This is a genomic window from Halomarina rubra (genome assembly GCF_023699475.1).
Lineage (GTDB): Archaea > Halobacteriota > Halobacteria > Halobacteriales > Haloarculaceae > Halomarina > Halomarina rubra.
This window is the reverse complement of sequence record NZ_JALXFV010000005.1, coordinates 339,746-385,130: the sequence shown is the minus strand read 5'-3', so window position 1 is coordinate 385,130 and position 45,385 is coordinate 339,746. Positions and strand designations below refer to the sequence as shown.

Sequence of the window (45,385 nt, the reverse complement as noted above, 5' to 3'; positions counted from 1 at the left end):
AGGGCGACGTCGACGCCGCCGTCCACTCGATGAAGGATATGCCCACCGAGATGCCCGACGACCTCGTCGTCGCGGGCGTCCCCGAGCGGGCGAGTCCGGCCGACGCCCTCGTCACCGTCGACGGCCGGTCGCTGGACGACCTGCCGAGCGGTGCGACGGTCGGCACCTCCAGCCTGCGCCGGAAGGCGCAGTTGCTCGCCGAGCGCCCTGACCTCGACGTCCAGCCGCTCCGCGGGAACGTCGACACGCGCGCCGAGAAACTGCTCGCGCCGGGTCTCCAGCGCGAACACGAACGTCGCCTCGACGCCGAGGAGGTCGACGGCGCGGACGACAGCGCCACCCAGGAGTCGTTCGAGCGGGACCTCGACTCGTGGTTCAACGAGTTGAGTGAACTCCAGCGACGCGCGCTCGAACGCGACGTCGACACCGAGTACGACGCCATCGTGCTCGCCGAGGCCGGACTGGAGCGGTCGGGGCTGGCGCACTCCCTGGAGTTCCGACGGCTCGAACCGTCGCAGTTCGTCCCCGCACCGGGTCAGGGTTCGCTCGCGGTCACCGCCCGCGACGGCCAGACCGCCGAGCGCATCCACTCGGCGCTCGACCACCCGCCGACGCGCGTGCGCTCGACCGTCGAACGCACCATCCTCGCCGAACTCGGCGGTGGCTGTGTCGCCCCCGTCGGCATCTACGCCCGCCTCCAGGGAGCACAGGTGAACGTCACCGTCCGCGTGCTCTCACAGGACGGCGACGAGGAGATACGCGAGAGCCGCGACCTGCCGGTCGACAGGCACCCCGAGGCCGCTCGCGAGTTCGCACAGCGACTCCGCGAGAAGGGCGCGGCAGACCTCATCGAGCGTGCCCGCCGCGAGGAGCAACCCGACCGCGGCGCGCGCGAGGACGAGGCAGAGGGGTCCGACGAGTCCACCGACGACGCCGACGAGTCCACGACTGAGACCACCGACACCGACGAACCGTCTACCGACGCCGACACCGACGAACCGACCGAGGAGCACGAGAAGTCACGTGACGGTGCGGCAGACGACCACGACGAGGACGACGCTACCGACGACGCGGCGGTGACCGACGGGAGCGAGGCGTCCGAACCCCCCGAAGCGTCCGACGAGGACGAAGCTCCAAGCGCCGGCGAGTCGGACGACGCGTCCGCCGTCGCACCCGAGGACGGGAGCGACGACGAGGCAGCCGTCTCGGACGGAACCGCGGCGGACGACGCCGACTCCCGGACCGACGACGCCGACGCCGGCACCGTCGACGAGGAGGACTCGGACGCGGATGTCTCGGAGGACGCGGATGCCTCGGAGGACGCGGACGACCCGGACGAGGGCGACGACTCCTCGGACGGTCACACGCCGAGCACGCCGTGGCCGACCGCCGGAAACAGCGAGGAGGAGTGAGATGTCCGGGTCCACCGACGCGACTGACGCGGACGACGCGGGCGTCGTCTACCTCGTCGGGAGCGGTCCCGGCGACCCGGACCTGCTGACCGTGAAGGCCCGCCGTCTGCTGGAGGACGCGGACGTCGTGCTCCACGACAAACTCCCCGGTCCCGAGATTCTGGGACTGATTCCCGAGGCCAAACGCGAGGACGTCGGCAAGCGCGCCGGCGGCGACCGGACGAGCCAGGAGTACACGAACGACCGCCTCGTCGAACTCGCCCGCGAGGGCAAGATCGTCGTCCGTCTGAAGGGCGGCGACCCGTTCGTCTTCGGGCGTGGCGGTGAGGAGGCCGAACACCTCGCGGCGCACGACGTCACGTTCGAAGTCGTCCCCGGTGTCACGAGTGCCGTCGCCGGCCCCGCCGTCGCGGGAATCCCCGTGACCCACCGCGACCACGCCTCCAGCGTGACGTTCGTGACGGGCCACGAGGACCCCACCAAGGAGGAGTCCGCCGTCGACTGGCACGCGCTCGCGGCGACGGGCGGGACGCTCGTCGTCCTGATGGGTGTCGGCAAACTCCCGGAGTACACCGCCGAACTGCGGGCGGCGGGGATGGCCGCCGACACGCCCGTCGCGCTGGTCGAACGCGCGACGTGGCCCGACCAGCGCGTGGCGACGGGGACGCTCGCGGACATCGTCGAGGTGCGAGACCGCGAGGACATCTCGCCGCCGGCCATCACCGTCGTCGGGGACGTCGCCGCGACTCGCGAGACGCTCGCCGCGTTCATGCGCAACGGGGTCGACGGCGAGGGGGGTGCGGAGTGACCGACGTCAGCGACGCCGTCGACACGGAGGCGGCCGCCAGCGACGCCGACGACCGGCCCGCAGTGGCCGTGTTCCGCCCCGCCGACGAGCGCCTCGACCGTGCGGTCGACCTGCTCGACTCGCTGGGCGTCCGGCCGGTGGGCGACCCGATGCTCGCCGTCGAGCCGACCGGCGCGACGCCGCGCGAGGACGCCGACTACGCCGTCCTCACGAGCAAGACGGGCGTCGAACTCGTCGCGGATGCGGGGTGGATCCCCGCGGGGACGACGCTGTGTGCCATCGGCGAGTCGACCGCCGACGCGATGCGCGACCACGGCTACGACGTCGACGTGGTGCCCGAGGAGTTCTCCTCGTCGGGGCTGGTCGCGACACTCGCCGACCGGGTTCCGGGCACGCGCGTCGAGGTGGCGCGCAGCGACCACGGCTCGGCGGTGCTCACCGACGGGCTGAACGACGCGGGGGCGTTCGTCCACGAGACGACGCTGTACCGCCTGACCCGCCCGCCCGAGGCCGGCGTCTCGGTCGACCTCGCGGCGGCCGGCGACCTCGACGCCGCGCTGTTCACCTCCTCGCTCACCGTCGAGCACTTCCTCGAAGCGGCGAGCGAACGCGGCGTCCGCGAGGCGGCGCTCGCCGGTCTCGACGACGCCGTCGTCGGCACCATCGGCGTACCGACGCGCGACACCGCCGAGGCCGCGGGGGTCTCGGTCGACGTCGTCCCGGGGACGGCCGACTTCGCGGTCCTGGCCCGGGACGTGGTCGACACGCTCTCGCGATAGTCCCGAATCCTTTCAATTCGACGACAGGATTTTCGTGGCGGACGCTGCACTCTCTCCCGGTGACTCGAATGTACGATGCGATACTCGTCCCGGTCGACGGGAGCGACGGCGGCAACCGGGCGGCCGAACACGCGCTTGAGCTGGCCGACCGGTACGACGCGGCGATTCACGCGCTGTACGTCGTCGACGTGAGCCGGTACGGCGAACCCGCGCTGAGCAGCGTGGAACTCGTCGTCGACGAACTCGAAGACCGGGGGCAGGAACTGCTCGCGACTCTCGCCGACCGCGCGGACAACGACGGCATCGAAGTCCGGACCCAGAGCTGTCACGGCGTCCCCCACGAGGAGATCGTCGCCTACGCCGAGGACCAGGACGTCGACCTCGTCGTGATGGGCTACCAGGGCTACTCCCACCGGAACAAGATCGGGAGCGTCGCCGAGCGCGTCACCCGGTCGGGGGTCCGGCCGGTGATGCTGGTCTGAGCGACGCCGACGCTCGCGCTCGGGACGGGTGTTCGGTCCGCGCTCCGCGCGTTCACTCGCCGTAGTCCCCGCCGTGCTCGAGCAGGAAGTCGGCGAGGCCGACGACGAACACCAGCGACAGCACCGCCGCGATGCCCGACACCCGCGGCCCCTCGCCACCGACGAGGAGCGCCCGGCGCGTGAGCAGGTCACCGCTCGGTCCGCTCACCGAACTGCTCACACCGCGACGTAGGTCGTGTCGGGAGGTCAGCAGTTCGTCGGTCGGTGGGTCTATCACATCCACTGGACACACCGGTGTTCCGACCGCTGCGAACCTATTCGTCGGCCGACAGCCTTCCGGTCCGCATGACGACGTCCGTCCTCGTCCCGATGACCTACGGCCCGCTGTCCGAGCACGCGCTGCGCCACGCGCTGGAGACGTACCCCGACAGCGAGGTGACGGTGTTGCACGTCGTCGACTTCCGGACCAGCGACCGCGGACCGGGTGGGTGGGGTGACGAACCCTCCGAGTGGAGCGACTGGCTCGAGGGGGCCCGCGACCACGCCGACGAACTGTTCGAGCACGCCCGCGAGGTGGCCGCAGAGTACGACCGCGAGGTGCGGACGGAGTCGACCGTGGGAGAGGACGCCCGGATGATCGTCGAGTACGCCGAGCGAGAGGACCCGGACGTAATCGTGATGGGGAGCCACGACCGGTCGGCTCCGGCCCGGTTCCTGCTCGGGAGCGTCGCCGACCACGTCGCCCGACGCTCGCCCGTCCCCGTACTGCTCGTCAAGTAGCTCCGCCGAGAGCCAGCAGTTTATACCGGAGAACGAACTAGTCGCTCGCAGATGAGTGCCCCCGTTCCGGACCTCGCCGACCACGCCGCCGCCTGTGCCGACCGGTTGCTCGCCGCCGAGGAGGTGCTGTTGGCCTCCCACATCGACGCCGACGGGTTGACGAGCGCGGCCGTCGCCGCGACGGGCCTCGAACGCGCGGGCATCGAGTTCGAGACGGTGTTCAAGAAACAGCTCGACGCTCACGAGATAGCCACCATCGCCGCCACCGACTACGACACCGTCCTGTTCACCGACTTCGGAAGCGGCCAACTCGACGACATCGCCCGTCACGAGCGGGAAGGCGACTTCACGCCCGTCATCGCCGACCACCACAAGCCGGCGGCCGTTCCCGACTCACAGTCGGGAAGCAGCCAGACGTCGTCTGGCCCGCCGGAGACCGAGTTCCACCTCAATCCGCTGTTGTTCGGCATCGACGGTGCGAGCGAACTGTCCGGTGCGGGCGCGGCGTACGTCCTCGCCCGCGAACTCGGGAAGGCGACGACCGACGACCCCGAGGCGAACACGGACCTCGCGGCGCTCGCCGTCGTCGGTGCGGTCGGGGACATGCAGGCCTCCGGCGGTGAACTCCACGGTGCGAACGCGGGTATCGTCGCCGAGGGCGTCGCGGCCGAGGTGCTCGGCGAGGCGACCGACCTCGCGCTGTACGGTCGTCAGACCCGCCCGCTGCCGAAACTGCTGGAGTACTCCAGCGACGTCTACATCCCCGGCATCTCGAACAGCCAGTCGGGTGCGGTCGGGTTCCTCTCGGACCTCGACGTCGACCTCAAGTCCGGGGGGGAGTGGCGAACGTGGGTCGACCTCACCGCCGACGAGCGCCAGACGGTCGCCAGCGCGCTCGTCCGCCGGGCCATCCAGCGCGGCGTGCCCGCACACAAGATCGACGGGCTGGTCGCCACGACCTACACGCTGCTCGACGAACCGGAGGGGACCGAGCTACGGGACGCCAGCGAGTTCTCGACGCTGCTCAACGCCACCGCCCGATACGAACGCGCGGACGTCGGCCTCGCGGTCTGTCTGGGCGACCGCGACGGCGCGCTCGACCGCGCTCGGGACCTGCTGACGAACCACCGCCGGAACCTCTCTGAGGGCCTGCGCTGGGTCCAGAACGAGGGGGTCACCCGCGAGGACCACGTCCAGTGGTTCGACGCGGGCACCCACATCAGAGAGACCATCGTCGGCATCGTCGCCGGGATGGCCGTCGGCAGCGACGGCGTCGACCGCGAAGTGCCCATCCTCGCGTTCGCCTCCAAGAACGACGAGGAGACGAAGGTGAGCGCCCGCGGCACCCACGCGCTCGTCCGCGCCGGTCTGGACCTCTCGGCGGTGATGGGCGAGGCGTCGGCGGCCGTCGGCGGCAAGGGCGGCGGCCACGACGTCGCCGCCGGCGCGACCATCCCGGCCGGGCAGGAGAGGGCGTTCGTCGAGTGTGCGGACGACATCGTCGGCGAACAGCTCGGATAGCGCCGTAGGCGGCTTCTCCGACCGTTCGACACGCTCGGCGGCTCTCGTCCGCATCTCGACAGTAAATCGTATGCTACGATACGAAACTGTCGTGGTGCCCTCCGCTCTCAGTGTGTCGTGGCCGGTGGGGCGGACGCACTTTCGAACTTCGCCGCCGTTCGCTCGGATAGCTGCAAAAGGAGTCGACTCCGACACACACGGGGCGCGGGGTGGGCGGATGGCGGTGTCCGGCGTCGTCGAGTCGGGGTGACGTCGAGACGGGACACCGTCCGGTCACGGGTGCGGTCGCGTCACGACGAGAAGTGGGTGGTCGGGTAACTACTCGACGACTTCGACGCGGTCGTCGTCGTCGAACGGTTCGTCGGTGTCGTCTTCCAGCAGCTGTGGTTTCCCGAAGGGGAGCGCGCCGAACAGCGCGTAGTGGACGACCGATGCGACGACGAACAGTCCGAGGAGACCGGTCAACAGCCGCGTTGCTTTCGCCATACCCGTCCCGAGGACCCGAGTCTGCAAGAAGGCGACGGCAGCGGTAACGTACCTCGGGTCACTCCTCGACGTCGTCCACGCCGGCCAGTCGCGTGGCGAGTCGCCGGGCCTCGCGAACGTGTTCGTCGGCAGTCTCGTCCCCGGTCGACTCGACGTTCGACAGCAGGTCGACGACGTGTCCCGCGCGCTCGCGTTCGACCGCCGGGTCGAGGTCGGACTCGGCGATGTCGCGTGCGAGTGCTTCTGCCTCCCCGAGCCACGCGTTCGTCCGGGAATCGACGGGACGCTCGCCGGTCGCGACGAGGTGGTCCGCCAGTCGGCGGGCGGTGTCCGGCATACTCGACCGCTCGTTCCGGCGGCCGGTCAACCTTGTGAAGCTGGTCCATGTCGCGGACCCTCTCTCGGCCACCTCTCGGACGATCGCTCCGTGCTTCACTGGGCCGTGACGAACGCCCGACGCCGCGATTTCGTATAGCAGATTGGGGTTTATCGCCCTCCGTCGCGACCGACCGTCGAGGACCGGGTGTTCGGTTGGGGCCTCATGAGGAAGTGGACGACGGGTGTCTCGCTGTCGGTCGAGTCTTCCGGTCGTCCCGAGGGCGAATAACAACCCCTTTACTCGGCGCTCCGACTCGGTGTGGTATGGACCGGCCCCTCCTCGTCGCGCTCCTCGCCGGCGTCCTCCAGGGCATCTTCGAGTGGCTCCCGATATCGAGTGAGGGGAACCTCGCCGTCGTCCTCACGGCGCTCGGCCAACCAGTCGAGTCGGCGGTCGCCTTCGGCCTCTTCTTGCACCTGGGGACGGCGTTCTCGGCCGCGGTGTACTACCACGACGAGGTCGCCGACCTGCTCGCTCGCCTGCCGCGGTGGCATCCACGGCGGGCGTTCGAGGGCGAACAGGCACCCGTGACGTTCCTCGCCATCGGGACGCTCGTCTCGGGGGTCGTCGGCCTCGCGGCCTACGCGACGTTGGACGAGGTGGTGAACGAACTGACCGGGGGGACGGTGGTCGTGCTCATCGGCGTGTTGCTCGTCGCGACCGGGTTGTTCCAGAAGCTCACGGCCGGACGGGAGAGCGCCGAGACCGAACCGGACGCGGTCGACGCCGTCCTCGTCGGCGCGGCACAGGGCGTCGCCATCCTCCCGGGGATCTCCCGCTCGGGGATGACGACCGGGACGCTCCTCCTCCGGGGGTACGACGGCTCCTCGGCGTTCCGCTTCTCGTTTCTCCTCTCCATCCCGGCGGCGCTCGGCGGCGCGACCATCGCCTACCTCGACACCGGACTCGGGGACGTGACGACCCAGCAGGCCGGCGTCGCACTGCTCACGGCGTTCGTCGTGGGATACGTGACCATCGACGCGCTCCTCCGGGTCGTCGAGCGGGTTTCGTTCTGGGCGGTCTGTCTCGGTCTCGGTGCGGTCGCGATGCTCGGCGGACTGTTGGTCGTCTGAACGCACTCGAACGGTGGCGTCGTCGGTCAGGCTTCCGTCGAAACCGTCGTCCCGTTCAGGACCGCCCGCTCCTCGACCGTCACTCGCGACTCGGTGCCGGGCACGGCGTACGCGCCGGGGTAGGCGACCCGGACGCTGTACTGCCCGTCGGCGTCGGCGGTCGTCTGTCGCGTGTAGGCGAACGACGTCCCGTCGACCTCGACGCGCGTCTCGACGGTCACCGTCGAGGACGGGTCGGCGCTGCCTCGCACGACCGCACCGGGGACCAGGTGGAACGCCTTGTAGCGCCCGTCGTCGACCGTCGCGACCAGTCGGTAGTGGCCCAGTCCCGGGTCGTCGCCGTCCCGGCTGCCGTAGTCGTCGTGGAGTCGGGTCCCGATGTCGGGCGTGGCGTCGCCGTTCGCGTTCGTCACCGTCAGGCCGCTGCCCGCCGCGGCGTCCGTCGTGACGACGAACCCGCGCCGGTTCAGGCGCTCGTACCAGCCCTCGCCGTCGGTCCCCGAGAGGAACGACCGGTAGTGGCGCTCGGCGAAGCTGTAGGAGAACGACTCGCCGCTGACGAAGTAGTTGTACACCCGGTTGTCCCCCCAGTTGCTCAGCACGTAGTTCTCGGGGTAGGTCAGACCCGTCTTCTCGCTGTACGCGCTCATCTCCGCGGCGGTCTCGTACTCGCCGGCGTCGGTCGTGACCAGGTTGGTCTTCAGCGGCACCTGGACGACGCTCAACCCGGCGAGGAGGACGAACAGCACGACGAGCGCCTGGACGGTCGACCGGTCGGGGAGCGAGAGCGTCGGCGCGGTGCCGCCGGCGAACGGCGCCGGGGGAGCGACGACGTCGGCCCACCCGGCGACGTGGACGAACGCGAGGCCGGCGAAGACGGCGACGACCGGCGACAGCTGCCCGACGAACCGGACCTGGACGGCCGCGAGCACGAGGAAGTACGTCCCGTAGACGCCGAGCGGGAGCCACCGGGCGTCCGTACGAGCGCGGTGGAGACTCCAGCCGAGGTACGGGAGCGCAATCAGGAGCAGGAGTCCGAACAGCAGGAGCCAGCCGAGCGACCCGCTGAACAGGCTCTGAACCTCCGCGATGGCGCGGTCGGCGAACAGGCGGTCGGTGGCCGCGGTGGTGAACTCCGTCCAGAACTGTGGAGCGAGCATCCGGAGTGCGACCACTGCAGCTACACCCCCGACGAGTTCGATGGCCGCGAGCGCCCACGCCGGGAGGCCGGTCCGGTAGGCGGCCTCCCCGAGCACCAGCACGCCGACCCCGCCGACGGCGACCAGCGCCGGCGCGGCGGCGACGAGCGTCGTGTGCCAGCCGAGCGTGCTGTGGACGAGCCAGGTCAGGGCGGCCGCGATGCCCACGCCGAGCACGACCGGGCCGCCCGTGTGAAGCGGCGACTCCTCCTCGGCGACCGCTCTGAGGGCGTCGACCGCGAGGTAGAGTCCGAGCGGCACCACGAGCAGCGGGCCGGCCTCCCACGCCAGTACCTGGCCGGTCACGCCGAGTGCGACCGTCGCGACACCGACGCCCGAGAGGCCGAGTCGCGGTCGTGAACGCGCCTGCGAGCGCCGCGCGGCGACGGTCACGGCCACGACGCCCAGCAGCGTGAGCGCCAGCCAGACGTAGTCGAAGGCGTGGTGGTCGGCGAAGCCCATGCTCGTCCGCATCGCGTGGCCGGGCAGGACGGCGAGCATCAGCACCGACGCGAGACCCACCCGCCGGTCGTCGGTGACGAGGGTGGCGACACCGTAGACGAGCAGGCCGGTCGTCGCGGCCGCGACGGGTGGGTACCACGCGAGCACGCCGCCGACGGCGTCGAGACCGCCGAACAGGAGTGCGACGAGCCAGAGGCTCACGACCGTGAGGGGTTCGCCCTTCGCGGCCGCGCCCGGGAGGTTCGAGGGTGTCACCTGCGGGTCGGTGACCAACTGCTCGACGAGGAACCGGTAGTAGTACGGGTCGTTCCCGGAGAGGACGACGTGACCGTCTCGAAAGACGGCGGGCCACGAGGTGAGGCGGAAGGCGACGACGAGGAGGAGCCCCGCGAGGAGTCCGAGAGCGGTGAGTTTGTCGCTCCGGTCGAAGTCGGAGAAGCTCGGGAGCGAGGGTGTCGAACGACTGGCGTTCGAGGTGACCCCTCCGGTGGCCGTCGTCTCGCGCTCGGTGTCGCCGGTTCGTGCGGCTTCGAGTCCCTGCCGGACAGCACCGCGGTCGGCGACGCGGTACTCACCCTCCGACGTCTTCTCGACGACGCCCTGGGAGACGAGTTCCCCGAACCGCCCCGAGTCGACCGACAGGTCCGCGAAGGCGAACGGCTCGTCGGCCGCGAGCACGGCCTCGACCGCCGGGACCAGTTCGGGCCGGTCTGCGAGGAGGGCGTGGACGTCGCCGGCTGTAACCATATCCTCTCACGAGGGAGTCGAGCAAAGAAGGCGTCGCATCGGGGCAGGTGGTCCTCGTGTGAATTCGGCGATTGTACGTGTGCTACTTATCTCCTCACTGCCCTGCTAAACACAACGCTCGTTTCGTCCATGGCACTGGCTACCCTTCTCGAACTGTGACCTGGGGTTGCGTGCTATCGCAACTATGATACAGTGCCCTAAGCTGGTATCTGATAGTCGAACTTGAGTGGTCCACATTGGTAGATTCTCCATCACGCTCTTCTCCTACAAACGTTCCTGAATTTTCGGTTTTACTCCCCATCTATCAGGGCGACGACCCCCGAGAACTGGAGGTCGCAATCGAAAGCATTCTGTCACAATCTCACCCTCCGGACGAAATTCTAATCGTTCAGGACGGGCCTCTGACACTCCGTCTGAACGAACTCGTTCAACGGAAGTGTTCTGCATCATCAGTGGTGGAGACACACGCAATCGAGCGGAACCAAGGTCTGGGTAACGCTCTCCGTGTCGGTGTCGAGAGGTGCTCTCACGACGTCATCGCTCGAATGGACGCTGATGATATCTCGGTTCCGTCGCGGTTCGAGCGACAACTCGGATACCTCCAAGAAAATCCCTCCGTCGATATCATCGGGGGCTACCTCGAGGAGTTCCAATCGTCGCCTGACGACCCAGTCGCAAGACGCGAGGTGCCGACTGACCACGACGCTATCGTGAAGCGGGCGAAGTTCCGTAGTCCAATGAACCACGGTACGGTCATGTTCCGGAGAGAGGCCGTGCTCCGTGCAGGGAACTACCGAGCTACCGACCCGATGGAAGATTACGACCTTTGGGTCCGAATGTTGCTCTCTGGGGCCACGTTCGGAAATATCCCAGAAATACTGCTAAAGGCCCGAGCCGGCGAGAAGTTGTACGAACGGAGAGGGGGTTGGAAGTACGCCAAAGACGAGGCTCGGTTGCTGGTTTCATTTTACAAACGGGGGTTCACACCCCTCCACGTGCTAATCTTTAATCTACTCACCCGTACGCCGCTGCGACTATTCCCCAATCGACTTCGCGGAACGATCTACGAGTTGTTCGCTAGAGTGTGATGGCCCTGCTACACAGGATTCGAACAGTTTCCTAGTTCAGCGACCGTTCCAACTGCCCGACACGAACCGCTCTACTTCCCATAGAACACGAAAGTACTATGGCTGGACATTGCCGACAATCTCGTCATGAGTTTTAGCGGGGTAATCTCCCGTCTCCGAATCGATACCGAACCTCCTGACAGCCGTTCGTTTATCGTCTCCGGAGGTGTCCTCACTCTACTCTTGTTCGTTCTGTCGCCAGTTCTGACCACAGCATTTCGGACTTTTCTGCCGCCGCTGCCCGAGAAAGAGTACGTCGCGATTGCGATCTGTGGCCTCGTCTACGGTGGCTACATCCTGTATTCCGAGGACCTTCTCGCGGGTTTCGTCGCGTCACTCCTGATTCTGATCACGGTTCGGATTGCTATACCCGCAGGTCCGAGCCGAGACATCATTGCTGGAATCGGCCCACAGATATGGATTTTCTACGCTCCTCTCGCGTGCATCGTGTTGTACTACTTTTCGCGTGGGACGGTGCCGACAGTGTCACTCGCTCACTACCTGTTCGCCGGATTCGTTGGCTGGAGTCTCCTCGCCGCTGTCGTTGGGAATGGTCCGCGACCCGATATGGCGTACTACTTCACGCTGTACGTGTTCCAAATCGGTCTCATCTTCCTGATTTCGACCTGGCTCGTCGCGGACGGAATCGTCGAGCTTCGGCACGCCACCCTCCTGATCGTCGTCGCCGTTCTCGCACATTCCATCGTCGGACTGTTGCAGTTCGTCAATGGAGGTCCTCTCGGATTTCCACACCACGGCGAAGCCGCCCGCACCGCCTCGGAGTATCTGACTCTGGGTCCGCTCGGTAGCTTCCCGATTGGTCCCCACATCAACGGTTTTGCGTTCGGAGGCCCGATTGCCGTCCTGATTACCTTGGCTGTCCCGGTGGGGGTCGCCTACGCGTTCCGCGAACAGGGCAAGAAACGACTGCTTTGGACTCTCGCAGTCCTGATGATGGTGTTCGTTCAGCGTACAACTGCGTGGGACGCTGGGCGAGGTGGTATCGTCGTTGCGCTCGTTTGCTTTGCGGCTCTGGGGCTGTGGACGTTCCGGAAGGAAATCCGAAACCCGTTCTCGAATTCCTCCGGAAACCTACTTGTGACGCTCCTCGGCGGCGTTCTAGCCATCGTCTTTCTCCTGCTTCCGGGGACCAGTTCTGGGACGGCCGCGCTGCCGAACCTCAGTGAAAGAGGGGAGACGGGGTCAACCGAGACTCCGTCTCCTTCTACTCCATCTACAGACGTTTCTCCCGAGGGGACCCGTTTGGCAGAAACTCCGTCCGATGTGGGGACTCAGCCGACGGGAACCCAGACGACAGCTACACCATCGAGTACAGAGGCTCAGCCAGTCGAATCGGGTGGAAACCCGTCCCCTACTGGGTCGTTCGATATTCCGTTTTTCGACACGTCCAATCTAGGTATCCGGTTGCAGATGTACGTCGAGTCGCTCGGATTGACCGTTGAGCATCCAGTCTTTGGCATCGGTGGAGCGAACTTCCCATCCGCGGCTGTCCAGACTAGTCTAGACCGTTCGTACTGGCTCCACAATATGTTCTTACAGGTTCTCGTTGGGACGGGTATCCCTGGATTTTTGTTGTACTGTGCAAGTCTCGGACTGTCGATTTTCTCCGGCCTTCGGGTGCTCGTATTGTCCCGATCTGATACCCTTGTCGTCATCGGAGTGCTGTCCGGACTCGTTGGTGCGATTGCACAGTTGAACCTGAACCCGTTGTTCAACAAGCCAACCGCTATTCTTCCCTTCTGGGCTCTGTGTGGTATGTTGGTGGGTGAACACTACCGGCTCACCCACTGACTCGTTCCGGCCGTCTCCCCTCGGACTTCACTCGGAACACACCGAACGGAACGTAGCGGCTACTCGCTGCCGTTGTGCCCCTCGCCTTCAGTCAGCTCTGGGTTACTCTTGAAGTCAAAGCGCGCTGAGTTAGGACGATTCCAAACGGTTATCAACTGCACTCACTTGCTTGACGACAACCTCTTCAGAAGACGACCAATTCGCCGCCCCGTTCTTAATCAGTTCATGACTCTTGACAGGATACCCTGATGCCAACCCCTTCCAACCCGTTGAGTGTCTTCGTCGTCTCGACAAGCGACCGAGGGGAGAAGATCACTCGTCCACTCGCGGAAGCAGGCGTTCCAACAACGTCGTTTACCATCACTGCCGTTGGGCAGGTTCCGGACCTCATCAGAGCGATTGGCTCCGAAGACCCGACTGTAGTCATCGTCGATTCACTCTCCTTCGCTGGTTTCGCCGTTGCGGTGTCGAGAGTTCTGTTCTCGATTCCGTATGTAGTTCGAATTCGGGGCGATGCGATGACCGAGCATCGCAGTACGTTCCGGAGGCATCTGGCGACGGGCACCTACACGCAGGCTGTCAAACAGATACCACGCTACGTCGCCACGATGACTTCCCTCAAGGCGACACGAAACCACCTGTTCGTTTCGGAGTATCTACAAGACCTATACCCGAGTGATGACGAACGCGGGGTCGTGGTGAATACTCCCTGTTTTATGCTTGACAGTGAGTGTGACGAGAATCCGCAGACATCGCTTGACCTCCCCGAAGGGCAAAAAGTCATCCTCGCTGTTGCAAATATGCAGTATCAAAAGAAGACGCGAGGCTTGATGCAGTCTCTCGGACCTCTGTCCACTGTTCTCGAGAAGAACTCTGATACGACACTGCTCATCGCCGGCCAAGGTCCGTATCAGTACCGCGTTGAGGAGCGTGCCGAGGCGCTCCCCGGAGACATTCGAGTCCTTGGATACGTCTCCGAAATCGAATCGCTATACAACCGTGCGGACATCTTCGTCCACTTCTCGCTCCTTGATGGATACCCGTCGACCGTGTTGGAGGCCTACGCGTCGCGAACACCAGTCGTTGCGAACGACGCCGTCGGCATGCGTGAACAGATTGTGGACGGAGAGACGGGATATCTCGTCGATCTGGACAAGCCAGAAGAACTCGAACGTTGTATCGGGGAACTCCTCGATTCACCGAAAGAGAGAGAACGACTCGGAGAACAGGGATACCAGTACGTTAAGTCCAACAACGACTCGGAAGTGATCGGCTCACAGTTCGAATCGTACCTGACCACCTTCTTCGATGAGTGAGGACACGTCTGGTCTCAAATCGATCTTCACTGGTGGATGGGTACTGTTCGCTGGACTCTCCATTGAACTACTCATCTCCCTCGTCGGGAAGATAATTATCGCCCGGTATCTGGGCAAGGTCGACTATGGTGGTGTCGCTCTCGGAGTGACGATACTCGCGATGACTACAACCGTTGTGTTAGCCGGTGTTCATACTGGTGTCGGCCGGTTTCTTCCGCGACTCGACCGAGAAGGAGAGAAACACGGACTCTTATGGGGAGCGATAGGAATCGTGGGAATGCTCTCGCTCGTGGCGACGGCGGTTCTCGTCGCCTCGGCTGACTGGTTAGCCACTGTGGCGTTCGATACCCCTCAGCTGTCCGCAGTGATCACCGTACTCGCGGTCTCTGTTCCGGCGGCGGCGATGATGCGCCTCGCAATTGGGGTCAGTCAGGGGTACCAGCGCTCACTCCCAAAGGTGTTCATCCGAAACCTCACGTACCCTATCTCCAGAATCGTGGGTATCGGCTGTGTAGTCCTCATCGGAGCAGGCTCACTCGGTGTGGCTGGTGCCTACGTCTGTGCGTACGTGATTGCAGCAGTGGTGGGGTTGGCATACGTGTACAGGTGGACGGACTTCGATCTCTCCGTTCCAGAGGAGACTCACATACGAGAACTACTCTCGTTCTCCGCCCCCCTGTTTCTAACCGGGGCACTCAGTCTCGTACTCTCCGATGTCGATACGCTGATGCTCGGTCTCTTCTCGACCCAGGCTGATGTCGGCGTCTACAACGTCGTGTATCCAACCGCGATACTCCTCTTGGCTTTCCTCCGGTCCTTCCGCTTCATCTACATGCCACGCATTTCTGAATTGGACAAAGCCGAGCAGGTGGACCGAATTCATCAGAACTACCAATTGGTCACGAAGTGGCTGTTCCTGACTACGACACCGATTCTAGTCGGATTCGTCGTCTACTCCGAAGATATCATCGGACTGTTGTACGGCCCTGAATACGTCTCCGGAGGTTTGGCACTGAGTCTTCTGGCAGTTGGGTTCTATATCCACTCGGTCGTTGGGCTGAATGGGACAACACTGACGTCGCTCGGGCGGACTCGGGTGATTCTCTACATCAACGTACTCGCTGCAGCCGTCAACGTCGTTCTGAACCTACTTCTAATTCCAGAGTTTTCCCTGGTAGGTGCTGCGGTCGCGACCACCGTCTCGTATGTCTTCATCAACGCCCTCTACTCGTTGGTTCTCTACCGTGCCACTCGAATCGTTCCCGTTCGAACACCACTTCTAGCGTTTTCTGCTACCACGTTTGGACTCGCCACCCTCCTCCACTATCTCGCAACTTCGATGGAGGGAACCGCTTCATATCTGCTCTATTTGGTGTTCCTATCCGCTTATCTCCTCACGTATATTCGAATCGTCGGTGTAGAGGACGAAGAGCGGAGAATCTTTCGAGGGACTATCAGCCAAGCAATCGACTGATTTTGTCCTGAAGTTGTTTTCGCCCATGGTTGGCCGCACAGAGAGACAAGTCACGGTCGTCTTCTGGCTCAAATCGGCCCCATCGTGACTGCGCTCGTTCCGAGAGATATCCTCACGATACCGCTCATCTCATCCTCCGATGCGATCTACTGCTCTCTGTGATTGACACCACGAAGATGCTGCTATCTGGGGATGATTTACCCTCTGTGGAGTTGCGGTCCGTCGTGTGTTGTTACCTGTGACTCAGCGCCGAGAAGAAGTCATCCCCCACATGTCGACTCCGACTGCCCAAACCTGCCGAGCGATAATCTTCAGATCGAACCAGAACGACTGCTCGGCGACGTACCGCATATCGTGGTAGTGCTTGGCCGTCGGGTCCGTGCTCTTCGCTTGGTTGATCTGCGCCAACCCGGTCAGCCCCGGTTTGATGAACCAGCGTTTGCGCCAGGTGTCGGACTCCGCTTCGAGGTGGCCTTCCTCGGCCGTCCACACCGCTCGGGGGCCGACGACGCTCATCTCACCCTTCAGGATCGACCAGAGCTGTGGAACCTCGTCGAGGTGCGTCTGCCGCAACCACTTGCCGACACGGGTGATACGGTCGTTGTCGGCGTCCTCGACGGGGACGTCCGACGCTCCTTCCGGGGTCATCGTCCGGAACTTGTAGACGTCGAACACCTCCCCGAACACGGCCGTCCGGTCCTGTCTGTAGAGCACCGGCCCGCCGTCGTCGAGTTTGATGGCGAGCGAGATCAGGACGATGACCGGTGCGAGCAGCGCCAGGCCGACCGTCGCGAACACGACGTCGAACGCGCGTTTCAGCAGGTAGTCCTCGACGTCCCACGGCTCGATCTCGACGTCGACGAGCGTGCCGGCCGCCGCATCCTCGGTCAGCACCGAGTCGGCGTGTTCGCGGTGGACCTTCGCGTCGACGCCGTGTTCGAAACAGGCGTCGAGCGCGCCGAAGAACTCCGCGCGGTCGGCCTGTTCGAACGCCAACACCGCGGTGTCGACGTCGTAGGACACCAGCACGTCCTCGATGCGCGAGAGGCCGCCGAGGCGTTCCAGACCGTCCGCCGAGACCCCGCCGTCCGACAACGCGCGCACGGACTCGCCTTCGGCGCGGAACCGGCTTGACGGACAGAGGTAACCCAGCAGGGGGACCTCGGTGTCCTCGATGTCCCGCTCGATCTGTCGGGGGTCGTCGCCGACGACGATGGCCCGGTTGGTCTCGCGGGCGGGGCGGCGGCGGATCCAGACGAACCACATCGGGAGTGCGACGCCTAGAATCGGGACGACGACGAGGAGGGTGAACCGCGGGAGGCGGTAGGTGTAGTCGAAGTAGCCGATGGTCGCGAGGACGAGGCCGGCGAGCACGACCCGCTCGATGCACTGGACGAGCACGTCCAGGATGCGCCGCGGTTGGGGGCGGTACAGCGGGACGAACGCCACGGTGAACACGACCAGCGTGACGAGCAGTTCGATGAGGAACTCGGCGCTCCCCGGTGGGTCGGGCGAGAGCCGTTGGAGGACGGGGATGGAGGTGGCGAACGACTGAACGGCGGGGTTGTTGACCAGCACGACCGTCAGGGCCGTGAGGGCGAAGACGCCACCGAAGCCCATCAGTCGGTGGCGCACCGAATCAGTCATCACGCGTTCTGACTTTTCGACGAAAGTAAGCGTTCGGAATCTGCGCCGTTCGCCGGGCCGTCGCGTCCGACCGTCCGGCTTTTACCTCCCGCCGCTGACTCGCGAGTATGACCGACTTCGACCCCGAGACCTTCGAGGAGGAGAAGTACGTCGAGCACTTCACCGCGCTCCAGCAGGCGTACAAGCGCGCGTTCGACGTGATGAACGCCGAGTACGACTCGGGGCTGATCCACGGCATCGACCAGATGGTGCTCAACGAGAGCGAGCCGTTCTACGAGGGCGGCGAGTTCCGCATCGAACTCCCCGAAGCGCCCTACGAGCGACTGCAGGGCGTCGTCGTCGAGCGCGAGCGGTTCGACGCCGTCCTCGAACGCTACGTCGAGGAACTGCGACGTCAGCTTCGCCGGGAGTTCGACGTCGCCGAGCCGGTCGGCGAGTGAGTACACACAACATCTAAGCGTCCTCGTCCGCTATCCCCGTCCATGAGCACCGAAGCACGTTCGGAGGACGAACTCCGCGAGGACGTGACCAACTTCCTCCGCCGCAACTTCCCGCAGATTCAGATGCACGGCGGGAGCGCCGCCATCACCAACCTCGACATGGACGAGGGGTCGGTGTCGCTGCGCCTCGGCGGTGCCTGCTCGGGCTGTGGCATCTCGCCGATGACCATCCAGGCCATCAAGTCCCGCATGACCAAGGAGATTCCCGAAATCTCGCAGGTCCATGCCGACACCGGCATGGCCGGCGGCCACGGCGGCGGCGACGGCATGTCCCCGTCGTTCCCCGGCGAGTCCCGCGGCGGCAGCGTCGACAGCGACGACGACGAAGGTCCGGCCGCGCCGTTCTAAACCACCTTTTATCACGCGCCGGGGTCGCGAAGCGACCTCGGCAGTGTAAAATCTGGACCAAAATCCTCCTCACTCACTCCGCCACGGCAAGCCGCGGCTCCGTTCCCTCGTCGGTCCGCTCGCTCCCGCTGGTCGCTCGCGGTACGGCCGACGAGCCAACCATCCCGCTACGAACCGCACAGCGCCGACAGCGCCGCCACCGTCCCTCCCGCCCCTCGCTACTCCCGCAACCCCCGTTCGCGCTCCCACGCTCGGAGCAGCGCGGTGAGCGTCCGGTTGACGGGTGCGTCCGGCCCCGAGACGACGCCGTTGATGCTGTCGACTTCGGTCCGGCGGGCCTTCTCGACGTCCTGGAGCATCGACGAGCGGTTGTCGGCGGTGGCGCGGGCGACCCGCTCGACGGCGTTGACGGCCGCGTCGTCGGTGAGGTCGACACCGTCGGCGCGGGCGGCGGCGGCCACCTCGCAGGCTGCCGTCCGGGTCAGGTCGGCGACGTCGCCGTCCAGTAACGAGCCGTTCTGGATACGGGCGAGTGCGGTCGGGGCGTTGATGCCGGCGTTGACGGCGAGTTTCTCCCAGAGGCGACGGGGCATGTCGTCGGCGACGGTCGTCGCGACGTCGGCCTCGGTGAACGCCGCGCCGACGCGGTCGGCGAGCGTCGAGGCCCCACCCTCCCGAGCGCCGAGGACGACCTCTCCGACGCCCGTGCAGGCCACCTCGCCGGGGCCGACGAGGCGCGCGCCGTAGGTGCAGGTGCCGGCGAGCGCGGGTGCGTCGAGTGCCTCCGCGAGGCGGCGTTCGTTGCCCAGCCCGTTCTGGAGCGAGAGCGTCGCGTCGAGGTCGGTGTCGGCGAGCGCGCTCGCGGCGGCGGCGGTGTCGTAGGCCTTGACGGTGACGAGCGCGAGGTCGGCGCTCGCGGGGGCGTCGGTCCGGGCGTCGGGGAACACCGTCGCCTCGACGGCACCCGTGACGCGAAGCCCCTCGCGTCGGACTCGCTCGACGTGCCGGTGGCGACCGACGAGCGTCACGTCGTGAGCGCGTGCGAGCAACCCACCAAGCAGGCTCCCGAGACTCCCGGCCCCGAACACGACCACGTCCATACGCCGGGTCCGACCAGCGCGCTACTCAGTGTTCCGCCCGCTACTCGAGCCGTGCCACACGCTACCGAAACACACGATTATTTCGTGGCGATTGGATGAAATAACCACTCCGTGTGACTGGTGAAAATGCCGAACAGTCCCGTCTGGGGGCCTGTCAGCGTTGCTGGGACAGCCACCATTATAGTCTATGAAAGTGTAGCGTTACAGTGTATGCCTGAATGCCAGAACTGCGGTTCCTTCGTCACGGTGGCGTACGCACGGGTCTTCACGCCGGACGGCATCGAGAGCCCCCGAGTCTGTCCGAACTGCGAGGACAAGATACGTGACGGTGCGAGCGTCCGCGAGGCACGCTCGACGCGTCGAATCTGAACGAGAGGCGAACTACAGCAGCGACTGCGCTTCCTCCAACACTGCTTCTGCGCGCTCGGCGTCTCTGGCTTCGGCGGTGACTCGCACCAGCGGCTGGGTCCCGCTGGCGCGCACCAGGAACCACGCGTCGTCGCGGTCGACGCGCACGCCGTCGATGGTCGAAATGTCCTCGGCGTCGTACTCCCCGCTCGCTCGCTCGCGGACGTCGGCCATCACCCGCGCTTTGTCCTCGACCTCGACGTTCGCCCGGCGGATGGGGTAGTCGGGCACTTCGGCGATTCGTTCGGAGAGCGGCCGGTCGGCGGCGAGTTCCACGAGCCGACACGCCGCGAGCGGACCGTCCGGACAGAGCGTCTGGTCGGGCCAGATCCACGCCCCCGACGGCTCGCCCCCGAAGGTGACGTCCCCGCCCAGCGCCTCGGCGACGTAGACGTCTCCGACGGGCGTGTGCTCGACCGCGACGTCGCGCTCGGCGAGGTAGTCCGTCACCGCGAGGCTGGTGTCGACGGGGACCGCCACCCGCTCGCCCGCGGCCGTCGACTCGGCGGCGAGGACGGCGAGCAGGGCGTCCTTCGGGACGAACTCGCCGTGTTCGTCGACGGCCATCATCCGGTCGGCGTCGCCGTCGTGGGCGATGCCCAGCACGGCGTCGCTCGCGCCGACGAGCGAACACAGCGAGGTGAGCGTCTCGTCGTTCGGTTCGCTCGGTCGCCCCGGGAATCGGCCGTCGGGCTGGGCGTTGAGCGTCTCGACGTGACAGCCGAGTCGCTGGAGGGCCTCGACGCTCACTGCACCCGCGCCGTTGCCGAGGTCGACGGCGACCGCCGGCGGGTCGTCGACGTCGACGCTGTCGACGAGCGCCTCGACGTGGCGCTCGCCCGCGTCCGCGCTGGTCCGGGTGCCCAGACCGTCCCACGCTTCGAGGTCGAACTCGCGCTCGCGGAGTCGTGCCTCGATGCGCTCGCGGCCGGCCTCGTCGTACGCCTGTCCGCTCGGCTGCCAGAGTTTGATGCCGTTGTCCTCGGCGGGGTTGTGGCTCGCCGTGACCGAGACGCCCGCGTCGCAGTCCTCCCACGCGACGGCGCGGGCGACGGTGGGTGTCGCCGCCTCGCCCACGTCGACGACGTCCGTGCCCATCTCCCGGAGTCCCGCCGTCAGTGCGTCGACGAGCAGTCGCCCGCTGGCACGCGGGTCTCGCCCGACGACGACGCGGTCCGCCTCGACACCCACGGCCCGCCCGACCGCGAGCGCGAGGTCCGCCGTCACCACGTCACCCACGGGACCGCGAATGCCGCTTGTTCCGAACATGTTCGAGGGGACACGAGGCCGCTACATAGCTACTGCGCCCGACGGTCGAGTTCGGCGACGGCGTGGGTGTCGACGAGCTGACGGAACCGCCTACGGACCGATAGACACACCCGCGGCCGCGACGGCGGTCCCGGCCGACTCCCGACACGGCGTGGCGACCCATCGCGGTGACCTGGCGGCACACGAGACCGGAGCGCGTGACTTTTTGTCCCCGCCGCGAGAACGCCGCCCATGAAATCGACCGGCGGGAGCGACGCGGCGAAGCGCAGAGCGGGCGAGGCCGCCGCCGAGCAGGTCGTCGACGGGATGGTCGTCGGCCTCGGCACCGGGAGTACGACGGCGTACGCGATTCGGGCGCTGGGGCGTGCGGTCGAGGCGGGCCTCGACATCCGCGGCATCCCGACCTCGTTCCAGTCGCGAGCGCTCGCTCGCGAGGTCGGCATCCCGCTCACGACGCTCGACGACGCGACCCCCGACGTCGCCATCGACGGAGCCGACCAGGTCGCCGACGGCGACCTCGTGAAAGGCGGCGGGGCCGCCCACGCCCGGGAGAAGGTGGTCGACGCCGCCGCCGACCGGTTCCTCGTGGTCGCCGACGAGTCGAAACGCGCCGACCGTCTCGACCACTCGATTCCGGTCGAAGTGCTGCCGGCGGCCGCCACGACCGTCGAGGCTGCGGTCCGTGACCTCGGTGGCGACCCGACGCTCCGTCTCGCCGAACGCAAGGACGGCCCCGTCGTCACGGACAACGGCAACCTCGTGCTGGACTGTGCGTTCGGCGCGCTCGACGCCCCCGGCGACCTCGCGACGCGACTCTCGGCGCTCCCGGGGTGTGTCGAACACGGCCTGTTCGTCGGGCTGGCGGACGAACTGTACGTCGGGGACGACGAGGACGTCACCGTCGAGCGCTACTGACGGCTCTGGGCGGTGCGATAAATGGAGAAAGCTGTGAGTTGACCGGTTTATAGGTCGCGGGGCTGGACCGTCTTGCGGTCGTTCTCGGAGGCGCGTCGGGCTGCGTCGTCGAGCAGCTCCTGCACTTCCTCGTCGAGTGCGTCGTAGAAGTCCGACGCAACGTTCATCTCATCGAGTGCATCCTTGACGGCCGCTTTGACGATTAGGTCTGCCATGCAAGCCTCCGTTCGAACACCCTCCTTATAAACTTTCCCAAAGATGGGGCCTCTACCGGGTGTTCGCTGCTTTCTACACGGTTCTTCGGTGTGTGAAAAACTGATTTGATGATGAAGTGTGATATGTCTTTTGGCCAGCGGTCGATTTCGACGGGTTGGAGGCGCTCGCGCGCGCACAGGGTGTATGCGCGAACTACTCGACGCGGTGGCCGACGGCGACGTGTCACCGGCGGAGGCAGAGGCACGACTCAACGGGTACGCGACGACCGAGGCCGGCCGGTTCGACGCCGCCCGCGAGGAGCGAACCGGCGTCCCCGAGGCCGTCCTCGCCGACGGGAAGACCACGGCGGAGGTCGCGGACCTCGCGGCGACGGCCGTCGAGACGACCGGTCGGGCGCTGTGCACCCGCGTCGACGACCCGACCGCAGAGACGGTCACCACGGCGCTGGCCGAGGAGTTCCCCGACTCGAACGTCGAGTACGACGAGCGCGCACGGACGCTCGTCGCCCACGCCCCGGCGTTCGACCCTCCCGCGTTGGACGCCGACGTCGGCGTGGTCGCGGCGGGGACGGCCGACGCCGCGGCCGCGGGAGAGGCGGCGACGACGCTCACCGAGATGGGTGCGCGCGTGACACGGGTCTCCGACGTCGGTGTCGCGGGTCTCCACCGGACCATCGACGCGCTCGCGGACCTCCGGGCGATGGACGTCCTGGTCGTCGCCGCGGGTCGCGAAGGGGCGTTGCCGACCGTGCTCGCGGGGTTGGTCGACGTCCCCATCATCGGACTCCCGGTCGCGTCGGGGTACGGTCACGGCGGGGCTGGCGAGGCGGCGCTCGCCGGGATGCTCCAGTCGTGTGCGCCCGTGACGGTCGTCAACGTCGACGCGGGGTACGCCGCCGGGGTGCAGGCCGGACTGGTCGCGAGGAGCGTCGACTCGGCTCGAACCGACGGGCGTCGGTGACGACTCGCGGCAACGAGCGACATACAGGAAGGGTATATGAGTCTCCAGCGGCAACAGTTGGTGCCGGCACTCCGCCGGCGTACCATGGCCAAGTGCGACCACTGCAACGCGCACGTCTCGGAGCGCTTCGCGCGTGTGTTTGCCGACGAGACAGGGCGTATCCACGCCTGTCCGAGCTGTTCGGCGAACGCAGGTATCGCTGAAGTCTCACGAGACCGCGCACGTGACAGTTGATGGCGACGGGCCGTCGAATCGTGGTGTGATCACCACGTGAAGCCCTTTGACGACGGATGACACACTACGTCTACGTCCTGCGCTGTGGCGACGACTCGCTCTACACGGGCTACAGCACCGACGTCGAGCGTCGCCTGGCCGAACACCGCGCCGGCGACGGGGCGAAGTACACGCGCGGGCGCGGGCCGCTCGCGCTCGTCCACGTCGAGACCTACGCCGACCGGTCGGCGGCGATGTCCCGAGAGTACCAGATAAAACAGCTCTCACGCGCACGCAAGGAGCGACTCGTCGACGACGCGGACGACCCGGCCGTCGGGTGACCGACCTCGGCGACGCCTCACCGGGCGCTCAGTCGTCCGCGTTCGCGCTCGCCGCCGCGGTCGCTCGTAGCTCCGCCTCCTCGGTGACGATGCGCCCGAGTTTCTCCACCCGGTCGGCGAGGTTCGGGTCGACGAACTCGCCGTCGTCGTCGAACTCGCGGGACGCGCCTCGGATGCCGACCTGGTGGGGAACCACCCAGCCGTGGACTCCACGGAGCGTGCTGCGCATGTGTTCGAGGGTCGCCCCGTAGGAGCCACCGCCCGCCGTCGCGAGCAGGCCGACGACTGTGTCTCGGTACTCGTCGAAGCTACAGTAGTCGTGGAAGTTGCGGAACGTCGAGGAGTACGACCCGTGGTAGACGGGCGAGCCAAGCAGGACCCCGTCGGCCTCCCGGACGAGGCGTTTCAACGCCTCGCTGTCACCTTGCTCGTCGATGCTCGGGTGGTACAGCGGGAGGTCGACGTCCCCGAGGTGTATCAGTTCGGTGTCGGCTCCTGCGGCCTCGGCGGCCGCCAGCGCGTGTTCGAGGGCGAGTCGGGTGGTGCTGGCGTCGCGGCGACTGCCGCTGACAGCGACGACACGTACCATTGCACCGTCTACGAAATCACGACGCAAAACGCCGTCGCACCGCGGCAGGTGGCTTTTTGCGACGGGCCGGTGTGGGGCCGGTATGGACGCCATCTCCTTCGGGACCGACGGCTGGCGCGCGACCCTCGACACCTTCACCGAGGACCGCGTCCGTATCGTCGCGCAGGCCGTCGCCGACCACCTCCGGGCGAGCGACGCCGGCGAGACGGTCGCCGTCGGCTACGACGCCCGCGAACACTCCCGCGGGTTCGCCGACGCCGTGAGCGAGACGCTCGCCGCCGACGGCTTCGAGGTCCTCCTCTCCGAACGCGACTGCCCCACGCCCGTCCTCGCGTGGACCGTCAAGGACCGCGACCTCGCCGGCGGCGTGATGATAACCGCCAGTCACAACCCCCCCGAGTACAACGGCATCAAGTTCCTCCCCGGCGACGGCGCACCGGCGACCCCCGAGGTGACCGACGACGTGGTGGGCCGTCTCGCCGAGTTACGGGAGACCGACACCGACGCCCGTGGTACCGTCCACGAGGACACGTTCACCACGCGCTACGGCCAGCACGCCCTCGAGTTCTCGGGGGCGGACCTCGACGGTCTCTCGGTCGCGTACGACGCGATGCACGGCAGCGGCCGCGACGTGACCGACCGCCTGCTCGACGCCGCCGGTGCGTCCGTCTCGACGCTCCGGACCGACCTCGACCCCGAGTTCGGCGGCGGGTCGCCCGAACCGAGCGCGGAGAAACTCGGCGACCTCGTCGCCCGAGTCACCGACGGCGACGCCGAGTTGGGGTTCGCCAACGACGGCGACGCCGACCGGATGGCGGTCGTCACGCCGAAACGGGGCTACCTCGACCCGAACCTACTGTTCGCGGTGCTGTACGACTACCTCCTGGAGACGGGTGAGGGGGCGGCCGTACGGACCGTCTCGACCACGGCGCTCATCGACCGTATCGCCGAGGCCCACGGCGAGGAGGCCGTCGAGGTGCCCGTCGGCTTCAAGTGGGTCGCGAGAGGAATGGCCGACGCCGACGCGCTCTGCGGTGGCGAGGAGTCCGGCGGGTTCGGTATCACCGACCACCTCCGGAACAAGGACGGCGTCTGCCTCGCCCTCGTCGTCGCACAGGCGCACGCCGAACGCCCGCTCGACGACCGCGCGGACGACATCGAGGCCGAGTACGGCGAGATTCACCAGGGGAGGATCAGCGTCGACTGCCCCGACGACCGCAAGCGCGCCGTCCTCGACTCGCTGGACGGCGACCTCCCCGACACCGTCGCGGGCGTCGGCGTCGACCGCGTCGGTACGAAAGACGGGTTCAAGATATTCCTCGACGACGGCACGTGGCTACTGGTCCGGCCGAGCGGGACCGAACCGAAACTCCGCGTCTACGCCGAGGCGAACGACCACGAACGTGTCGCACCCCTGCTCGAAGCGGGTCGCGACCTGCTCGAACCGCGTATCTGACCGGCCACTCGGTCGCCCTCGACTTCTTCTCCCATCACGCGACCAGCGTCCTCGTGGTCTGAGAACGGCGCGAAGCGTCCTGCGGGGGTCTCCCGACCCGGTGACGCCCTCCACCGGTGTACGGCACGACGCTTCGCGTGTGCGGCCGTGCCGTCTGCTCGCCCCAGTGGGCCCGTCGGTCAGCGCCCGGTGCGTAGCTCGCCCCAGCGGCGCTCCTCGTCGCCTGGAACCGTCTCGACGTCGAACCCGAGTGCCGCGTAGAACGGTTCGACGTCGGGTCGGAACTCGGCGGTGAGGCGGTCACAGCCCGTCTCCTCCAGCGCCGTCTCGACCAGCATCCGCCCGACGCCCCGGCCGCGACGCTGGCGCGTCACGGCGACGGCCTCGACGTGGCGACTGTCGGGACGAACCTCCTCGGGGCGTGGCGCGACGCCCTCGCGCGCGGGCGTGTCGAGGACGAGTGCGCCGACGACGCGGTCGTCCGGACTCCCCCCGTCACTGGACTCGACGACGGCGACCCACACCGCCTCACGGTCGATTCCTTCGCGGACCGTCGACGCCTCGACCTCCAGGAGCGCTCCCTCCAGCACGCGCATCACGGCGACGTGGTCGTCGGGGTCGGCGAGACGGACGCGAGCGTCGTCGCTCACGTTACCCACCCTTGATGAGTCGCAACACTCGCACCTCGTCGTGTTCGACGGGGGCGTCCTCGGGGACGGGCCGACCGTCGACTAGCACCGTCGCCTCGTGGGGGTTGAGGTCGACGGCGGCGATGAGGTCGCCGTACGTCGGGTCGGGGAGGTCGACCTCGTGGGCGTCCTCGCCGACGACGTGGACGGTGACGTGCATGGTCGGACTGGGAAAAGCAGCGGTTTCAGGCTGTCGCGTTCGCGCCGACTTCGTGGTCACGCGCTCGACGCTCACGAACCCGCTCTCGCGGTAGTTAAGTGACGCCCGGAACTGGGTCGAGTATGAGCGAGAGCGAGACGGGCGAGGGCGACCGACCCCGCGGGCGGGAGGTCTGGATCGAGAAGTACCGCCCGCAGACGCTGGAGGAGGTGTTCGGTCAGGAGCACATCGTCGAGCGACTGGAGAGCTACATCGCGAAGGACGACCTGCCCCACCTGCTGTTCGCGGGGCCGGCCGGCGTCGGCAAGACGACGTGTGCGACGGCCATCGCCAAGGAGATCTACGGCGACGACTGGCGCGAGAACTTCCTCGAACTCAACGCCTCCGACGAGCGCGGTATCGACGTGGTCCGCGACCGCATCAAGAACTTCGCGCGGGTCTCCTTCGGCGGCTACGACTACCGCGTCATCTTCCTCGACGAGGCCGACGCGCTCACCAGCGACGCCCAGTCCGCCCTGCGCCGGACGATGGAGCAGTTCTCGAACAACACGCGGTTCATCCTCTCGTGTAACTACTCCTCGCAGATCATCGACCCCATCCAGTCGCGGTGTGCGGTGTTCCGCTTCGCGCCGCTGTCCGAGGACGCCGTCGAGGACCAGGTCCGCGCCATCGCCGCGAACGAGGGCATCGAGGTCACCGACGACGGCGTCGAGGCGCTGGTCTACGCCGCGGCGGGCGACATGCGAAAGGCCATCAACGGCCTCCAGGCCGCGAGCACTACCGGCGACACCGTGGACGAGGAGGCGGTGTACGCCATCACGTCGACCGCGCGCCCCGAGACGGTCCAGGAGATGGTACAGAAGGCGCTCGACGGAGACTTCACCGCCGCTCGCTCGCAGTTGGACACGCTCGTCACCGAGGAGGGTATCGCCGGTGGGGACATCATCGACCAACTGCACCGCTCGGTGTGGGAGTTCGGCCTGGACGACCGCGAGGCCGTCCGCGTCATGGACCGCATCGGCGAGGCCGACTACCGCATCACCGTCGGCGCGAACGAGCAGGTCCAACTGGAGGCGCTGCTGGCGTCGCTGGCACTGGAGACCGACGAGTAGCCCCGTCGCTCTCCTCTCAGTTCAGCACCCAGAACGCGTAGTTGAGGTACGTCGCGAAGCTCACCCACGCGAGGTACGGCACCAGCAAGAGCGCGGCCCGCCGGTCGATGCGCCAGAAGGCGGTCGCGGTCGTTCCGATGAAGAACAGCAGCGCGAGGATGACGACGAGCGCGGCGAAGATGGCCTCCTGGCCGAAGAAGACGAACGACCACGCGAAGTTGAGCGCGAGCTGGACGCCGAACAGGCCGAGCGCGACCTGTCGCGCTCGACCGACGCCCTCACGCCAGACGAGCCACGCGGCCGCGCCCATCAGCGCGTACAGCGTCGTCCAGACGGGGCCGAACACCCAGTTCGGTGGCGCGAGGTCGGGTCGTTCGAGCGTAGTGTACCACGACTCGACGCCCGTCGCGGTGAACACCGCGCCGGTGATGCCGACGAGTTCGCAGACGAGGATGGCCGCCCCGAGCGTCAACAGCGGTCGCTCACGCGGGAGTCGTGACTGACTGGTCGTCTCCATGGACTCACTACGCGCGCGGCGAAGAAATGGTTTCTCGCGCGAGGGGCGACGGCGTCGGCCCGTCTCCCCGTCGACGAGCGCCTACAGGCGGCGCTCGAAGATAGTGCCCGAGGAGCCGACGGCGACGTCGGGGAACGCCCCGCCGAGGGCGACGCCGTCGAGCGTCACCGCGGCGGGCGTCTCCTCGCGCTCCCAGCCGTCCCACGTCCGGCGGTAGATACGCCCGCTCCCGCCGACGGCGAGGGCGTTCCCCCCGTCGCGGACGAGCGCGGTGAACCCGCCGTCGGCGACGTCGAGGCGGGTCCACACCGCGCCGTTGTACCGGAGGACCGAACCGTCGCCGCCCGCGACGGAGATGTCCTCGGTGCTCCCCGCGCCGACGCCGTAGAGGCCGACCGTCCCGCCGGTGATGCCGACGGTCGACCACGACTCGCCGCCGTCGGTGGTCTCGTACACCTTCGCGTTCGTGTCGACGAAGTACGCCGTCGACGCGTCGAGCGCGGTGCCGCCCTTGATGGACGACCCGCCGCCGGGTTTCTTCACGTCGCCCCAGGTGACGACGCCGGCGTTGTTGGTGCCCGTCAGCACCTCGCCGGAGCCGTTGGCGAGGAACAGGGTCTCCGCGCCCGCGGGGCCGGCGACGGCGACGGCCTCCCACGTCGAGGTCTTCCCCTTCGGTGCGGAGTAGTCGCTGACCGTCCCCGTCGCGGTGTCGTAGCGCCCGACCGCTCCCGACGCGCCCGCGAACCAGACGTTGCCGCCGTTGCTGGAGGCGTCGGCACAGGTGAGCGCGAACGTGTTCCCGCCGCCGGGGAACGTCGTCACGACGGTCCACCCGTCGTCGCGGCGTGCGAGCACCTCGCCGCCGCCGCTGACGGCGTAGGGACCGTCCGCCCCGACGGCCGCGCCGTTGAGCCCGTTGCCCGTGGGGGAGGCGGCTTCGGTCCACCCCGCGGCCGACAGTTGGCCGACGGTCTGGGACTCGTCGTTGACCTCGATGGCGAGCGCCGAGGGGTCGCCGCTCGTCACGGTGAAGTCGACGATGTCGCCGGAGAACCGGTAGCCGTCGTCGAGGTCCGTCCCGCCCACGCTCCCCTCGACGGTGCCGTCGGCGACGCTGTCGCCGGCGTCCGCGCCGTCGGCCTTCTCGACGACGCCGTCGACCTCGATACGGTAGGCGACCTCGCTCCCGTCGGTCGTCGAGATGGTGAGCGTGTCGCTCGGAGTGGCGGTGTAGCCGCCGCGTTCGAGGATGGTGCCCGAAGCCCCGACGGCGACGTCGGGGTACGTCCCGGTCGTGTCCAGCGAGACGCCAGAGAGCGGCGCGGTGACGGGCGTCTCGACGGGCTCCCACCCGTCCTGAGAGAGCTCCCAGACGGTGCCGCCCGCCCCGCAGGTCAGCCCGTCGGGACCGTCCAGCGAGACGTCGTTCAACTGGTTGCCGCCGGCGTACAGCTTCGTCCAGACGGCACCGTTGTACCGGAACAGCGTGCCGTCGCCACCCGCGGCGACGACGTCGTCCGTGGCGGTGGCGTCGACGCCGTAGAGGCCGACCGAACCGCCGTCGATGCCGACGACGGTGAACGAGTCGCCCCCGTTCGTGGTCTCGTACACCTTCGCGTTCGTGTCGACGATGTAGCCCGTCGACGCGTCGAGGAACGTGACGGCCTTCATCGAGGAGCCACCGCCCGGTTTGAACGCGCTCCCCCAGTCCATCCCGCCGGCGCTGGTCTTGGTGCCCGTCAGGTACTCCCCGGAGCCGTTGACGAGGTGGACCGTCTCGCTGCCGGCCGCCCCGGTGACCGCGAGGTCCTCCCACGTCGAGGTCTTCCCGTTGGGTGCGGAGTAGTCGGTCACCTGTTCGTCGACGACGTCGTACTGGCCGATGACGCCCGACCCGCCACAGAACCAGACGTTACGGCCGTCGTCGCTCACCGCCGCGCCGGTCAGCGGGTTCGACTCGGTGGTCGGTCCGGATTCGAGGACGAGGTCCCAGCCGTCGGCGCGGCGGGCGAGCACCTCACCACCGCTGCCGACCGCGTAGGGACCTTCGACGGTCTGGACGACGCCTTCGAGCGTCTTGCCCGTCGGCGAGGCCACCTCGGTCCACGGCTCGCTCGCGAGCCGTTTCAGACTCGACTCGCTGCCGTCGACGGTGACGGAGAGCGCCGACGCGTCGCCGCTCGTCACTTCGAGGTCGACGATCTCTCCGGAGTAGTCGTACGTGTCCGTGTCGCCGCTCGTGAGCGCCCCCGTGACGGTGTCGACGCTGAACCGCGTGGTGCGGTTGGTGACCGTGTCGCCGGACTCGACGTCGCCGGTCGCCACGACCGCACCGTCGACCTCCAGACGGTACTCCAGCGAGGAGTCCGCTGAGAGCGACACCGTGTGGGGAAGGTCGGCGGTGTACGTCCCGCGCTCGACGATGGTTCCCGAGTCGCCGACGGCGACCTGCGGATACTCCCCGGAGTCGCCGGTCGCGACGCCGCGGAGCGTGTTCGTCGTCGGTGTCTCGACACGGTCCCACTTGTTCTTCTTGCGGTCGTAGACGTAGCCGCCGGTGCCACAGCCCAGTCCACCCTCCGCGCCGGTCCGGTAGACGGCGAGGACGGTCTCCTCGCCCACGTTCTTCCGTTTCCAGCCCTTCCCGTCGCCGTCGTTGAGGCGGTAGATGGTGCCGTTGCCGCCGGCGACGTCGAGGTCGCCCTCGTTGCGGACCGCGACGTCGTAGAGGCTCACGCTCGCGCCGTTGATGCCGACGGTCGTCCAGGTCTGACCGCCGTCCTGGGTGCGGTACACCATGCTGGAGGTGTCACAGACGTAGCCGTCGTCCTCGCTCCAGAAGTCGATGCCCGGTGCGCTGGAGCCACCGCCGGGTTTGACGACGTCGCCCCAGTCCATCCCGCCGGCGCTGGTCTTCGTCCCGGCGAGGAACTCGCCCGACCCGTTGACGAGGTACACCGACTCGCTGCCCGCGTCGCCGCGGACGGCGAGGTTGCGCCACGTCGAGGTCTTCCCCATCGGCGCGGAGTAGTCCGTCAACTCCTCCTCGACGACGTCGTACTGGCCGATGACGCCCGACCCGCCACAGAACCAGAGGTGTCGGCCGTCGTCGGTGACGTCACAGCCGCGCAACGGGTTCGACTGGACGGTCGGCCCGCGTTCGAGCACGGGTTGCCAGCCGTCTCGCCGGCGCGCGAGGACGAGGCCGCCCGCGCCGACCGCGTAGGGTCCCTCGCTGGTCATCGCGGCGTCGTACAGCGTCGTGCCGACCCCCGAGTCGACCACGCGCCAGTCGTCCGACGCCGCCGCGGCGGGTGTCGCGAGCGCCGTTCCGGCCGCTGCCGCCCCCGTGAGTTTCAAGAAGGTCCGTCGTGTCCGCCCAGTCTCCTCCGACATTACCGGCGAGAACACCCGATTTCGATTTAAGTGTATGGCCCGAACGGGTAAAATAAACCTGTTCTTTTCGAGACTCTCAACGAGACTCTCAGAAATCGACTGATACGTTCGGCGGACTGACCGGCACCCGGGACGACCCGGAAACCGGTTCGGTTCGACCGTTCGGAACAGTTTTACCCGCCGCTCGGCCAAAACAGGGGTAATGAGCGAACTCGACGAGGAGTACCAGCTTTCGTACTTCGAGGAGGAGGGGTTCACCCGACAGGAGTGTCCGTCCTGCGGGGCCCACTTCTGGAGCCGAGTCTCCCGCGAGACGTGTGGGGAGCCGCCGTGTGCGCAGTACACGTTCATCGGCGAACCGGCCTTCGAGGAGGAGTACACCTTAGAGGAGATGCGCGAGGCGTTCCTCTCGTTCTTCGAGGAGAACGACCACGAGCGCATCGAGCCCTACCCCGTCGCCGCGAACCGCTGGCGTGACGACGTGCTCCTGACGCAGGCGTCTATCTACGACTTCCAGCCGCTGGTCACCTCCGGCCAGACCCCGCCGCCGGCGAACCCGCTGACCATCTCCCAGCCCTGCATCCGCATGCAGGACATCGACAACGTCGGCAAGACGGGTCGGCACACGATGGCGTTCGAGATGATGGCCCACCACGCGTTCAACGCCCGCGAAGACCTAGACGACCCCGGTCAGTACGCATACGAGGGCGAGGTGTACTGGAAGGACGGAACCGTCCAGTACTGCGACGAGTTCTTCGAGTCGATGGGTGCGGACGTCGAGGACATCGTCTACATCGAGGACCCGTGGGTCGGCGGTGGCAACGCCGGGCCGGCCATCGAGGTCATCTACCGCGGTGCCGAACTCGCGACGCTCGTCTTCATGTCGATGGAGCAGGACCCCGACGGCGAGTACGAACTGAAAGACGGCAACCGCTACTCGAAGATGGACACGTACATCGTCGACACCGGCTACGGGCTGGAGCGGTGGACCTGGATGAGCCAGGGCACCCCGACGGTGTACGAGGCGGTCTACCCCGATATGATCGCGTTCCTCAAGGAGAACGCCGGGGTCGAGTTGAGCGACGAGGACGCCGCGTTGGTCCACGAGGCCGCGAAGCTCGCGGGCAACCTCGACATCGACGAGGCCGAGGACATGGCGGAGGCCCGCGCCGACATCGCCGCCGAACTCGGCGTCGAGCGCGCGTACCTGGAGGAGCTGATGGAGCCGCTGGAGACCATCTACGCCATCGCCGACCACTGCCGGACGCTGGCGTACATGCTCGGCGACGGCATCGTCCCCTCCAGCGCCGGGTCGGGCTACCTCGCTCGCCTCGTGCTCCGCCGGACGAAGCGACTGGTCGACGACGTCGGGGTGGACGCCCCGCTCGACGAACTCGTCGACATGCAGGCCGAGCGCCTGGGCTACGAGAACCGCGACACCGTCCGGGACATGGTCCGCACGGAGATGGAGAAGTACCGCGAGACGCTCGAACGCGGTGGCCGGCGCGTCCGCCAGCTCGCCGACGACTACGCCGAGCGAGACGAGCCGATTCCCCTCGAAGAGGTCGTCGAACTGTACGACTCCCACGGCATCCAGCCGGACATGGTCGAGGAGATAGCCGCCGAACGCGGCGCGAGCGTGACCATCCCCGACGACTTCTACGGGCAGGTCGCCGCGCGTCACGGCGGGGGCGACCTCGCGCGCGTCGAGGACGAACGCGACGAGCGCGTCGCGGACCTCCCGGAGACGGAGACGCTGTTCTACGACGACCCGGACGGGACGGAGTTCGAGGCGGTCGTCCTCGACGTCATCGAACGCGAGGAGGGCTACGACGTCGTCCTCGACCAGACGATGTTCTACCCCGAGGGCGGTGGCCAACCCGCCGACCACGGGGTGCTGTGGAACGACGACACGACCGTCGACGTCACCGACACGCAGTCCGAGGACGGCGTCGTCCTCCACCGCGTCGCCGACCCCATCGGGAAGGGCGAGTTCGTCCGCGGGCGCATCGACACGGCCCGCCGCCGTCGGCTGATGGCCCACCACACGGCGACCCACGTCATCGGCTACGCCGCCCGGCAGGTGCTCGGGACGCACATCCGCCAGGCGGGTGCCCAGAAGGGCGTCGACTCCTCGCGCATCGACGTCCAGCACTACGAGCGCATCTCCCGGGAGGACGTCGAGGCCATCGAGCGCGTCGCCAACCGCGTCGTCACCGACAACACGAGCGTCACCCAGGAGTGGCCCGACCGCCACGAGGCCGAAGAGCGCTACGGATTCGACCTCTACCAGGGGGGTATCCCGCCGGGAACGAACGTGCGTCTCATCCACGTCGGCGACGACGTGCAGGCGTGTGCGGGGACCCACGTCACGCGCACGGGCGACATCGGGACCATCAAGATCCTCTCGACCGAGCGTATCCAGGACGGCGTCGAGCGCATCACGTTCGCCGCCGGCGACGCCGCCATCGAGGCGACCCAGCGTACCGAGAACGCGCTGTCCGCCGCCGCCGAGGCCCTCGACGTCTCCGCGATGGAGGTACCCGACACCGCAGAACGGTTCTTCGAGGAGTGGAAGGCCCGCGGCAAGGAGATCGAGGAACTCACCGCCGAACTCGCTGAGGCCCGCGCCGCGGCCAGCGAGGGCACCGAGGTCGAGGTCGGCGACGTGACGGCGGTCGTCCAGCGCCTCGACGGCGAGATAGACGAACTCCGGGCGACGGCTCACGCCATCGCCGACGACGGGAAGGTCGCCGTCGTCGGGAGCGGTGCGGGGAGCGCGCAGTTCGTCGTCGCCGTCCCCGACGGCGTCCCCATCAACGCCGGCGAGGTCGTCGGCGAACTCGCCGGTCGCGTCGGCGGCGGTGGCGGCGGTCCCGCCGACTTCGCACAGGGCGGCGGGCCGAACGTCGACGCCCTCGACGAGACGCTGGAGGACGCCCCCGACATCCTCGAACGGAAGATAGACGCCTGAACGAGCGACCCGGTCCTCGCTGTTCGTCCGTCCCGCGAACGCAACGCCGATAGCCCCGTCGCTCGCACGCTCTCCTATGCCGATCGTCGAGCGCGATGACGCGCGACTCTACTACGAGAGCAGCGAGGCCGGACCCGACGCCGACACCGTCGCGTTCGTCGGAGAACTGGGCTACGCCGCGTGGCAGTGGGCGTGGCAGCACCCGGCCGTCGACGGGCCGTTCGAGGCACTCGTCACCGACCTGCGCGGGAGCGGGCGCTCCGAGACCACCGCGAGCGAGTTCGACGTGGCGACGCTGGCGGCGGACCTCGACGCCGTCCTCTCCGCACACGGTGCCAAGCGAGTCCACCTCGTCGGTGCGGGCCTCGGCGGGATGGCCGCCCTGGAGTACGCCCGCGAGTCGGGGCGCGTCCGCAGTCTCGCGCTGTTCGGGACCGCCCTGTCGGGCGACGAGTTCGACGACGGGATGCTGTCGGTGATGGGCGGACGCGGCCCGGACTCGCTCGCGCCGTGTCTCTCCCAGGAGTTCTTCGAGCGCCAGCGCGAGGTCGTCGCCGGCATCGAGAAGTGGCGTGACGACGACGCGCCCGAGGCGGTCCGCGACGCGCAGGTCGCCGCGCTCCGTGACTACGTCTGTGCCGACCCGTACGAGATTACGGTCCCGGCGCTCGTCTGTCACGGTGCCGACGACCCCGCGGTGCCCGCCGACGCGGGCCGTGACCTCGCCGACGCCCTACCGCGTGGGGAGTTCCGCTCGGTTCCGGGTCGCCACCTCGCACACGTCGAGTCCTCGCGGGTCGCGAACGACGAACTGCTCGGGTTCCTCGAATCCTGAGTGCCGTGAGGTGGGGCAGTGGCGGTCGTCCCCACGCCGGACCAGTCGGTCCCGTTCTGTGACTGTCGGAATTTTGTTACATATCCGAAATCGTGTCGGTACCGACGCGGTACGCCGGCTCTCTCGTCGCATATCGCTGAGCTTTATCGACTGCAGTCCGGTGGTTTTCGAGAACGTGTCAGTCAATGCTGCACTCTAGAAATACTTTCCATTTTTGCAACCTGTAACTATACAAGAAGCACCTTTCGACTGAGACGCATGGATTCGGAACCATCACTGTCCGGCGGGAGAGGAGGACCTGCCGACATCGACGAGAGGGACCACAGATGAAACGAGCGACAGCCGTCCTGATGATAGCGGCGGTCGTGCTGTCTTCGATGGGGGCTGGTGCCATCGTCGGCGCTCCCATCCAGGACGGACCCGACGGGACGCTCGACGGCGTCGACGTGAACTTCGTCGGCTGTAACGAGGTCGAACTCCTCGGGTTAGAGCTGACGTCCGTCACCGACGCCGACGCGACACTGACGTTGTACAACGTGTCGGCGGGTGCCACCGAGTCGCTGACCGTCGACGGGAACGACCTGCTCGACGGCGACGCCGACGAGTACGACACGCTGCGGTTGGACCTCCAGGACGACCTGAGTCTGGCCACCGTCAGCGGCTACGAGCTCCTCGGTCTCACCATCGGTGGTGAGTCCCTGCGGAACCCGAGTGACTGTGGCCCGACGGACGCCGGCGACCTGAGTCAGGTCGACCTCGGCCTGCAGTGTACCGACGAGGGCGGTGACCTGACCGTCGAGAACCCGAACGACGTGGCGGTCAACGTCTCGATCAACGACCGCGGCCCGATCCAGATCGGGGCGGGCGAGAACACCACGTTCGAGGGCCTCGACGACGGGAGCTACGAGGTCACGACGCTCTACGGCGGCGAGGCGGTCGGGACGAAGACCGTCAACATCGACTGCGACGGTCCGAGTCGCGTCACCCTCGACCTGCAGTGTACGGCCGAGGGTGGTGACCTGACGGCGACCAACCCGAACGACGTCGCGGTCAACGTCACGGTCGACGGGGAGACCCGGACCGTCGCACCCGGTGCGAACACCACCTTCGAAGGTCTCGACGACGGGAGCTACGAGGTGGAGACGAGCGCCGGTGGCGAGACAATCAGTACCGTGACGGTCACCGTCGACTGTGACGGACCGAGCCAAGTCACTCTCAGCTTGCAGTGTACCGACGAGGGCGGTGACCTGACCGTCGAGAACCCGAACGACGTGGCGGTCAACGTGACCGTCAACGACCGTGGCCCGATCCAGATCGGCGCGGGCGAGAACCTCACGCTCGAAGGGCTCGACGACGGGAGCTACGAGATAGAGACCATCGTCGACGGTGAGGCGGTCGGGACGAAGACCGTCAACATCGACTGCCCCGACGTCGGCGGTGTCGACGTCGACGTTCAGTGCGGTGTCGACGGGGCGACGGTGACGGTGAGCAACGAGAACGACGTGGCGGTGGACGTCGACGTCGGCGGGCGGACGCTGACGCTCGCCCCCGGCGAGAACCAGACGTACACCGGCGTCCAGAACAACGAGTTCGACGTCACGACCTCCGTCGACGGGACGACGGTCGCGACCGAGACGGTCGTGGTCGACTGTCTGACCGACAGTGAGGTCAGCGTGGAGGTCGTCTGCGGTGCGGACGGTGCGAACGCGACGGTCACCAACCCGAACGACGTGCCGGTCACCATCGAAGTCAGCGGCGACGCGTCGCTGACCGAGACCATCGAGGCCGGTGGCACCCTCACGTTCGAGAACGTGCCGGACGGCGAGTACAACGTCACCACCATCGTCGGCGGTGAGGTCATCAGCACCCAGACCGTCGTGGTCGACTGTGCGGACGACGGTGACAACGGTGACGGTGACGCTGGTGACGGCGATGCCGGAGACGGCGACAACGGTGATGGCGACGCTGGCGATGGCGACAGCGGTGACGGCGACGCTGGCGACGGTGACGCTGGTGACGGCGACACCGGCGATGGTGACGACGGTGACGGCGATGCTGGCGATGGCGACGACGGCGATGCCGGCGACGGTGACGCTGGTGACGGTGACTCCGGCGACGGTGACGCTGGTGACGGCGAGATGCCCGCCTACCAGATCGACGTCGCGGCCGGCCAGGTCATCGAGAACCTCGGTGCCGACGAGGACGCGTTCTACGGCACGCAGGGCCGCCTCCTGCAGGCCCAGACGGTCCTCGCCGACGGCACGGTCACCGGCAGCTACAACGTGCCAACCGGCGAGGTCACGAAGGACCTCGCGGGCTGTGCGGTCAGCTACGACCCGGTCAGCTACGACGGCGAGACCGGTGAAGTGACGCTGAGCGTGAGCGTCGCGGACGGTGCGGACTGCGAGGGTGTCACGCTGACGCTCGCGGGCTACGAACTGCCCGGCGACGACACCACCTTCGTCCGCGCGAACGCGGACGGCCAGGAACTCGTCGACTACGAGACGGTGACGCTCGGTGCCGGCGAGTCCGGCACGGTCACCATCGACCTCGACGGATAGCGACGACGCGTCGACGCTGTCCGACTCATTTTTCGACACCCGACGACCGTCGACCGACGGGTTCGGACTTCGTGCCACTCCTGTCGCTGCGATGGCGTTGGAAGTGACTGGAGAAAACAAAAACTGGCTAGAAAGACAGTAGAAACTGACCTTCAGTATAGGAGTTATAACATCGGTTTGGGACTTTTAGGAACTGTTAACGCGGCTCCGTGTTGCGGTTTTCTCGACCAGTGGTCCGGGTCGTGGTATCTCGACGATAATAGCTGAAAACCTACTTGTAACAATACCTGACTTTGTGGAAGGGGTGGTTGCATGGATTCGGAAACCATCACAGGTGGGTCGTCCCGGCCCGCTCCCAGTGTGCAGGTGTATCGATGAGACGGCTCGTAGCTGTCGTCATGACCGCGTTGCTCGTCACGTCGGCCGTCGGGGCCGGCATGCTCGTCAACGTGCCCGCGCAACGGCAGGACGTCGCGGACGTGACGTTCGACAGCTGTAACGTCGTCAACGTCGCCGGCATCGACGTGACCGCGCTCGCGACCGGCAGTGCGGAGATCGACGTCTACAACACGACCGCAGGAACGTACGAGACCATCACGATCGACAGCGAGGACCGCGGCGGCATCGTCGAGGTCCTCAGCGCGACGAGTCTGTCCATCACGCTGGCAGACCAGTACCAGATTCAGTCCATCGCGTTCGTGGGCATCCTCGGTGACGGCGTCTACGAGGCTCCGGAGGAGTGTGGCCCGGAGGGCGCTAACGTCGACTACACGTGCGGTGTCGACGGCGCGATGGCGACCGTGACGAACGACAACGACGCGCCCATCACCGTCGAGATTGGCGGTGACGCGTCGCTGACCGAGACCATCGCCGCGGGCGAGAGCCTCACGTTCGAGGGTGTCGCAGACGGCGAGTACAACGTCACCACCATCGTCGACGGCCGCGAGATCGCGACCGAGACGGTCGTGGTCGACTGTCCCGCAATCGGTGAGGTCGACGTCGACGTTCAGTGCGGCGTCGACGGGGCGACGGTGACGGTGAGCAACGAGAACGACGTGGCGGTGGACGTCGACGTCGGCGGGCGGACGCTGACGCTCGCTCCCGGCGAGAACCAGACGTACACCGGCGTCCAGAACAACGAGTTCGACGTGACCACGCTGTACGACGGCACGGAAGTCGGCGTGCAGACGGTCGTGGTCGACTGTCTGACCGACAGTGAGGTCAGCGTGGAGGTCGTCTGCGGTGCGGACGGTGCGAACGCGACCGTGACGAACGACAACGACGTGCCGGTCACCATCGAAGTCAGCGGCGACGCGTCGCTGACCGAGACCATCGCCGCGGGCGAGAACCTCACGTTCGAGAACGTGCCGGACGGCGAGTACAACGTCACCACCATCGTCGGCGGTGAGGTCGTCGGCGAGACGACCGTCGTAGTCGACTGTGCGGACGACGGTGACAACGGTGACGGTGACGCTGGCGACGGCGACAACGGCGACGGCGATGCTGGTGACGGCGACGACGGTGACGACGGCGATGCTGGCGATGGCGACGACGGTGACGGCGACATGGGTGACGGCGAGATGCCCGCCTACCAGATCGACGTCGCGGCCGGCCAGGTCATCGAGAACCTCGGCGTCGACGGCGACGACGCCGACGACGAGAAGGACTTCTACGGCACGCAGGGCCGCCTCCTGCAGGCCCAGACCGTCCTCGCCGACGGCACCGTGACGGGCAGCTACATGGTGCCCGGCGAGAACGTGACGAAGTCCCTCGCGGGCTGTCACGTCAGCTACACGCCGGTGAGCTACGACGGCGAGACCGGCGAGGTCACGCTCTCGGTCAGCGTCGACGGCGACGCCGACTGCGAGGGTGTCACGCTGACGCTTGCGGGCTACGAACTGCCCGGCGACGACACCACCTTCGTCCGCGCGAACGCGGACGGTCAGGAACTCGTCGACTACCAGACGGTCACCCTCGGCGCTGGTGACTCCGGTACGGTCACCATCGACCTCGACGGTGACGACTCGGAAGCGACGGCCTGAATCACACGCCAACCGACCACTGTTTTTATCGACGCTCCACCCGCGAGCCGCAGGCTCCGTACGCTGTCGGGTCGGTGTGTGGGTGGCCATGACCCCGGCGAACGGACCCGTCGCCGTCGAACCGACCGAAATCCCCGGTAGTCACCGTGTAACCGCTCGTCGTGGCGTTCCGGACGGGTTCGAACCGAACTGCTCGACCGGTCGTCGAGACTCAACGAGGGATGTAGCCCGGTGAGTCGAGGGTTGTCAATATAATAACAAAGACAGAAAGTCCCGATATTCTGACTGAATGCATTACACGACATTCGCGCGGCAGGTCGCCGCGAACGACTCTCTCTCGTCCGTGTGGGGTGGTTCGTCGTGAACCGCTCGGCCACCACGCTCGCCGTCACGGCGATGTTACTCGTCTCGTCGGTGCTCGTCGCCGGCGGCTTCGGTGGTGTCGCCGCCGCAGCGATCGTCGAACCGACGGAGGTCGACGCGCCGAGTCCCCCCGAGAGCATCTGTGCGGCCGAAGGTCTGGAACTGCGCGGGAAGATCGACGGCGGTGACCTCGCCACACAGAGCGAGTTCACGCTCGACGACGGCACCGAACTGACCGTCACCGACCGCTACTTCAAGGACGACACCGAGATCGTCGGCATCGACTTCACGTCGACGGCGACGGTCGGCCTCGTCTCCGTGAAGGGCGGCCAGGGCAGTGCCACGAACGTCTACGACTACACCGGCCAGGCCGGCGGCGGCGTCCTCGGTGACACCGAACTGTACACCGCGTTCAACGACCGTGGCGTCCGCGCGGGCATCAGCAACGTCGTGTTCTGTGGCCCCAGCGAGGACGTGACCCCTACGCCCGACCCCGTCACCGTCGAGTCGACGTGTACGGCCGAAGGCGGCGTCCTGACCGTCACGAACGAGAACGACGTCGCCGTCGACGTCACCGTCAACGGTCCCGACGAGTTCGAGCAGACCGCGACGCTCGGCGCGGGCGAGAACGTCAGCTACGACGCGCTCGCGGACGGTGCGTACACCGTCACCACCAGCGACGACGGCGTCGTCGTCGGCGAGGAGACGCTCACGCTCGACTGCGAGGAGGAGACGCCCGACCCCGTCGCGGTCACCTACCGTTGCACCGCGCTGGGCGGTGAGCTGACCGTCGCGAACGACGAGGACGTGGCGGTGGCCGTCACGGTGAACGGTCCCGACGAGTTCGAGCAGGTGCTCACCGTCGAAGCCAACAGCCAGCAGTCGCTGTCGGACCTGACCGACGGCCAGTACACGGTCACCTCGCGGACGCTCGCGGGCGACCTGCTCGGCCAGGAGTCGGTGACGTTCGACTGCTTCGAGGACCCGACGCCCGAACCGGTGTCGGTGACCCAGTCGTGTGTCGGTGCGGACGGCCTGTTCGCCATCGCCAACGACAACGCCGTCGCGGTGAACGTCACCGTGACCGGTCCCGAGGGCTTCGACGAGACCCGGACCGTCGCCCCCGGCGACGACGTCCTGTTCGTGAACCTCGCCGACGGTGCGTACACCGTCACCACCAGCGTCGCCGGCCAGCAGGTCGGCGAGGAGATGCTCACCGTCGACTGCGACGAGGAGACGCCCGGTGCCGTCTCGGTGCTCAGCCAGTGCACCGACATGGGTGGGGAGTTCACCGTCACCAACGCGAACGACGTCGCGGTGAACGTCACCATCGACGGGCCGACCATCTCGGACCAGCAGGTGACGCTCGGTGCCGGCGAGGAGTGGGTCGTCCCCGACCTCGCCGACGGTGAGTACACCGTCACCACGAGCTACCGCGGCCAGACCGTCGACGAGCGGACCGTGACGGTCGACTGCGTCGAGGAGTCCTACGACCCCGTCTCGGTCACCTACGAGTGCACCGCCGAGGGCGGTGCCGGAACCATCACGAACACCAACGACGTGGCGGTCCGCGTCACCGTCGACGGCCCCGACGGCTACTCGGTCGACCGAACGCTCGCCCCCGGTCAGACCATCTCCGGGAGCGGCCTCGTGGACGGTGAGTACACCGTCACCACCAGCGTCGACGGTGAGCAGGTGAGCCAGCAGACCGTCGTCCTCGACTGCGTCGAGGCGGGCGACGAGGCCTACCAGTTCGACCTCGCGTTCGGTCCGGTCATCGAGGACCTCGGTGACTCCCCCGACGCGTTCTACGGGACCCAAGAGCGCCTGATGCACGCCGCGAGCTTCACCAGCGACGGCGCGGGCACCGGTGCGCACAACGTCCCCGACCCCGGCGAGACCGCCCGCGCGGCCAGCGGGTCGTGTGACGTCCGCTACTCGGCCATCGCCTACGACGCCGACACCGGGACGGCGACGGTGACGCTCACGGCCGACGAGGACTGCGACGGGACGACGGTGACGTTCGCGGGCTACGAACTGCCCGGCGACGACACCCGCTTCGTCCGCGCGAACGCCTCCGGTCAGGAACTCGTGGGCTACGAGACGGTGACGCTCGGTGCCGGCGAGACGGTGACGCTCACCGTCTCCACCGACGTCTGAGCGACGCTCCCGACCACGACGCCTCGATTTTTCGGACGGTCACACCTGCCAGCGGTAGCGCAAGCGCGGCCCCGAACGCAACGCACTAACACGGCCACTGTCTAGCGGACGCCAATGAAACGGCTTCGACTCGCCTTGCTGAACGCCGCGTTCGCCGAGGAGAGCACCCGGCGGAACTTCCGGCGGGAACTGGACGCGGACCTCGCGGAGTTCTCGGTCACCGACGAGCAGTTGCCACCAAAGTCGCCCGCCGACGGCCCCGTCCCCTACGACGGCGTGGTCGTCACGGGGTCGAGGGCCTCGGCGTACGACGACGAGCAGTGGATTCACGACACCCGCGAGTGGGTCGCGGCGGCCCACGACCGCGGGTTGCCCATCCTGGGTGTCTGTTTCGGCCACCAACTGCTCGCCAGCGCGCTCGGCGGCACCGTCGGGGCGATGGGCCAGCGCGACACCGAGGCGGGCTTCGAAATCGGCTACCGGACCGTCGAGCGGACTGCCGAGACGCCGTTGCTCGCCGGCCTCGACGACGAGTTCACCGTCTTCACCACCCACGGCGACGCCGTCACCGACCTCCCGGACGACGCGACGGTGTTCGCCGAGAACGAGTACGGCGTCCACGGCTTCCGGGTCGGCGACGCCTTCGGCGTCCAGTTCCACCCCGAGTACGACCAGGCGACCGCTCGCGAGGTGACTCGGGGCAAGGCGTTCCTCGACGACGAGCGCGTCGAGTCCGTGCTCGCGGGCATCACGCCGGAGAACTACGCGGCGGCCTGCGAGGCCAAACGACTGTTCGAGAACTTCACCGACCACGTCCGCGCGGTTCGGACCGACGTCGCTGCCGACTGAGACGGGCACCTCCCTTCCTGCTCACGAACGCATCCGAATCGTCCCCCGCCGCAACCGGGCGACGACCGGGGCGAGCCACCGTCGTTCGACGACCGCGAGCGCCCGCTGGGCGACCAGTAGGACGACGACGGCGACGACGATGACGACGCCCGCCCGGACCGTCGAGAGCAGTCCCAGCGAGACGATGAGCGTCGTCGCACACGCGGGCGCGTGGCGGAGGTCCGTCCACACCATCAGGACGACGGTGAGCGCCAGCGAGCAGACGCCGGCGGCCGCGAGCGCGAGCGCCGACGCCGACAGCGGAGCGTGCGTCCCGACGACGGCGTGGCCCGCCGCCAGCGTCCGGTAGGCGACCAGCCCCGCGGCGACGCCGATGGCGTGCCCACCGACGAGTCGGTCGGCCCGGCTCTCGGGGGCGTCGGGACGGAGCGCGAGGACGTACGCCGAGGGGCCGAGGCTCGGGAACAGCGCGCTCTCGCCGCTGACCCACGTCAGAACGCCGAGCACCGCCAGCAGGCCGCCGGCGAGGACGCTCGTCCGGACCGCCTGTCGGGTGTCGCCGAGCCGCTCGTTCACACCGCCCCTCGCGTTCCCGAGCGGATAGGTACGACGGATTCGTCACGGGGTACGAGCGTTTTTACCGGCGGGCCTCTCACCTGCGGTATGCTCGACTACGTGGGGCTCGAAGCGGACCTCGACGCCGAAGAGCGGATGATTCGCGACACCGCCCGCGACTTCGTCGACGAGACGGTCCGACCGGACGTCGGCGAACACTGGATCGAGGGGACGTTCCCGACCGACCTCATCGAGAAGATGGGCGACCTGGGGTTCTACGCGCCGAACCTGGAGGGGTACGGCCTGCCCGGCGTCTCCGAGACCGCGTACGGCCTGCTGATGCAGGAACTCGAAGCGTGTGACTCGGGGCTGCGGTCGATGGCCAGCGTCCAGGGCGCGCTCGTCATGTACCCCATCCACGCCTTCGGCAGCGAGGAACAGAAAGAGGAGTGGCTCCCGAAACTCGGCACGGGCGAGGCCGTCGGCTGTTTCGGCCTGACCGAACCCGAACACGGTTCGGACCCGTCCAGCATGACGACCCACGCCGAGTCCGAAGACGACGGCTACGTCCTCAACGGCGCGAAGACGTGGATTACGAACTCCCCCATCGCCGACGTGGCCGTCGTCTGGGCGCGCGACCGCTCGGCCGACGACTCCCCCGTTCGTGGCTTCCTCGTCGAGACGGACCGCGACGGCGTCTCGACGAACAAGATAGACGAGAAGCTGTCGCTGCGCGCCTCTATCACGGGCGAAATCGGTCTCAACGACGTCTACGTCCCCGAGGAGAACGTCCTCCCCGAGGTGTCGGGGATGAAGGGGCCGCTCTCCTGTCTCACGCAGGCGCGTTACGGCATCGCGTGGGGCGCTATCGGCGCGGCGCGTGACTGCTTCGAGACGGCTCGACAGTACGCCACCGACCGCGAGCAGTTCGGCGGCCCCATCGCCCGGTTCCAGCTTCAACAGCAGAAGCTCGCGGAGATGGCGACCCAGATAACGACCAGCCAACTGCTCGCACACCGCCTCGCCGACCTGAAAGAGCGCGGCGAGATGACGCCCCAGCACGTCTCGATGGCGAAACGCAACAACGTCCGCATGGCCCGCGACCAGTCGCGCATCGCCCGCGAGATGCTCGGTGGCAACGGCATCACCGCCGACTACTCGCCGATGCGCCACATGGCGAACCTGGAGACCGTCTACACCTACGAGGGGACCCACGACATCCACACCCTCGTCCTCGGCCAGGACCTCACCGGGTTCGCCGCGTTCGAGCAGTAGTACTTTTCACGCCTCGGGTGACGCTCCGCGTCACCGCTCGGCGCAAAAAGCTACGCCAAAGATGCCGCTCGGAGC

Annotated in this window: 40 protein-coding genes and 1 pseudogene (1 of these 41 only partly in view); 27 read left to right on the top strand and 14 right to left on the bottom strand. The window is 67.4% G+C overall.

The features are described from left to right. The 4 genes and pseudogenes from hemC to M1L36_RS11695 form a co-directional block, all read left to right on the top strand. Positions 1-941: pseudogene (hemC, locus tag M1L36_RS11710) on the top strand (hydroxymethylbilane synthase); its annotated part reaches 220 nt to the left of the window's first position; the annotation flags it as partial. A 472-nt stretch (positions 942-1,413) separates the two neighbouring features. After that, positions 1,414-2,220 (top strand): uroporphyrinogen-III C-methyltransferase, encoded by an 807-nt coding sequence (gene cobA / locus M1L36_RS11705; protein WP_250873913.1) that lies wholly within the window; start codon positions 1,414-1,416, stop codon positions 2,218-2,220. Next, positions 2,217-2,999 (top strand): uroporphyrinogen-III synthase, encoded by a 783-nt coding sequence (locus M1L36_RS11700; protein WP_369694225.1) that lies wholly within the window; start codon positions 2,217-2,219, stop codon positions 2,997-2,999. The genes cobA and M1L36_RS11700 overlap by 4 nt, the downstream gene beginning before the upstream one ends. 68 nt (positions 3,000-3,067) lie before the next feature. Beyond that, complete coding sequence (locus M1L36_RS11695; protein WP_250874059.1) at positions 3,068-3,481, top strand: universal stress protein; 414 nt, start codon at positions 3,068-3,070, stop codon at positions 3,479-3,481. Between the two features lie 52 nt (positions 3,482-3,533). On the opposite strand, the gene M1L36_RS11690 is transcribed toward M1L36_RS11695, so the two are convergent. Beyond that, positions 3,534-3,758 carry a hypothetical protein gene (locus M1L36_RS11690; protein ID WP_250873912.1) on the bottom strand — a complete coding sequence of 75 codons (225 nt, stop codon included), beginning with the start codon at positions 3,756-3,758 and terminating at the stop codon, positions 3,534-3,536. A 68-nt stretch (positions 3,759-3,826) separates the two neighbouring features. Between M1L36_RS11690 and M1L36_RS11685 the strand changes: the two genes are divergently transcribed. Together M1L36_RS11685 and recJ are read left to right on the top strand one after the other, a co-directional pair. Next, entirely contained in the window at positions 3,827-4,261 is a 435-nt protein-coding gene (locus tag M1L36_RS11685; RefSeq protein WP_250873911.1) for a universal stress protein, read from the top strand. A 51-nt stretch (positions 4,262-4,312) separates the two neighbouring features. Continuing rightward, positions 4,313-5,782 (top strand): RecJ family nuclease, encoded by a 1,470-nt coding sequence (gene recJ, locus M1L36_RS11680; RefSeq protein WP_250873910.1) that lies wholly within the window; start codon positions 4,313-4,315, stop codon positions 5,780-5,782. 318 nt (positions 5,783-6,100) lie between these two features. Here the strand turns inward: recJ and M1L36_RS11675 are convergent, their stop codons facing one another. Continuing rightward, on the bottom strand, positions 6,101-6,268 hold the full coding sequence (locus M1L36_RS11675) for a hypothetical protein (protein WP_250873909.1): 168 nt from the start codon (positions 6,266-6,268) through the stop codon (positions 6,101-6,103). A 58-nt stretch (positions 6,269-6,326) separates the two neighbouring features. Then, a complete protein-coding gene (locus M1L36_RS11670) occupies positions 6,327-6,605 on the bottom strand; it encodes a DUF8152 family protein (protein ID WP_250873908.1) in 279 nt (92 codons plus the stop codon). 305 nt (positions 6,606-6,910) lie between these two features. Here M1L36_RS11670 and M1L36_RS11665 point away from each other — a divergent pair, with 305 nt between their 5' ends. Then, positions 6,911-7,720 carry an undecaprenyl-diphosphate phosphatase gene (locus M1L36_RS11665; RefSeq protein ID WP_250873907.1) on the top strand — a complete coding sequence of 270 codons (810 nt, stop codon included), beginning with the start codon at positions 6,911-6,913 and terminating at the stop codon, positions 7,718-7,720. A gap of 26 nt (positions 7,721-7,746) precedes the next feature. On the opposite strand, the gene M1L36_RS11660 is transcribed toward M1L36_RS11665, so the two are convergent. Continuing rightward, positions 7,747-10,128, bottom strand: a complete 2,382-nt coding sequence (locus tag M1L36_RS11660; RefSeq protein ID WP_250873906.1) for an STT3 domain-containing protein — start codon at positions 10,126-10,128, stop codon at positions 7,747-7,749. A gap of 236 nt (positions 10,129-10,364) precedes the next feature. On the opposite strand from M1L36_RS11660, the gene M1L36_RS11655 reads away from it, so the two are divergent. The 4 genes from M1L36_RS11655 to M1L36_RS11640 all read left to right on the top strand — a co-directional run bounded on the left by M1L36_RS11655 (position 10,365) and on the right by M1L36_RS11640 (position 15,857). Further along, positions 10,365-11,216 (top strand): glycosyltransferase, encoded by an 852-nt coding sequence (locus M1L36_RS11655; protein ID WP_250873905.1) that lies wholly within the window; start codon positions 10,365-10,367, stop codon positions 11,214-11,216. A gap of 126 nt (positions 11,217-11,342) precedes the next feature. Beyond that, positions 11,343-13,067: an O-antigen ligase family protein gene (locus M1L36_RS11650; protein ID WP_250873904.1), complete on the top strand. Its 1,725-nt coding sequence runs from the start codon at positions 11,343-11,345 to the stop codon at positions 13,065-13,067. Positions 13,068-13,315: 248 nt separating this feature from the next. Continuing rightward, complete coding sequence (locus tag M1L36_RS11645) at positions 13,316-14,383, top strand: glycosyltransferase family 4 protein (protein ID WP_250873903.1); 1,068 nt, start codon at positions 13,316-13,318, stop codon at positions 14,381-14,383. Further along, positions 14,376-15,857 carry a flippase gene (locus tag M1L36_RS11640; protein ID WP_250873902.1) on the top strand — a complete coding sequence of 494 codons (1,482 nt, stop codon included), beginning with the start codon at positions 14,376-14,378 and terminating at the stop codon, positions 15,855-15,857. Before M1L36_RS11645 ends, M1L36_RS11640 begins: the two co-directional genes overlap by 8 nt. A gap of 243 nt (positions 15,858-16,100) precedes the next feature. Here the strand turns inward: M1L36_RS11640 and M1L36_RS11635 are convergent, their stop codons facing one another. Continuing rightward, the gene (locus tag M1L36_RS11635; protein WP_250873901.1) at positions 16,101-17,504 is read right to left on the bottom strand and encodes a sugar transferase; all 1,404 of its coding nucleotides are present in this window, start codon (positions 17,502-17,504) and stop codon (positions 16,101-16,103) included. A 107-nt stretch (positions 17,505-17,611) separates the two neighbouring features. Between M1L36_RS11635 and M1L36_RS11630 the strand changes: the two genes are divergently transcribed. Together M1L36_RS11630 and M1L36_RS11625 are read left to right on the top strand one after the other, a co-directional pair. Continuing rightward, positions 17,612-17,944 (top strand): DUF5783 family protein, encoded by a 333-nt coding sequence (locus tag M1L36_RS11630; RefSeq protein WP_250873900.1) that lies wholly within the window; start codon positions 17,612-17,614, stop codon positions 17,942-17,944. Between the two features lie 42 nt (positions 17,945-17,986). After that, a complete protein-coding gene (locus tag M1L36_RS11625) occupies positions 17,987-18,352 on the top strand; it encodes a NifU family protein (RefSeq protein WP_250873899.1) in 366 nt (121 codons plus the stop codon). A 218-nt stretch (positions 18,353-18,570) separates the two neighbouring features. Here M1L36_RS11625 and M1L36_RS11620 read toward each other — a convergent pair whose 3' ends face one another. Further along, positions 18,571-19,452, bottom strand: a complete 882-nt coding sequence (locus tag M1L36_RS11620) for a ketopantoate reductase family protein (RefSeq protein WP_250873898.1) — start codon at positions 19,450-19,452, stop codon at positions 18,571-18,573. Between the two features lie 210 nt (positions 19,453-19,662). Between M1L36_RS11620 and M1L36_RS11615 the strand changes: the two genes are divergently transcribed. After that, a complete protein-coding gene (locus tag M1L36_RS11615) occupies positions 19,663-19,821 on the top strand; it encodes a DUF7563 family protein (RefSeq protein WP_250873897.1) in 159 nt (52 codons plus the stop codon). A 12-nt stretch (positions 19,822-19,833) separates the two neighbouring features. On the opposite strand, the gene glmM is transcribed toward M1L36_RS11615, so the two are convergent. Further along, positions 19,834-21,129: a phosphoglucosamine mutase gene (glmM, locus tag M1L36_RS11610; RefSeq protein ID WP_250873896.1), complete on the bottom strand. Its 1,296-nt coding sequence runs from the start codon at positions 21,127-21,129 to the stop codon at positions 19,834-19,836. Between the two features lie 231 nt (positions 21,130-21,360). Between glmM and rpiA the strand changes: the two genes are divergently transcribed. After that, the gene (rpiA, locus tag M1L36_RS11605) at positions 21,361-22,044 is read left to right on the top strand and encodes a ribose-5-phosphate isomerase RpiA (RefSeq protein WP_250873895.1); all 684 of its coding nucleotides are present in this window, start codon (positions 21,361-21,363) and stop codon (positions 22,042-22,044) included. A gap of 47 nt (positions 22,045-22,091) precedes the next feature. Here rpiA and M1L36_RS11600 read toward each other — a convergent pair whose 3' ends face one another. Continuing rightward, positions 22,092-22,259: a DUF1931 domain-containing protein gene (locus M1L36_RS11600; protein WP_158204106.1), complete on the bottom strand. Its 168-nt coding sequence runs from the start codon at positions 22,257-22,259 to the stop codon at positions 22,092-22,094. A gap of 184 nt (positions 22,260-22,443) precedes the next feature. On the opposite strand from M1L36_RS11600, the gene larB reads away from it, so the two are divergent. The 3 genes from larB to M1L36_RS11590 all read left to right on the top strand — a co-directional run bounded on the left by larB (position 22,444) and on the right by M1L36_RS11590 (position 23,774). Further along, positions 22,444-23,220 (top strand): nickel pincer cofactor biosynthesis protein LarB, encoded by a 777-nt coding sequence (gene larB / locus M1L36_RS11595; RefSeq protein WP_250873894.1) that lies wholly within the window; start codon positions 22,444-22,446, stop codon positions 23,218-23,220. Between the two features lie 84 nt (positions 23,221-23,304). After that, positions 23,305-23,454 carry a DUF7563 family protein gene (locus M1L36_RS21740; RefSeq protein WP_439954814.1) on the top strand — a complete coding sequence of 50 codons (150 nt, stop codon included), beginning with the start codon at positions 23,305-23,307 and terminating at the stop codon, positions 23,452-23,454. 56 nt (positions 23,455-23,510) lie between these two features. Next, positions 23,511-23,774, top strand: a complete 264-nt coding sequence (locus tag M1L36_RS11590) for a GIY-YIG nuclease family protein (protein WP_250873893.1) — start codon at positions 23,511-23,513, stop codon at positions 23,772-23,774. A 28-nt stretch (positions 23,775-23,802) separates the two neighbouring features. On the opposite strand, the gene M1L36_RS11585 is transcribed toward M1L36_RS11590, so the two are convergent. After that, complete coding sequence (locus M1L36_RS11585) at positions 23,803-24,363, bottom strand: NADPH-dependent FMN reductase (protein WP_250873892.1); 561 nt, start codon at positions 24,361-24,363, stop codon at positions 23,803-23,805. A gap of 82 nt (positions 24,364-24,445) precedes the next feature. On the opposite strand from M1L36_RS11585, the gene M1L36_RS11580 reads away from it, so the two are divergent. Beyond that, positions 24,446-25,819, top strand: a complete 1,374-nt coding sequence (locus M1L36_RS11580; protein WP_250873891.1) for a phosphoglucomutase/phosphomannomutase family protein — start codon at positions 24,446-24,448, stop codon at positions 25,817-25,819. A gap of 179 nt (positions 25,820-25,998) precedes the next feature. Here the strand turns inward: M1L36_RS11580 and M1L36_RS11575 are convergent, their stop codons facing one another. Together M1L36_RS11575 and samp2 are read right to left on the bottom strand one after the other, a co-directional pair. Then, the gene (locus M1L36_RS11575) at positions 25,999-26,469 is read right to left on the bottom strand and encodes a GNAT family N-acetyltransferase (protein WP_250873890.1); all 471 of its coding nucleotides are present in this window, start codon (positions 26,467-26,469) and stop codon (positions 25,999-26,001) included. A gap of 1 nt (position 26,470) precedes the next feature. Next, positions 26,471-26,668 carry a ubiquitin-like small modifier protein SAMP2 gene (gene samp2 / locus M1L36_RS11570; RefSeq protein ID WP_250873889.1) on the bottom strand — a complete coding sequence of 66 codons (198 nt, stop codon included), beginning with the start codon at positions 26,666-26,668 and terminating at the stop codon, positions 26,471-26,473. Between the two features lie 122 nt (positions 26,669-26,790). Between samp2 and M1L36_RS11565 the strand changes: the two genes are divergently transcribed. Continuing rightward, complete coding sequence (locus M1L36_RS11565) at positions 26,791-27,780, top strand: replication factor C small subunit (RefSeq protein WP_250873888.1); 990 nt, start codon at positions 26,791-26,793, stop codon at positions 27,778-27,780. 16 nt (positions 27,781-27,796) lie between these two features. Here the strand turns inward: M1L36_RS11565 and M1L36_RS11560 are convergent, their stop codons facing one another. Together M1L36_RS11560 and M1L36_RS11555 are read right to left on the bottom strand one after the other, a co-directional pair. After that, complete coding sequence (locus tag M1L36_RS11560; RefSeq protein WP_250873887.1) at positions 27,797-28,297, bottom strand: TspO/MBR family protein; 501 nt, start codon at positions 28,295-28,297, stop codon at positions 27,797-27,799. 81 nt (positions 28,298-28,378) lie between these two features. Beyond that, a complete protein-coding gene (locus M1L36_RS11555) occupies positions 28,379-31,696 on the bottom strand; it encodes a hypothetical protein (RefSeq protein WP_250873886.1) in 3,318 nt (1,105 codons plus the stop codon). 202 nt (positions 31,697-31,898) lie between these two features. Here M1L36_RS11555 and alaS point away from each other — a divergent pair, with 202 nt between their 5' ends. The 6 genes from alaS to M1L36_RS11525 all read left to right on the top strand — a co-directional run bounded on the left by alaS (position 31,899) and on the right by M1L36_RS11525 (position 43,480). Further along, on the top strand, positions 31,899-34,670 hold the full coding sequence (alaS, locus tag M1L36_RS11550) for an alanine--tRNA ligase (protein ID WP_250873885.1): 2,772 nt from the start codon (positions 31,899-31,901) through the stop codon (positions 34,668-34,670). Between the two features lie 76 nt (positions 34,671-34,746). Continuing rightward, the gene (locus M1L36_RS11545) at positions 34,747-35,505 is read left to right on the top strand and encodes an alpha/beta fold hydrolase (protein ID WP_250873884.1); all 759 of its coding nucleotides are present in this window, start codon (positions 34,747-34,749) and stop codon (positions 35,503-35,505) included. Positions 35,506-35,831: 326 nt separating this feature from the next. Continuing rightward, positions 35,832-38,066: a hypothetical protein gene (locus M1L36_RS11540; RefSeq protein WP_250873883.1), complete on the top strand. Its 2,235-nt coding sequence runs from the start codon at positions 35,832-35,834 to the stop codon at positions 38,064-38,066. A gap of 374 nt (positions 38,067-38,440) precedes the next feature. Beyond that, positions 38,441-40,108, top strand: coding sequence for a hypothetical protein (locus M1L36_RS11535; RefSeq protein ID WP_250873882.1), 1,668 nt, complete (start codon positions 38,441-38,443; stop codon positions 40,106-40,108). A 360-nt stretch (positions 40,109-40,468) separates the two neighbouring features. Beyond that, positions 40,469-42,631, top strand: coding sequence for a hypothetical protein (locus tag M1L36_RS11530; RefSeq protein WP_250873881.1), 2,163 nt, complete (start codon positions 40,469-40,471; stop codon positions 42,629-42,631). Positions 42,632-42,745: 114 nt separating this feature from the next. Next, a complete protein-coding gene (locus M1L36_RS11525; RefSeq protein ID WP_250873880.1) occupies positions 42,746-43,480 on the top strand; it encodes a type 1 glutamine amidotransferase in 735 nt (244 codons plus the stop codon). A 21-nt stretch (positions 43,481-43,501) separates the two neighbouring features. On the opposite strand, the gene M1L36_RS11520 is transcribed toward M1L36_RS11525, so the two are convergent. Beyond that, positions 43,502-44,056, bottom strand: a complete 555-nt coding sequence (locus tag M1L36_RS11520) for an HPP family protein (protein ID WP_250873879.1) — start codon at positions 44,054-44,056, stop codon at positions 43,502-43,504. Between the two features lie 87 nt (positions 44,057-44,143). On the opposite strand from M1L36_RS11520, the gene M1L36_RS11515 reads away from it, so the two are divergent. After that, entirely contained in the window at positions 44,144-45,310 is a 1,167-nt protein-coding gene (locus M1L36_RS11515) for an acyl-CoA dehydrogenase family protein (protein ID WP_250873878.1), read from the top strand. The last annotated feature ends 75 nt before the right edge of the window (positions 45,311-45,385 follow it).

Excerpts from the sequence above, each read along its gene's own strand:
- M1L36_RS11555 (WP_250873886.1), bottom strand. The coding sequence starts at position 31,696 with ATGTCGGAGGAGACTGGGCGGACACGACGGACCTTCTTGAAACTCACG.
- M1L36_RS11660 (WP_250873906.1), bottom strand. The coding sequence starts at position 10,128 with ATGGTTACAGCCGGCGACGTCCACGCCCTCCTCGCAGACCGGCCCGAA.
- M1L36_RS11675 (WP_250873909.1), bottom strand. The coding sequence starts at position 6,268 with ATGGCGAAAGCAACGCGGCTGTTGACCGGTCTCCTCGGACTGTTCGTC.
- M1L36_RS21740 (WP_439954814.1), top strand. The coding sequence starts at position 23,305 with ATGGCCAAGTGCGACCACTGCAACGCGCACGTCTCGGAGCGCTTCGCG.
- M1L36_RS11670 (WP_250873908.1), bottom strand. The coding sequence starts at position 6,605 with ATGCCGGACACCGCCCGCCGACTGGCGGACCACCTCGTCGCGACCGGC.
- M1L36_RS11625 (WP_250873899.1), top strand. The coding sequence starts at position 17,987 with ATGAGCACCGAAGCACGTTCGGAGGACGAACTCCGCGAGGACGTGACC.
- larB (WP_250873894.1), top strand. The coding sequence starts at position 22,444 with ATGCGCGAACTACTCGACGCGGTGGCCGACGGCGACGTGTCACCGGCG.
- M1L36_RS11685 (WP_250873911.1), top strand. The coding sequence starts at position 3,827 with ATGACGACGTCCGTCCTCGTCCCGATGACCTACGGCCCGCTGTCCGAG.
- M1L36_RS11695 (WP_250874059.1), top strand. The coding sequence starts at position 3,068 with ATGTACGATGCGATACTCGTCCCGGTCGACGGGAGCGACGGCGGCAAC.
- M1L36_RS11615 (WP_250873897.1), top strand. The coding sequence starts at position 19,663 with ATGCCTGAATGCCAGAACTGCGGTTCCTTCGTCACGGTGGCGTACGCA.
- M1L36_RS11645 (WP_250873903.1), top strand. The coding sequence starts at position 13,316 with ATGCCAACCCCTTCCAACCCGTTGAGTGTCTTCGTCGTCTCGACAAGC.
- M1L36_RS11640 (WP_250873902.1), top strand. The coding sequence starts at position 14,376 with ATGAGTGAGGACACGTCTGGTCTCAAATCGATCTTCACTGGTGGATGG.
- M1L36_RS11535 (WP_250873882.1), top strand. The coding sequence starts at position 38,441 with ATGAGACGGCTCGTAGCTGTCGTCATGACCGCGTTGCTCGTCACGTCG.
- M1L36_RS11635 (WP_250873901.1), bottom strand. The coding sequence starts at position 17,504 with ATGACTGATTCGGTGCGCCACCGACTGATGGGCTTCGGTGGCGTCTTC.
- alaS (WP_250873885.1), top strand. The coding sequence starts at position 31,899 with ATGAGCGAACTCGACGAGGAGTACCAGCTTTCGTACTTCGAGGAGGAG.
- M1L36_RS11590 (WP_250873893.1), top strand. The coding sequence starts at position 23,511 with ATGACACACTACGTCTACGTCCTGCGCTGTGGCGACGACTCGCTCTAC.
- M1L36_RS11560 (WP_250873887.1), bottom strand. The coding sequence starts at position 28,297 with ATGGAGACGACCAGTCAGTCACGACTCCCGCGTGAGCGACCGCTGTTG.
- M1L36_RS11585 (WP_250873892.1), bottom strand. The coding sequence starts at position 24,363 with ATGGTACGTGTCGTCGCTGTCAGCGGCAGTCGCCGCGACGCCAGCACC.
- M1L36_RS11620 (WP_250873898.1), bottom strand. The coding sequence starts at position 19,452 with ATGGACGTGGTCGTGTTCGGGGCCGGGAGTCTCGGGAGCCTGCTTGGT.
- glmM (WP_250873896.1), bottom strand. The coding sequence starts at position 21,129 with ATGTTCGGAACAAGCGGCATTCGCGGTCCCGTGGGTGACGTGGTGACG.
- rpiA (WP_250873895.1), top strand. The coding sequence starts at position 21,361 with ATGAAATCGACCGGCGGGAGCGACGCGGCGAAGCGCAGAGCGGGCGAG.
- M1L36_RS11540 (WP_250873883.1), top strand. The coding sequence starts at position 35,832 with ATGAAACGAGCGACAGCCGTCCTGATGATAGCGGCGGTCGTGCTGTCT.
- samp2 (WP_250873889.1), bottom strand. The coding sequence starts at position 26,668 with ATGCACGTCACCGTCCACGTCGTCGGCGAGGACGCCCACGAGGTCGAC.
- M1L36_RS11545 (WP_250873884.1), top strand. The coding sequence starts at position 34,747 with ATGCCGATCGTCGAGCGCGATGACGCGCGACTCTACTACGAGAGCAGC.
- M1L36_RS11525 (WP_250873880.1), top strand. The coding sequence starts at position 42,746 with ATGAAACGGCTTCGACTCGCCTTGCTGAACGCCGCGTTCGCCGAGGAG.
- M1L36_RS11665 (WP_250873907.1), top strand. The coding sequence starts at position 6,911 with ATGGACCGGCCCCTCCTCGTCGCGCTCCTCGCCGGCGTCCTCCAGGGC.
- M1L36_RS11515 (WP_250873878.1), top strand. The coding sequence starts at position 44,144 with ATGCTCGACTACGTGGGGCTCGAAGCGGACCTCGACGCCGAAGAGCGG.
- M1L36_RS11580 (WP_250873891.1), top strand. The coding sequence starts at position 24,446 with ATGGACGCCATCTCCTTCGGGACCGACGGCTGGCGCGCGACCCTCGAC.
- M1L36_RS11630 (WP_250873900.1), top strand. The coding sequence starts at position 17,612 with ATGACCGACTTCGACCCCGAGACCTTCGAGGAGGAGAAGTACGTCGAG.
- cobA (WP_250873913.1), top strand. The coding sequence starts at position 1,414 with ATGTCCGGGTCCACCGACGCGACTGACGCGGACGACGCGGGCGTCGTC.
- M1L36_RS11565 (WP_250873888.1), top strand. The coding sequence starts at position 26,791 with ATGAGCGAGAGCGAGACGGGCGAGGGCGACCGACCCCGCGGGCGGGAG.
- recJ (WP_250873910.1), top strand. The coding sequence starts at position 4,313 with ATGAGTGCCCCCGTTCCGGACCTCGCCGACCACGCCGCCGCCTGTGCC.
- M1L36_RS11600 (WP_158204106.1), bottom strand. The coding sequence starts at position 22,259 with ATGGCAGACCTAATCGTCAAAGCGGCCGTCAAGGATGCACTCGATGAG.
- M1L36_RS11650 (WP_250873904.1), top strand. The coding sequence starts at position 11,343 with ATGAGTTTTAGCGGGGTAATCTCCCGTCTCCGAATCGATACCGAACCT.